Source organism: Algoriphagus sp. 10J20-15, from assembly GCF_055809615.1.
Map to the genome: position 1 here is coordinate 1 of NZ_JBVVUG010000047.1, position 56,675 is coordinate 56,675.

General features: G+C 40.9%; 57 protein-coding genes, 1 tRNA gene and 5 pseudogenes. 34 read left to right on the forward strand and 29 right to left on the reverse strand.

Annotated features, from left to right (window positions below; all coding sequences use genetic code 11):
- Window positions 1-405, forward strand: a 405-nt coding sequence (locus tag AC0L6R_RS22045) for a DUF4293 domain-containing protein (protein WP_473273170.1), incomplete at its 5' end; no start/stop codon positions are given.
- Window positions 406-546: 141 nt separating this feature from the next.
- Here the strand turns inward: AC0L6R_RS22045 and AC0L6R_RS22050 are convergent.
- The 3 genes from AC0L6R_RS22050 to AC0L6R_RS22060 form a co-directional block, all read right to left on the reverse strand.
- The gene (locus AC0L6R_RS22050; protein WP_473273171.1) at window positions 547-1,272 is read right to left on the reverse strand and encodes a hypothetical protein; all 726 of its coding nucleotides are present in this window, start codon (window positions 1,270-1,272) and stop codon (window positions 547-549) included.
- 62 nt (window positions 1,273-1,334) lie between these two features.
- A complete protein-coding gene (locus tag AC0L6R_RS22055) occupies window positions 1,335-2,021 on the reverse strand; it encodes a hypothetical protein (protein WP_473273172.1) in 687 nt (228 codons plus the stop codon).
- The gene (locus AC0L6R_RS22060) at window positions 2,018-2,548 is read right to left on the reverse strand and encodes an RNA polymerase sigma factor (protein WP_283414802.1); all 531 of its coding nucleotides are present in this window, start codon (window positions 2,546-2,548) and stop codon (window positions 2,018-2,020) included. The genes AC0L6R_RS22055 and AC0L6R_RS22060 overlap by 4 nt, the downstream gene beginning before the upstream one ends.
- Before the next feature lie 160 nt (window positions 2,549-2,708).
- Between AC0L6R_RS22060 and AC0L6R_RS22065 the strand changes: the two genes are divergently transcribed.
- Entirely contained in the window at window positions 2,709-3,809 is a 1,101-nt protein-coding gene (locus AC0L6R_RS22065) for a trans-sulfuration enzyme family protein (RefSeq protein WP_473273173.1), read from the forward strand.
- A 53-nt stretch (window positions 3,810-3,862) separates the two neighbouring features.
- Here AC0L6R_RS22065 and AC0L6R_RS22070 read toward each other — a convergent pair whose 3' ends face one another.
- The 8 genes from AC0L6R_RS22070 to AC0L6R_RS22105 all read right to left on the reverse strand — a co-directional run bounded on the left by AC0L6R_RS22070 (window position 3,863) and on the right by AC0L6R_RS22105 (window position 11,866).
- A complete protein-coding gene (locus AC0L6R_RS22070) occupies window positions 3,863-4,597 on the reverse strand; it encodes an MBL fold metallo-hydrolase (RefSeq protein WP_473273174.1) in 735 nt (244 codons plus the stop codon).
- A 69-nt stretch (window positions 4,598-4,666) separates the two neighbouring features.
- Window positions 4,667-5,113, reverse strand: coding sequence for a DUF2214 family protein (locus tag AC0L6R_RS22075; protein WP_473273175.1), 447 nt, complete (start codon window positions 5,111-5,113; stop codon window positions 4,667-4,669).
- A 270-nt stretch (window positions 5,114-5,383) separates the two neighbouring features.
- A complete protein-coding gene (tnpA, locus tag AC0L6R_RS22080; RefSeq protein ID WP_283414860.1) occupies window positions 5,384-5,848 on the reverse strand; it encodes an IS200/IS605 family transposase in 465 nt (154 codons plus the stop codon).
- A 336-nt stretch (window positions 5,849-6,184) separates the two neighbouring features.
- Window positions 6,185-7,723 (reverse strand): YifB family Mg chelatase-like AAA ATPase, encoded by a 1,539-nt coding sequence (locus AC0L6R_RS22085; protein ID WP_283414806.1) that lies wholly within the window; start codon window positions 7,721-7,723, stop codon window positions 6,185-6,187.
- Between the two features lie 72 nt (window positions 7,724-7,795).
- The gene (locus AC0L6R_RS22090) at window positions 7,796-8,161 is read right to left on the reverse strand and encodes a hypothetical protein (protein ID WP_473273176.1); all 366 of its coding nucleotides are present in this window, start codon (window positions 8,159-8,161) and stop codon (window positions 7,796-7,798) included.
- A gap of 122 nt (window positions 8,162-8,283) precedes the next feature.
- Window positions 8,284-10,116, reverse strand: coding sequence for an ABC transporter ATP-binding protein (locus AC0L6R_RS22095; protein WP_473273178.1), 1,833 nt, complete (start codon window positions 10,114-10,116; stop codon window positions 8,284-8,286).
- A 60-nt stretch (window positions 10,117-10,176) separates the two neighbouring features.
- Complete coding sequence (locus AC0L6R_RS22100) at window positions 10,177-11,295, reverse strand: hypothetical protein (RefSeq protein ID WP_473273179.1); 1,119 nt, start codon at window positions 11,293-11,295, stop codon at window positions 10,177-10,179.
- The gene (locus AC0L6R_RS22105) at window positions 11,276-11,866 is read right to left on the reverse strand and encodes a hypothetical protein (RefSeq protein WP_473273180.1); all 591 of its coding nucleotides are present in this window, start codon (window positions 11,864-11,866) and stop codon (window positions 11,276-11,278) included. Before AC0L6R_RS22105 ends, AC0L6R_RS22100 begins: the two co-directional genes overlap by 20 nt.
- Before the next feature lie 324 nt (window positions 11,867-12,190).
- Here AC0L6R_RS22105 and AC0L6R_RS22110 point away from each other — a divergent pair, with 324 nt between their 5' ends.
- The 11 genes from AC0L6R_RS22110 (at window position 12,191) to AC0L6R_RS22160 (ending at window position 21,360) form a co-directional block, all read left to right on the forward strand.
- On the forward strand, window positions 12,191-12,436 hold the full coding sequence (locus AC0L6R_RS22110) for a type B 50S ribosomal protein L31 (RefSeq protein ID WP_091695367.1): 246 nt from the start codon (window positions 12,191-12,193) through the stop codon (window positions 12,434-12,436).
- 69 nt (window positions 12,437-12,505) lie between these two features.
- Window positions 12,506-13,702, forward strand: a complete 1,197-nt coding sequence (locus tag AC0L6R_RS22115; protein ID WP_473273181.1) for a GlmU family protein — start codon at window positions 12,506-12,508, stop codon at window positions 13,700-13,702.
- Between the two features lie 11 nt (window positions 13,703-13,713).
- On the forward strand, window positions 13,714-14,535 hold the full coding sequence (locus tag AC0L6R_RS22120; RefSeq protein ID WP_473273183.1) for a DNA polymerase III subunit: 822 nt from the start codon (window positions 13,714-13,716) through the stop codon (window positions 14,533-14,535).
- Complete coding sequence (locus AC0L6R_RS22125) at window positions 14,516-14,857, forward strand: hypothetical protein (RefSeq protein ID WP_473273185.1); 342 nt, start codon at window positions 14,516-14,518, stop codon at window positions 14,855-14,857. Before AC0L6R_RS22120 ends, AC0L6R_RS22125 begins: the two co-directional genes overlap by 20 nt.
- A gap of 1 nt (window position 14,858) precedes the next feature.
- A complete protein-coding gene (locus tag AC0L6R_RS22130) occupies window positions 14,859-15,296 on the forward strand; it encodes an ATP-dependent zinc protease family protein (protein WP_283414812.1) in 438 nt (145 codons plus the stop codon).
- 175 nt (window positions 15,297-15,471) lie between these two features.
- Window positions 15,472-16,377 (forward strand): 30S ribosomal protein S6--L-glutamate ligase, encoded by a 906-nt coding sequence (rimK, locus tag AC0L6R_RS22135; RefSeq protein WP_283414813.1) that lies wholly within the window; start codon window positions 15,472-15,474, stop codon window positions 16,375-16,377.
- On the forward strand, window positions 16,374-17,303 hold the full coding sequence (hemC, locus tag AC0L6R_RS22140) for a hydroxymethylbilane synthase (RefSeq protein ID WP_473273187.1): 930 nt from the start codon (window positions 16,374-16,376) through the stop codon (window positions 17,301-17,303). The genes rimK and hemC overlap by 4 nt, the downstream gene beginning before the upstream one ends.
- Window positions 17,300-18,145 (forward strand): peptidylprolyl isomerase, encoded by an 846-nt coding sequence (locus tag AC0L6R_RS22145; protein ID WP_473273188.1) that lies wholly within the window; start codon window positions 17,300-17,302, stop codon window positions 18,143-18,145. The genes hemC and AC0L6R_RS22145 overlap by 4 nt, the downstream gene beginning before the upstream one ends.
- On the forward strand, window positions 18,117-19,052 hold the full coding sequence (locus AC0L6R_RS22150) for an SDR family oxidoreductase (RefSeq protein WP_473273189.1): 936 nt from the start codon (window positions 18,117-18,119) through the stop codon (window positions 19,050-19,052). The genes AC0L6R_RS22145 and AC0L6R_RS22150 overlap by 29 nt, the downstream gene beginning before the upstream one ends.
- 40 nt (window positions 19,053-19,092) lie before the next feature.
- Window positions 19,093-20,478 carry a sodium-dependent transporter gene (locus AC0L6R_RS22155; protein ID WP_283414817.1) on the forward strand — a complete coding sequence of 462 codons (1,386 nt, stop codon included), beginning with the start codon at window positions 19,093-19,095 and terminating at the stop codon, window positions 20,476-20,478.
- Between the two features lie 291 nt (window positions 20,479-20,769).
- Window positions 20,770-21,360, forward strand: a complete 591-nt coding sequence (locus AC0L6R_RS22160) for a porin family protein (RefSeq protein ID WP_473273190.1) — start codon at window positions 20,770-20,772, stop codon at window positions 21,358-21,360.
- A 62-nt stretch (window positions 21,361-21,422) separates the two neighbouring features.
- On the opposite strand, the gene AC0L6R_RS22165 is transcribed toward AC0L6R_RS22160, so the two are convergent.
- From AC0L6R_RS22165 to AC0L6R_RS22185, 5 genes and pseudogenes are all read right to left on the reverse strand, one after another.
- Window positions 21,423-22,607: a hypothetical protein gene (locus tag AC0L6R_RS22165; protein WP_473273191.1), complete on the reverse strand. Its 1,185-nt coding sequence runs from the start codon at window positions 22,605-22,607 to the stop codon at window positions 21,423-21,425.
- Window positions 22,604-23,626, reverse strand: a complete 1,023-nt coding sequence (locus tag AC0L6R_RS22170; RefSeq protein ID WP_473273192.1) for a hypothetical protein — start codon at window positions 23,624-23,626, stop codon at window positions 22,604-22,606. Before AC0L6R_RS22170 ends, AC0L6R_RS22165 begins: the two co-directional genes overlap by 4 nt.
- Before the next feature lie 114 nt (window positions 23,627-23,740).
- Window positions 23,741-24,814: a hypothetical protein gene (locus tag AC0L6R_RS22175; protein ID WP_473273193.1), complete on the reverse strand. Its 1,074-nt coding sequence runs from the start codon at window positions 24,812-24,814 to the stop codon at window positions 23,741-23,743.
- 121 nt (window positions 24,815-24,935) lie between these two features.
- Window positions 24,936-26,126: a hypothetical protein gene (locus AC0L6R_RS22180; RefSeq protein WP_473273194.1), complete on the reverse strand. Its 1,191-nt coding sequence runs from the start codon at window positions 26,124-26,126 to the stop codon at window positions 24,936-24,938.
- Window positions 26,127-26,293: 167 nt separating this feature from the next.
- Window positions 26,294-26,822: pseudogene (locus AC0L6R_RS22185) on the reverse strand (arylesterase); the annotation flags it as partial.
- 286 nt (window positions 26,823-27,108) lie between these two features.
- On the opposite strand from AC0L6R_RS22185, the gene AC0L6R_RS22190 reads away from it, so the two are divergent.
- From AC0L6R_RS22190 to AC0L6R_RS22200, 3 genes are read left to right on the forward strand one after another with little or no spacing between them, the layout of a single operon-like run.
- On the forward strand, window positions 27,109-27,303 hold the full coding sequence (locus AC0L6R_RS22190) for a hypothetical protein (protein ID WP_283414823.1): 195 nt from the start codon (window positions 27,109-27,111) through the stop codon (window positions 27,301-27,303).
- The gene (locus AC0L6R_RS22195; RefSeq protein ID WP_473273195.1) at window positions 27,294-28,001 is read left to right on the forward strand and encodes a hypothetical protein; all 708 of its coding nucleotides are present in this window, start codon (window positions 27,294-27,296) and stop codon (window positions 27,999-28,001) included. The genes AC0L6R_RS22190 and AC0L6R_RS22195 overlap by 10 nt, the downstream gene beginning before the upstream one ends.
- A 60-nt stretch (window positions 28,002-28,061) precedes the next feature.
- Window positions 28,062-28,490: a hypothetical protein gene (locus AC0L6R_RS22200; RefSeq protein ID WP_473273196.1), complete on the forward strand. Its 429-nt coding sequence runs from the start codon at window positions 28,062-28,064 to the stop codon at window positions 28,488-28,490.
- A 270-nt stretch (window positions 28,491-28,760) separates the two neighbouring features.
- On the opposite strand, the gene AC0L6R_RS22205 is transcribed toward AC0L6R_RS22200, so the two are convergent.
- A complete protein-coding gene (locus AC0L6R_RS22205) occupies window positions 28,761-29,450 on the reverse strand; it encodes an arylesterase (RefSeq protein WP_473273197.1) in 690 nt (229 codons plus the stop codon).
- 206 nt (window positions 29,451-29,656) lie between these two features.
- Between AC0L6R_RS22205 and AC0L6R_RS22210 the strand changes: the two are divergent.
- The 3 genes and pseudogenes from AC0L6R_RS22210 to AC0L6R_RS22220 all read left to right on the forward strand — a co-directional run.
- Window positions 29,657-30,102, forward strand: a pseudogene (locus AC0L6R_RS22210) (ABC transporter ATP-binding protein); the annotation flags it as partial.
- 87 nt (window positions 30,103-30,189) lie between these two features.
- Window positions 30,190-30,351 carry a hypothetical protein gene (locus tag AC0L6R_RS22215; protein ID WP_473273253.1) on the forward strand — a complete coding sequence of 54 codons (162 nt, stop codon included), beginning with the start codon at window positions 30,190-30,192 and terminating at the stop codon, window positions 30,349-30,351.
- Window positions 30,326-32,849 (forward strand): annotated as a pseudogene (locus AC0L6R_RS22220) (ABC transporter permease). The gene AC0L6R_RS22215 and the pseudogene AC0L6R_RS22220 overlap by 26 nt, the downstream one beginning before the upstream one ends.
- A gap of 58 nt (window positions 32,850-32,907) precedes the next feature.
- Here the strand turns inward: AC0L6R_RS22220 and AC0L6R_RS22225 are convergent.
- From AC0L6R_RS22225 to AC0L6R_RS22245, 5 genes and pseudogenes are all read right to left on the reverse strand, one after another.
- Window positions 32,908-33,042: a type II toxin-antitoxin system YoeB family toxin gene (locus tag AC0L6R_RS22225; protein ID WP_473273246.1), complete on the reverse strand. Its 135-nt coding sequence runs from the start codon at window positions 33,040-33,042 to the stop codon at window positions 32,908-32,910.
- Window positions 33,043-33,047: 5 nt separating this feature from the next.
- A complete protein-coding gene (locus tag AC0L6R_RS22230) occupies window positions 33,048-33,425 on the reverse strand; it encodes a hypothetical protein (RefSeq protein ID WP_473273198.1) in 378 nt (125 codons plus the stop codon).
- Between the two features lie 252 nt (window positions 33,426-33,677).
- Window positions 33,678-33,759 (reverse strand) — tRNA-Leu (locus tag AC0L6R_RS22235).
- An 89-nt stretch (window positions 33,760-33,848) separates the two neighbouring features.
- A complete protein-coding gene (locus AC0L6R_RS22240; protein WP_473273199.1) occupies window positions 33,849-34,148 on the reverse strand; it encodes a putative quinol monooxygenase in 300 nt (99 codons plus the stop codon).
- Window positions 34,148-34,921 (reverse strand): annotated as a pseudogene (locus AC0L6R_RS22245) (SAM hydrolase/SAM-dependent halogenase family protein). The gene AC0L6R_RS22240 and the pseudogene AC0L6R_RS22245 overlap by 1 nt, the downstream one beginning before the upstream one ends.
- A 107-nt stretch (window positions 34,922-35,028) precedes the next feature.
- Here AC0L6R_RS22245 and AC0L6R_RS22250 point away from each other — a divergent pair.
- The 13 genes from AC0L6R_RS22250 to AC0L6R_RS22310 all read left to right on the forward strand — a co-directional run bounded on the left by AC0L6R_RS22250 (window position 35,029) and on the right by AC0L6R_RS22310 (window position 46,754).
- A complete protein-coding gene (locus tag AC0L6R_RS22250; RefSeq protein ID WP_283414835.1) occupies window positions 35,029-36,018 on the forward strand; it encodes a PhoH family protein in 990 nt (329 codons plus the stop codon).
- Entirely contained in the window at window positions 35,987-36,349 is a 363-nt protein-coding gene (locus AC0L6R_RS22255) for a GNAT family N-acetyltransferase (RefSeq protein WP_473273200.1), read from the forward strand. Before AC0L6R_RS22250 ends, AC0L6R_RS22255 begins: the two co-directional genes overlap by 32 nt.
- Window positions 36,325-36,423: a GNAT family N-acetyltransferase gene (locus AC0L6R_RS22260; protein ID WP_473273247.1), complete on the forward strand. Its 99-nt coding sequence runs from the start codon at window positions 36,325-36,327 to the stop codon at window positions 36,421-36,423. The genes AC0L6R_RS22255 and AC0L6R_RS22260 overlap by 25 nt, the downstream gene beginning before the upstream one ends.
- Window positions 36,424-36,691: 268 nt before the next feature.
- Window positions 36,692-37,126 carry a DUF3575 domain-containing protein gene (locus AC0L6R_RS22265; RefSeq protein WP_473273201.1) on the forward strand — a complete coding sequence of 145 codons (435 nt, stop codon included), beginning with the start codon at window positions 36,692-36,694 and terminating at the stop codon, window positions 37,124-37,126.
- A 404-nt stretch (window positions 37,127-37,530) separates the two neighbouring features.
- The gene (locus tag AC0L6R_RS22270) at window positions 37,531-39,375 is read left to right on the forward strand and encodes a ComEC/Rec2 family competence protein (RefSeq protein ID WP_473273202.1); all 1,845 of its coding nucleotides are present in this window, start codon (window positions 37,531-37,533) and stop codon (window positions 39,373-39,375) included.
- A 62-nt stretch (window positions 39,376-39,437) separates the two neighbouring features.
- Window positions 39,438-40,211, forward strand: coding sequence for an enoyl-CoA hydratase/isomerase family protein (locus AC0L6R_RS22275; protein WP_473273203.1), 774 nt, complete (start codon window positions 39,438-39,440; stop codon window positions 40,209-40,211).
- Window positions 40,212-42,134, forward strand: a complete 1,923-nt coding sequence (locus AC0L6R_RS22280; RefSeq protein ID WP_473273204.1) for a RecQ family ATP-dependent DNA helicase — start codon at window positions 40,212-40,214, stop codon at window positions 42,132-42,134.
- Window positions 42,127-42,729, forward strand: coding sequence for a hypothetical protein (locus AC0L6R_RS22285; protein WP_339865854.1), 603 nt, complete (start codon window positions 42,127-42,129; stop codon window positions 42,727-42,729). Before AC0L6R_RS22280 ends, AC0L6R_RS22285 begins: the two co-directional genes overlap by 8 nt.
- On the forward strand, window positions 42,722-43,273 hold the full coding sequence (locus AC0L6R_RS22290) for an NUDIX hydrolase (protein ID WP_283414861.1): 552 nt from the start codon (window positions 42,722-42,724) through the stop codon (window positions 43,271-43,273). The genes AC0L6R_RS22285 and AC0L6R_RS22290 overlap by 8 nt, the downstream gene beginning before the upstream one ends.
- Window positions 43,273-43,710, forward strand: coding sequence for an acyl-CoA thioesterase (locus AC0L6R_RS22295; protein WP_473273205.1), 438 nt, complete (start codon window positions 43,273-43,275; stop codon window positions 43,708-43,710). The genes AC0L6R_RS22290 and AC0L6R_RS22295 overlap by 1 nt, the downstream gene beginning before the upstream one ends.
- 83 nt (window positions 43,711-43,793) lie before the next feature.
- Window positions 43,794-44,465 carry a tetratricopeptide repeat protein gene (locus AC0L6R_RS22300; RefSeq protein WP_339866222.1) on the forward strand — a complete coding sequence of 224 codons (672 nt, stop codon included), beginning with the start codon at window positions 43,794-43,796 and terminating at the stop codon, window positions 44,463-44,465.
- Window position 44,466: 1 nt separating this feature from the next.
- Window positions 44,467-45,432 carry an L-threonylcarbamoyladenylate synthase gene (locus AC0L6R_RS22305; RefSeq protein ID WP_473273206.1) on the forward strand — a complete coding sequence of 322 codons (966 nt, stop codon included), beginning with the start codon at window positions 44,467-44,469 and terminating at the stop codon, window positions 45,430-45,432.
- Window positions 45,433-45,554: 122 nt separating this feature from the next.
- Window positions 45,555-46,754 (forward strand): phosphoglycerate kinase, encoded by a 1,200-nt coding sequence (locus AC0L6R_RS22310; RefSeq protein WP_473273207.1) that lies wholly within the window; start codon window positions 45,555-45,557, stop codon window positions 46,752-46,754.
- Window positions 46,755-46,917: 163 nt separating this feature from the next.
- Here AC0L6R_RS22310 and AC0L6R_RS22315 read toward each other — a convergent pair whose 3' ends face one another.
- The gene (locus AC0L6R_RS22315; protein WP_473273208.1) at window positions 46,918-47,775 is read right to left on the reverse strand and encodes an endonuclease/exonuclease/phosphatase family protein; all 858 of its coding nucleotides are present in this window, start codon (window positions 47,773-47,775) and stop codon (window positions 46,918-46,920) included.
- 176 nt (window positions 47,776-47,951) lie between these two features.
- Here AC0L6R_RS22315 and AC0L6R_RS22320 point away from each other — a divergent pair, with 176 nt between their 5' ends.
- Window positions 47,952-48,845, forward strand: a complete 894-nt coding sequence (locus AC0L6R_RS22320; protein WP_473273209.1) for a flavin reductase family protein — start codon at window positions 47,952-47,954, stop codon at window positions 48,843-48,845.
- Window positions 48,846-48,870: 25 nt separating this feature from the next.
- Here AC0L6R_RS22320 and sppA read toward each other — a convergent pair whose 3' ends face one another.
- Complete coding sequence (sppA, locus tag AC0L6R_RS22325; RefSeq protein ID WP_473273210.1) at window positions 48,871-50,640, reverse strand: signal peptide peptidase SppA; 1,770 nt, start codon at window positions 50,638-50,640, stop codon at window positions 48,871-48,873.
- A 61-nt stretch (window positions 50,641-50,701) separates the two neighbouring features.
- Here sppA and folK point away from each other — a divergent pair, with 61 nt between their 5' ends.
- Entirely contained in the window at window positions 50,702-51,190 is a 489-nt protein-coding gene (folK, locus tag AC0L6R_RS22330) for a 2-amino-4-hydroxy-6-hydroxymethyldihydropteridine diphosphokinase (RefSeq protein WP_473273211.1), read from the forward strand.
- Between the two features lie 87 nt (window positions 51,191-51,277).
- Here the strand turns inward: folK and AC0L6R_RS22335 are convergent, their stop codons facing one another.
- The 5 genes and pseudogenes from AC0L6R_RS22335 to AC0L6R_RS22355 form a co-directional block, all read right to left on the reverse strand.
- A complete protein-coding gene (locus AC0L6R_RS22335) occupies window positions 51,278-51,484 on the reverse strand; it encodes a helix-turn-helix domain-containing protein (protein ID WP_283414849.1) in 207 nt (68 codons plus the stop codon).
- A gap of 3 nt (window positions 51,485-51,487) precedes the next feature.
- Entirely contained in the window at window positions 51,488-52,042 is a 555-nt protein-coding gene (locus AC0L6R_RS22340) for a DUF2975 domain-containing protein (RefSeq protein ID WP_283414850.1), read from the reverse strand.
- A 225-nt stretch (window positions 52,043-52,267) separates the two neighbouring features.
- Window positions 52,268-53,143: an ACP S-malonyltransferase gene (gene fabD / locus AC0L6R_RS22345; protein WP_283414851.1), complete on the reverse strand. Its 876-nt coding sequence runs from the start codon at window positions 53,141-53,143 to the stop codon at window positions 52,268-52,270.
- 71 nt (window positions 53,144-53,214) lie between these two features.
- The gene (locus AC0L6R_RS22350; protein WP_283414852.1) at window positions 53,215-53,652 is read right to left on the reverse strand and encodes a thiol-disulfide oxidoreductase DCC family protein; all 438 of its coding nucleotides are present in this window, start codon (window positions 53,650-53,652) and stop codon (window positions 53,215-53,217) included.
- Window positions 53,652-56,428: pseudogene (locus AC0L6R_RS22355) on the reverse strand (T9SS type B sorting domain-containing protein). Before AC0L6R_RS22355 ends, AC0L6R_RS22350 begins: the two are co-directional and overlap by 1 nt.
- Window positions 56,429-56,675 lie beyond the last annotated feature (247 nt).

Sequence of the window (56,675 nt, forward strand, 5' to 3'; positions counted from 1 at the left end):
CTTTGGGTACAGCAAGTAGCTGATTCAGGTGAAATATGGAAGCTCAACGCTTTGTTTATGATCCAAAATAGCTCTTCGGGAGAAATAGTCCAGTCCTCTTCCAATTGGTATATAGCAGCATTGGCTTCATTTGTTGGGCTTATGGCTATTATTTCGATCTTTCAATACAGAAATCACGGCAGGCAGATGATGATCAATATGGTTAATTCCCTGTTTATGGTTGGTTTGGTGGCGATTGTTTTCTTGACTACCAATGGTATAAATAAGGAAATCGGAGCAGAGGATAATGGTTCATATCAAATTGGTTTTTGGGCAATCCTAGCAGCGATGGTATGTAATATGCTTGCCAATCGATTTATTCGAAAAGACGTCGCTTTGCTGAAATCTGTGGATAGAATCAGATAAAAGAGACGTTAGATTCAAGAATCAAGACATAAGATTTTTGCGAGAGAAGCAATCTTATACCTATTTTAACCAAAAGAGCCAGCAAATCGCTGGCTCTTTTGGTTTGCTGACGTGCTTCTCCAGAAGCAGGTTGTAAGTTTTTTACCAGAATCTAATTCCTACAGTAGGATAGAAGGTTTTGAAATTCTCTGTGGCAATGACTCCGGCTTGGATGGAGATATGTTTGCTTAATTTTCTGTTGTAGTAAGCCTGCATTGTGGTTCCGTTAAAAAGCTGGCTTTTGTTTTCATTGATCAAATAACCTACGCCGAATGTATTTCTTCTTTGTTTTTCTGTGTTCCCAAACTCCCAAGCAAATTCAGCATTTGCAAACCAATTGCTGTTGACTTTTACATTGTTTTCGATTCGTTCGGGAAAATAAATAGTGTTAGTAATGGAGCCACCGAGGGAAAAATTTCTCCAATTCAAATGAGCTCTGAACCCTACAACTGGAGTGAAGTCACCACCTGTGAAATCTAATCCTACAGGAAAAGTCATCTCCAGACTATCCACATAAGGCACGTATTTTTTCTCAATTTGATATTTCACATTCTTCAAAGCAGTAGGCTGAAAGTTTTCTCCTATTCTGTAATAGAGCGTTGTAAATTCAGGATAGTCGGTCGCTTTGCGAAGCAAAGGTTCAAATTCTTCGGTTAGCTCTTCAGCAGTGTGTTCGGTTTTGTTGAAATATAGTACCAAGGCGCTTTCATTTGGAAAGTCAAAAACCAAGGTGTCTGTGATAGGCCAATCCCGATCTAGCCATTCCTGTAGATTCTTTGAGAGGCCGTTTTCAACTTCCTGGCCATAAGTTTGAAAAGCACATAGCAATGCCAGGAAAAGGAACTAATAGTAGTCGTTTCATGATTTTATTTTTAGAAATTTTTAAATGATTACTGTTTGTGGAAATTAATCTTAATCGAGTTTTTAGGTTGATTCGCAAGTCCTAATTGCTGGTTGGAAATATCCTCAGGAGAACTGGACCCAAACTTTGTCTGGAGTTTGCTTTTTTCTTGCATACCCCAAGAAATTCGAACTTTATGAAGTGTTTGTGGAGCTTCAACTTCAGCCACTGGAGGAATAATTAGCTCCGTTACAAATGTGTTTTCAATACTCAAGTCTGCTAAGTTTAGCTCTGGAGTCTCAATCGGAGTAATCGTTTCCCTTTGAATTGAACTTTGCCTAGGTTTTGATAGTAGTGGTGTTTCTGGTTTGCTCACCTCTGGTTTCAAGTTTTCAGATTCTGTTTCGGCTTCCGGGTTTGTATCAGTAGTTTCGATTTCAATTGTAGGCAAACTGACTTCAGTGATCAATGGAGTTTTCACCTCTTTTTCTCCCAATTCAAAATAGGCTATTCCAGAAAAGGCCAAGATTAATGCAATCGCCGCAGCTGCCATTCCATATTTCCAAAGTGGAATTATTGGAGTCTTTTGATCAAGCTCTTTTTCAATTGCCTCCCAAAGATCCGCTTTAGGCATTTTCACAGGAAGATTTGAAATGTGCTCCTTCACCTGCGAATCAAAGTCTTTCCGCTGTTGAATTTTACTCCACAAGTCAGGTTTTGGGCTATATTCTTTCATGCCTGTAGTAGTTTAGTGATGCGCCTTTTCAGAAGCGTTTTCGCGTAGTTCAACTGAGATTTTGAAGTGTTTTCTGATATTCCCAGCATTGAAGAAGCTTCTCTATGTGAATACCCTTCTACTGCCAAAAGAAGAAATACGGCTTTCGCACCAGTTGGTAAACTTTCTATAGCTTGGTCGAGCATCTCAGCATCAAACCAGGAATCGAAATCATCACTTGAATCCATTTCTAAATCTTCAATTGGTTCAAAATGAATTTTCTTTCTGCTCTGCAAAATCGCTTTGCGAATGGTGATCGTTTTCATCCAGGAAAGCAAAGCCTCTGGATGTTTTAAGGAATGGATTTTCTGGAAAATCTCTACATAGGAATCTTGTAAGACATCGTTAGCTTCATCTTCATCATTCACTATTCTATAGCAAGCTGAGTAAAGCATCCCTTTGGTCAATTCAAAGAGCTGAAACTGCGCAGACCTTTCGCCTTTGAGGACGTTTTTGATCAGGTTTGTGTCTAGCTTTTGAAGATTCATAGATTTGGCTTATACTTAAAAGAGTTACCTTAAAGGCAAAAGGTTGGAATGGAACTCAAAGTTTTTTTTCTGACTTATGGCATTTTACAAATTCTTTTCTCACTCAAGGAAATTATGGTAATTTCAAACTCTGCCTTTTGCAAGTATTAACAATCATTCTATGAAACTCGAAACACTCGCTATACACGGAGGAAATATTGTCACGGATTCTGAAAAACCGGTTATACAGCCTATTACGCTGAGCACCACATTTGTGCACCAACCTGAATCTATGATCTATGCAAGGGCAAATAATCCAAATCGCCATGCTTTAGAAAAGCTCTTGGCAGGTCTGGAAAAAGGTGCAGATGCTGCAGCTTTCTCTTCAGGCAATGCGGCGGGAGTTGCGGTGTTCCAAGCCTTAGAGCCAGGTTCGCATGTTATCGCTCCTGATGATATGTATCATGGGTTGAAAAATGCCTTACTCTCTATTTTCAAGGGAGTTTTAGAGGCCACTTTCGTGGATATGACGGATTTGGTGAAAGTCGAGCAAGCTTTCAAGGAAAACACAAAGTTGGTTTGGTTAGAAACACCTTCCAATCCCTTGTTGAAGATTACAGATATAGCTGCAGTTGCAATTTTGGCTAAGGAAAAAGGAGCGATTTTGGCTTGCGATAACACCTTTGCTACCCCTGTTTTTCAAAACCCAATTGATTTTGGAGCAGATATCGTGATGCATTCCAGTACCAAATATTTTGGAGGGCATTCAGATATTCTAGGGGGTGCTTTGATCACCAAAGAAATGGATGAGTTTTGGGAGAAAGTAAAAAATGTGCAGATCGGGGGAGGAGCAGTGCCATCGCCAATGGATTGCTATTACTTATGCAGAAGCATTAAAACCTTGCCTTATCGGATGAAAGGACATGCTGAACACGCTATCGTGTTGGCGAATTTTCTGTCCACACATGAGAAAGTTGAAAAGGTTTATTACCCAGGATTGAAAACGCACCCAGGTCATTTAATAGCAGCCAACCAGATGACAGGTTTTGGTGGAATTCTGTCTTTCCAGGTAAAAGGCAATGCTGAAGATGCAGATCAGGTGATTTCCAAGCTTAAGTATTTTACAAACGCTACCAGTCTTGGAGGGGTAGAAAGTTTGATTGAGCGAAGAGCTGCTTCCGAAGGACCCGATACATTGACTCCTCAAAATTTAATCCGAGTGTCAGTAGGGTTAGAGCATTTATATGACTTGCTGGAAGATATGGAAGAAGCATTACACTAAAAAAAGGTCACTTCAAATAAGGAAGTGACCTTTTTTTGTGCTGTGCTATTATCTTAATTGTACCAATTCCTCAATCGAACATCTACACTTGGAGCGGCTTCATTAACCATGGCTTTGAATTTTTCCACGTCGCTTAATCCATTTGTTCCTCTGTAGTGATATGGGTAAACAATTGTAGGTTTGAATTCAGAAACTGCGCTTGCAGCCTGATTAACATCCATAGTATAAGGCAAATTCATGCACACAAAAGCTACATCAATATTTTTAAGCGCTCTCATTTCCGGAATGTCTTCTGTGTCCCCAGAAATGTAAAATTGTTTTCCGCCAAGATGAACAATGTATCCGTTTCCACGGCCTTTCGTATGTGGAGCTTCAGTGCTTTCAGGCAAATTATACATTGGTAATGCCTCGACCTTAATTCCATTGACAGCTTTGGATTGATTGTTCCCCAAAACTATCAGTTCTTTTCCTGTGCCTGCAGTAAACTTATCTGCTACAGCTTGTGGTGCAATGATGGTCGCACCAGAAAGGTCTAGTCCGTCAAGCGTTTCCTGATTAAGATGATCCCCGTGAATGTCCGTGATCAGCACCAATGTTGGTTTCTTCTGCCCTTCGAAAGCAGCCGCGCCACCATAAGGATCCACATAAATTACTTGGTTATCATGCTCTAATACTAATGTGCCGTGCGTGATAGGATTGATCGTAACATCTCCTTTTTTGGCAGGAATCATGTCTTGCGAAAAAGCACCAAAGGAGATGAATAGAAGGAATATGGTTAGATATTTCATAGTAGTTTAAGATGGGCTTGTTGTCAAATAAAATAAAGAAAAGCTAGGGTAATAGTAGATTCAGGAACATTAGCCAAAGTATCCAACTCCTTTAGCCATTAAGCCAGCTAATAAAGGAATGATAAATAATATCAGAAGTTCTAACCTGAGGAGTATAAAAATTGTTTTTGGGATTTGGACAAATTCATCTTGGTCACCTTTTCCATTTTTGATGAAAAACACAGTGGGATAGATCGACAAAATCCCAATTAAAGCGAAAAGTGTGATTTTGATGTGGAAGATGAAATTGTAAGTATAAAACTCGGTCGGCTTTCCATAACCGCCTAACCAAAGCGTAAGTCCAACAGCCAAAAGGATCAATGCACCCATTCCATAAACTCCATCGATGGTAGCGATTCTTTTGATTTCCTTTCGTGTCAGTTCCTTCTTAAGTAAAAGATGCTCCGAAACCAATGAGCCGACAATTGCAAAAATGCTGATAAAATGAAGGTAGCGAAGAATAATTTCTGGGGTCATGGATATTGGGTTGTTTAGCGCAGTATGTTAAGGCACGGTATGATTCACGGTTATTCATCATTTTACCCATAATATGTCCCAAAAGGGACTATCGATATGGGAGAGATAAGGAAATGGCATTCAAAATAAATTTAGGTTCGAGTTGACTAGATTAAAAATCTATTTGTCAAGTATTAAAATTTTCTCAATTTTCCATTTGCCCCATTAGGGGCAAGCTATGGGTAGAAAAAATAGCTGATGAGTTATTCTGCTGTGCCTTTAGGTACAGCGCTATTCTTCAATTGGTTTGAATATATATCTTTTGTCATAATCGATCTTATGGATTCTAAGAAGTTCCTCATATTCGTCTAAAAAGGACTGTTTTTTATGATGCATTTCTTGATTTTGTATATAACGGATAACCCTTGGAACTTGATCCCTACTGTATGAAAATGCTCCATAACCTGCCTGCCAATTAAATTTCCCATTTACAAATCCGCGAGTATTAATCCATTTTGAAGAATCTTCTTTAAGTTCTTTCATTAAATCTGAAAGAGCTTGGGTTGGCCGAAACCCCATCATTAAATGAATATGATCGGGCATCCCGTTTATTTGCAAAACCTTATGATCATATTTTGCGGCAATTGAAGATAGATATTTGTATAGTTCATCCTTCCAGGATGGATGAACCAAGGAAATCCTGTTTTGCACAGCAAATACTGCTTGAATGTGAATTTGTGTATAGGTGTTTGCCATGACGGAAAATATTAGCGCCGTACCTAAAGGCACGGCAGGATTCACGGTTATTAGTCATTTTACCCATAGTTTGTCCCTAACGGGACTGCCTAAATGGAATAAAGGCAACTACTATTAAAATGGATTTAGGTTCGCAATGATTTGATTAATAACCTTTTTTATCGCGTTATAAAGCTGTTTCAATTTCAGAATTGCCCATTAAGAGCTAACTAAGGCTAGAAAACATAGCTGATGAGTTATTCTGCTGTGCCTTTAGGTACAGCGCTATAAATTTAATTTGAGATTGCTTATTCCTTTTAGCTATTATCAAATTTCAAATTTCATCATTTTAAATTCTCACCCCGCCCAGCCTTCTCTGTCCAGACTTCTATACTGTATCGCTTCGGCCAGATGCTCGACTTTGATTTCCTCAGATCCTGAGATATCAGCAATGGTTCTGGCTACTTTCAGAATTCGATCGTAAGCTCTGGCTGATAATCCCAGTCGCTCCATAGCGGTTTTCAAAAGCATCTTGCCAGCTTCATTGATCTGGCAGATTTGTTTTGTGAGATGCGAAGGCATCATGGCATTACAAAAAACCTCAGGATTTCCTTTAAATCGTTCCTTTTGCTTTTCTCGGCCCTTGATCACTCGCTCCCTTATTTCCTTGCTGGATTCTGTTTTCCTGGTGGAGGTCATCTCGTCAAATTTGACAGGAGTCACTTCTACATGGAGATCAATGCGATCTAACAGCGGGCCTGACACTTTATTCAAATAGCGTTGGACTATGCCTGGTCCGCAAACACATTCTTTTTCGGGATGATTGTAATATCCGCATGGGCATGGATTCATGCTGGCGATGAGCATAAAGTTGGCAGGAAAATCCACCGATACTTTTGCTCTTGAAATGGTAACTCGGCGCTCTTCCAGCGGTTGACGCATGACCTCCAGTACAGTACGCTTGAACTCTGGCAATTCATCCAAAAACAATACTCCATTATGCGCTAAGGATATTTCGCCTGGCTGTGGATTTCCTCCTCCGCCTACGAGCGCTACGTCGCTGATGGTGTGGTGCGGAGATCGAAAAGGCCGATTGGCAAGCAGAGAACCATTTCTGCCCAGCTTTCCCGCAACAGAATGAATCTTGGTCGTTTCCAAAGCTTCTACCAAAGTCAGCGGTGGGAGAATCGAAGGAAGACGTTTGGCAAGCATGGTTTTACCTGCGCCAGGAGGGCCAATCATAATCACATTATGTCCGCCTGCAGCTGCGATTTCCATTGCCCGCTTGATATTTTCCTGACCTTGCACATCCGCAAAGTCAAACTCAATATCATCCAGTGAATGATAAAAAATCTCTCTGGTATCCGTCACCAAAGGTTCAATTTCCAGTTCCCCCATCAGAAAATCCGTGGCTTGCTGCATTGTTTCTACCCCTATAATATCCAAGCTATTGACTATCGATGCTTCTTTGGCATTTTCTACTGGGAGAATAAAACCCTTGAATCCCTTCTTTCTGGCTTCGATAGCAATGGGTAGTACTCCCTTGATCGGCCGGAGATTTCCGTCTAATGAAAGCTCACCCATAATCACATAATCTCCCAAAGTTGGAAATTCCACCTGCTCTGATGCTTGCAAAATTCCCATGGCAATCGGCAGATCATAAGCCGATCCTTCCTTCCTGACATCGGCGGGAGCGAGGTTGATTACCACTTTTTGCCTGGGCATTCTATACCCGAAATATTTTAAGGCACTTTCTACCCGCTGCTGGGATTCCTTCACAGCGGAGTCGGGAAGTCCGACCATAAAGAAACTGGTTCCTTGTCCCACATTCACCTCTATGGTGATGATGTTTGCATCTACGCCTGATACTGCGCTTCCAAAAGTTTTAGCTACCATAACATAAAAATATAAAAAGGAGACCTGTTGGTCTCCTCAATATACTAGTTTGATAAAATTAATATTTCACTTTTAGGTAATATTTTGTCTAGGTGGAATGTTACTTTGGTCAGTTTCCGGTGATGGAGTAGTTGGCCGAGGACTTTGTCTAGTCGGAGCAACTGGGTGTTCGAAGTCGTAAATTTTGGCTTTTAATGCGTGAGTCTCACTTTCCATTTTTTTGATTTGGGAAGAAAGACTGCTGTAGGCAGCATAGCTACTGCCCCAAGCGGCAAGAAAAATAATCAAGCCAATTAAAGTAATCGTCACCATGGAATCTGACGTGATTTCATCCATTCCAAAGACTCCGCCAAGCGTGTCAAAGGCAATGAAGAAAATAAGAAAAGCACCAAAATAGACCAAAAGGGCTATTTGAAGGATTTGGTGAAGTTTTTTCATATGTAAATAATTTGATTTTTAGTGGCTATATGGAATCTCACACGATAGATAATTATCCAGTTTTTATGGTTTAATCGATGTGTTAGATCTCATAAGTATTAACATTAGTTTTAACGAATATACTAAACGGACTGAATACTAGAAAGCTTCTGGTATAAGCCTTCAGTTTGCATTAAGTCAACGTGCGTGCCACGCTGTACAATTTGACCATGCTCGATCACAAGTATCTCATCTGCATGCTGAATTGTGCTTAGTCTATGTGCGATCACCAATGTAGTTCTATTACTCATCAGTTTGGTCAGTGCTTCCTGTACCAAATGCTCGGATTCTGAATCTAAAGCTGAAGTAGCCTCATCAAGAATCAAGATTGGAGGGTTTTTCAATACTGCTCGTGCTATGCTTAGGCGCTGACGCTGTCCTCCGGAAAGCTTGGATCCACGCTCGCCGATACTAGTTTGGTAGCCATCTTCCATTTTTTCGATAAACTCGTGGGCATTGGCAATTGTAGCAGCTTCCATGACCTGCTCTTTAGTTGCTCCTTCTACCCCAAAAGCAATATTATTGAAAACCGTGTCATTAAATAGAATGGATTCCTGCGTCACTATTCCCATTTGGCTGCGCAAAGCATGTAAATCAAACTCCTTTAGATTTTTTCCATCCAGTAAAATTTGTCCTTCTGAAGGATCATAAAATCTTGGGATTAAATCCGCCAACGTGGATTTTCCTCCACCAGAAGGGCCAACAAGTGCAATGGTTTTTCCTCTCGATAAAGTGAAGTTGATGTTTTTCAACACGTTCACATCCTGGTAGGCAAAGCTTAAATTTTTGACTTCAACTGAATTTTCAAAAGAATTCAATATGGCCGGACTTGCAGGGGAACTGATCTGAGTAGGCGTATCTACCACGGTGAAAATCCGCTCGGCTGAAGCGATACCCCGCTGAATACTGCTGACGGCTCGGGAGATTTCCTTGGCTGGATTAAGAACTTGAGTGAAAATAATAATGTAGGTAATAAAGTCAGAAGCTCCCAAATCGGAATTTCCGCTGAGCACCAACCCACCTCCATACACCAAAATTCCGGCAACTACGAACACTCCGAGAAATTGGGATATCGGAGATGCTAATTCGTTTTTGCGAGCCATGTTCACGTTCACTCCTGCGTAATAATCGGTTTCTTTGTCGAATTTTCCCTTCATAAATCGCTCCGCATTGAAAGCTTTGATCACCCGCATTCCTCCAAGTGTCTCGTCTAGGATATTGACGATTCGACCAAGGGATTCCTGACTTTGCACCGCTTTTTTCTTCAGTCTTCTGGTAATCCCACCAATAATAGCTCCCGTGATGGGGATGATCAAAATGGTGAAAATTGTCAGTTTGGGAGACATAAAGAAAAGCACCGAGAAATAGAGAATAATGGTCACAGGCTCACGAAATACAACCCGAAGTGACTGCACAATCGTGTTTTCCACTTCTTGCACATCATTGGTCATTTTCGACATCAGATCGCCTTTGCGCTCATTGGAAAAATAGCCAATGTGAAGTTTACTGACTTGTCCGAAAATATCCATTCTCATGCGCTTGATGACAGTAGCGCGCACTTTTGCCAAAACTACCCCTGCCAAGTAGGTGAAGAGGTTGGAAAGGAAAACTGACGCCACGATGATCGCACACACATAATAAAGTGTTCCCATCTTGCCATATTCCTCAGCTATTTGCAGGAAGTTGTAATTGAAGAGGTGGGAAAAGTATTCGAGTGAGAAATTGAATTCAGGCTTCTCGGAATATTGTGTCAGTGTTGCCGGATCTACTTGTTCGAAAATCACATCGAAAAGCGGCTTCAGCAAGGTGAAATTCAGCAAGCCAAAAACGATGGAAAGAAACGCGTAGATAATATAGGTAGGCACGAATTTTCCGTATGGCTTGGCATAGGAGAGAATTCGTAGATAGGTCTTCATAAACTAATGTTCGTGGAATAATCTCGCAAGTTACGCAAAAATGGCGGTGGAGGTTATCAGTTAATAGTTGTAATCAGGTCGTATGAAGTTCCAGCGGAATGCCAATTGCAGGTATTGGGAGGAGGCTGGACTGTCGAGGTCTTGGGCAGTACGTCTTCTGAAAGTATGGGAAGCATCGATAAAGAAATTATGCCTTAACATATAAGAAGCATTCAGATTAGTTTGAACCACCTTGTTCTCGATACCCTGACCGATCACATTATCAAATAATCCTGTTGGACTTCCTTCCAATCTATTTTTCAAGACATCTCCACCCCAGTTGGTCTCTTCGTCTGGATCTGCTCCATAGAGTTGGTACATGGAAGTGAAAGTCAGGTTCAGTTTTGGGATAGGCTGGTAGCGGAGGATTCCTAGCATTTCCCTGAAATTAGCTCCTCTTGGATGGGTAAGTGGAGTTCTCCAATTGCTGTAGGATTGATAGTCGACTTTTTCCTGAAAGGTATAAGGTCGGGCAGAATTGTATTCAAGCTGAAGATCTAGATTCGAAACCTTGAATAGGTCGATGTATTTGAATCCAGCCTGAAGACCGTATTTATTTCGCTTGGAGTTCTTGCCATCTTGTCCAAAGAATTCTGAAAAGACGAACTCATCCAGTGCAAACTGACCGTAAAGCTGCATGGATGACAAGAAATTCCATTTGTAATCTATCCCGAGCATGACCTTGTCAGGCGTACCGAGTGATTGCTCCACCCAGCGATAAAAGATAATTGGATTATAATAGTTGAAGTCTGCTTTGTCAGTCATCACAGACTCAAAGAACCCAAGGTTAAGGTTTTTGCCTACATTAAAACCAAGTCTGTGAAAGGAAAACCATTTTTGAGGATATCTACCATCCGTAGGTCGCCCTCTATCGTAGTCCACATCTGCAGTCATTTGAGTCCAGATATTGGTCAATTGGAATTTCCACACCTGGGTATTAAGCTTCACAAACATGTAGGGATTGGAAAAGTCGGAAAGCAAAAAGGATCTATAACCTTCGCCGATAAAATTGCGGTCGTGACCAGCTTCTACCTGAATGTGTTTGGTGATGTTAAAACTCACATGGCCAAGTGCTGAGAAGTAAGTGTAGCCGTCTCCATTATATTCCTTCCAAAATCCCTCACCTGGCACCAGCGCCATTGTGCTCAGCGTAGCCTTTCACCCACCTAGGGAAAAATGCCTCCGAAGAAGTGAAGTACGTGTAAAAACCAACTTTCTTATCTATTGATCCGCGAAGCACAACTCCACGCGAAAGGCGATTTGGGTTTCGGTCATTGTCGGGCTCGATCCCACCATTCAAGTACAAAACCGGACTTACGTGGATATCAAACTCATCACTATAATAGTATGCAAAGTCTCCAGGTCTTTTATAAATCGCGTCGAATAAAGGTTTTTCGGAAAGTGGAGTTTCCCTACTTACAAACTCCCAATTATCCTGACTCAGGTAAGCGAGATTGAACTGATCTACACTAGTTCTGATCACCGCGTCATTCGCAATGCTGTCGAGAAAAGCTGCCACATGATCTCTTCGGTAGGGCTTTGCACCAGTGTGGAACACCGGATTATTTTTTCCTTGAAGGATTTCGTACCGCTCGATTTTCTGATAATAATCCCGATCGAAAGGAATGTAACTTCCCTGTGCAGTGACAAAAAGTGGAAGTAGAAATATGCCTAATAGAATAAGCAGTCGAGCGTGTAAAGGTTTTTGCATTGCCTAAATCTAAAAAACATTCCTGAAAATGGAATTCGAATACGGCTAAAGAGAGTTGAAATAGTAGAAATCAGCGTTTTCCAAATGATTGCATCCGTCTAATAGACATTTGGTTACTGCCAGAGGTAGGGGTTTGAATTTGCTTTGAAATTGGAGTTGAATTTTATTTTTGGGCTAAAACGCCTTGATTTGCATACTCAAATCAAGTTTTTAAATCCTTTTGACCAATTGACTTAGAAATACTTGGCAAAGATTTGGTGAGTTTTGTGAAAAAGCCTAGCTTTGTGCCTCATTTGAAAGAGGTACATAATAACTAGCAATAATATGAAAGCTGATATCCATCCAAACTACAGAGACGTCGTTTTCTACGACACTTCTAGCGAGTTTAAATTTCTTACTAAGTCAACTATCGAAACAAGCGAAACTATCACTTGGGAAGATGGCAACGAATATCCTTTGTTTAAGGTCGAAGTGAGCTCTCAGTCTCACCCGTTCTACACAGGTAAGAAAATGATGCTTGATACTGCGGGTCGTGTTGAGAAATTCAACAGAAGATACGCTAAGAAGTAATTCTTCTATATCTCAGGCTAAAAAGTCTCCCGGAGCATGGATTCCGGGAGACTTTTTTATTTTTGCCTCATGGACTCAATTTTATTGTTTGATGACCCTGCTATTCGCGGCTCGTTACTTCCTTTTACTTTTACCCGACCAGTAGCGGAAATCCGCGTAGGGATACTGAAGGTGTCGGAAAAATGGGAAAAGATCACCGGTGCTTCAGTTTCATTTCTGACCCAAGACTACCTTCAAAAGAAATACCCTCGAAAATCTGGAAAAGCGCTGGCTATAAATGGCGCTTGGCTGCCAGACATTAGAAGTCTAGCTGTATTGAAATCCATTACATCAACTCAGGCGCTGTATTTCGGAAAGACCCTGATCGCAACCTATATCGGCGAAACGGAGAAAAATTTAGTGGCAGTGAAGGGCAAAGAAATTGTCCAGCTCGATTTTGAACCCACATTAGTATTGAAGACTTGGAATATTTTCCAGTTTAATGGGGCTGAAATCAAAAAGGATTTTGAGATGCTGACTAAAGGCAGAAAATCTGCGCAGATCACAGATCCTCATACTAAAGTATATTCTCCCGAAAACATCTTCGTTGAAGAAGGGGCAGTCATTAGAGCGGCGATTTTGAATGCAGAAAACGGCCCAATTTACATTGGTAAAAACACCGAGATCCAAGAAGGAGCTTTGATTCGTGGGCCATTTGCGCTTTGCGAAAGCTCTACAGTAAATATGGGAGCTAAAATAAAAGGTGATACCACCGTGGGCCCACACTCCAAAGTGGGAGGGGAGTTATCCAACTCGGTGATCTTTGGCTATAGCAACAAAGGTCACGAAGGGTTTCTCGGCAATTCTGTAATCGGAGAATGGTGTAATATGGGAGCTGACACGAATACCAGCAACCTGAAAAACAATTATTCACCAGTGAAACTCTGGGATTATACCGTTGGGAATTACTCCAATACTGGTTTGCAATTCTGCGGACTCATGATGGGCGATCATTCCAAATGTGGTATTAATACCATGTTCAACACTGGGACAGTCGTGGGTATTGGATCCAATGTGTTTGGTCCAGGATTTCCGCGTAAATTTATCCCTTCATTTGCTTGGGGTGGAGAGGAAGGATTCTCTACCTTTTTGTTCCCGAAATTTCTAGAGACAGCAAAAGCCGTAGTGGCGAGAAGAGGACTTGAGTTGAATGCGGAAGAACAAGAAATCTTACGTATGATTTTCGAAATGTCCAAAAACTATAGAATTTGGGAAACCTCATCCTGATTAATTAATTCATGCAATTCGCAGCTATACCGGGTCTTCCCGAAACCAAATTAAACCTCATCAATGCCGTCAAAAACAATCATTTGGCGCATGCACTGCTATTCCATGGACCGGAAGGCTCCGCTAATCTTACTATGGCATTGGCGCTGTGCACTTATTTGTACTGTGAAAACCCAAGTGATTCAGATTCTTGTGGGACCTGCGCTTCCTGCCAGCGGATGAGTCGATTGGTAATTCCTGATTTGAACTTCGCATTTCCTACAATTGCAAAGGGTAAAGAGGATGAAAAGGAAAAAGAGGACGATGAAAAAACAGATCTATTGACCAATTGGCGAAAGTTTGCTACGGAGCAGCCCTATGGTAATGTCCATGATTTCATCTACTTTAATAATTTTGAAAAGAAGCAGTTAAATATCTCCAAAGGGGCAGCCCGTAAAATCATACAGGCACTTTCACTCATGTCTTTTGAAGGTGGCTATAAGATCATGATGATTTGGTCACCGGAATTTCTTCACCCTTCTGCCGCAAATGCCCTTCTGAAAATTCTCGAAGAACCACAGCCTAAAACGCTTTTTATTTTGGTGACTGGAGCTGCCGATCAGTTGTTGACGACGATACTTTCCAGAACTCAAAAGGTTACGATTCGGGGGTTTTCTGATGAAGAAGTCAAAAGTCATTTGCTCGAGAAGGGACTTTGTGACGAAGCATCTGCAGATCAGATCGCAATGCTAGCAGATGGCAATATGCGTGAAGCCTACCGACTCGTCAGACCAGGTAGAAGATCTCCAGGTCAAAAAAATCAGAGAATGGTTTTTGTCCTGCTACAAAGCTGATTTCAAAAGTATTTTTGGACTTGCGGATGACTTTCACAAGTCGGATAAAGAAGCCCAAAAATCACTTTTACTCACAGGATTAAACGTACTTCGAGAGATTTTGCTGAAAAATGTAGGGTTGGAGGAGTTGCTACGTACGCATGACGAGGATCGTAAATTCGTCAATAATATTTCCGGTAAGATCCTCAAGGAGGAGCATGTAGGGAAATTATATGGTGATTTCAATACTGCTCATTATCATTTGGAACGAAACGGTAACGCCAAATTCATCTTCACAGATCTATCGATGAATGTGACCAGATTGATGGCGAAAATAAGCTGATATGGAGCAAAAAGTAATTGGTAGAAAAGAGAAAGTATCACTTCCTGATTTAGGACTGTCGCTGGTTTGGGCCAAAGTCGATACCGGAGCCTACACAAGCAGTATTCATGCGGAGAATTTGGAAGTATTAGAGGTAAATGGAAAGCGAGTTCTGCAGTTTCAGCCACTTCTTCCCGGGCATAAATCTTATACCGGCGAGATAGTTACCTTTGAAGAGTTCAGAGAGAAAAAAGTAAAAAACTCCTTCGGTCATGCTGAGGTTCGTTATTTGATCGAGACTACCTTTGAGCTGGCTGGAGAAAGTTACTCGGCGGAGTTCACACTATCCGATCGGTCGAGTATGAGAAATGCGATTCTTCTCGGTCGGAAAATACTCAAAAATCGCTTCCTTGTAGATGTATCCAAAATCAATTTGGCTAAACCTTATCGGAACAAATAATCAAAGTCAGATTTACCTAACAATCCTTGCTGAAAGCTCCAATTACCTAAAAATTTTCTCTATGAAATCGAGCATAATTCCAGCGATATCCAAAGAGATGCTTATCCATTGCGAGATACTCCCGAAAAAAAAAACGAGACAGGCTATCTGACCATAAATAATCAATTATTAACAGATGAAAATTGCAATCCTTTCCACAAACCCAAATTTATATTCCACCAAGCGCCTGCTGGAAGCGATTAAAGCAGCAGGCCACGAGGGAATAATCGTCAATCATAGCATCTGTGATTTGATTCTTGAGCAAGATGGTCCGTCCATTATTCATAAAGGAGAAAAAGTACTGGGAGTAGATGCCGTTATTCCTAGGATCGGTGCTTCAGTTACTTTTTACGGAACGGCAGTGGTTCGTCAATTTGAGTTGATGGGCACTTTTTCTGTGGTGAATTCTCAAGCCATCGTCCGTAGCAGAGATAAATTGCGTAGCCTTCAGATCATGTCTAGTGCAGGACTTGGTATGCCCAAAACAGCCTTTACTAATTTCTCCAAAGGAGGAGAAAAACAAATTATCGAGCATGTCGGTGGAGCGCCCTTGATCATCAAATTATTAGAAGGAACGCAAGGACTTGGGGTAGTTTTGGCAGAAACGCGAAAAGCGAGCCAGTCCGTTATTGAAGCATTTCATGGATTGAAGGCAAGAATTATCGTTCAGGAATTCATCAAGGAAGCCAAAGGAGCAGATATTCGAGCTTTTGTGGTGAATGGGAAAGTAGTCGGAGCGATGAAGCGCCAAGGAGCTGAAGGGGAGTTTCGTTCCAACCTTCACCGAGGTGGCAAGGCAACTGTCATCAAATTAAGCCGGGCTGAGAAAGCTGCTGCCTTAGCTGCTGCCAAATCACTTGGCTTGGATGTGGCAGGAGTTGATATGCTTCAATCTGCCCGAGGCCCGCTGATTTTGGAGGTGAATAGTTCCCCCGGACTAGAAGGAATAGAGAAAGCTACGGGCATCGATGTCGCTGGATCCATAATAAAATTCATAGAAGAAGGCGTAAATAAGCGTCCATTAAAGATTTCGAGTCAATGAGTCAAGTAGTAAAAATAGGCACCAGAGGAAGTAAGTTAGCACTTTGGCAGGCTTATCATGTGGAGGAGCTTTTGCAAAAAGCCGGGCTGGAATCAGAGATAGTGATCATTGATACGAAAGGTGATCAAGTCCTTGATGTTTCCATTGCGAAAATTGGCAGTAAAGGTGTTTTTACGCAGGAATTGGAAGATCAATTGCTGGATGGCCGGATCGATATAGCCGTTCATAGTGCAAAGGACATGCAGTCTAATTTGCCAGAAGGCTTTGAAATCATTGCTTTCACCGAGCGGGAAAAGGAAAACGATGTGCTTGTCTCTCATGACAAATCCGTTTCTCTTAAGAAGGATGTTGTATTAGGAACTTCTTCCACTCGCCGCGTTTCTACGTTGAAGCATTTTTACCCACATGTGAAGACAGTGGAGGTTAGGGGGAATCTACAGACTCGAATCCGCAAAATGGAGGAGGGACTTTGTGATGCCTTGTTACTTGCTTATGCAGGTGCGCATCGCATGGAATATGACCATATGATCGTGGCGGAATTGGATTTGGATGAATTTACTCCGGCAGTCGGGCAAGGATCTGTTGCCATCGAAGTGGCCACCATACTTGATTCGGAATTGAAGTCAAAAATCGCTGCTGCTTGTAATCATCAAGAGACCTCCTTTCGGCTTCGTGCTGAGCGAGCTTATCTGAGAATTTTGGAAGGGGGTTGCAGCATACCGGTTTTTGCGCTAGCAAATATTACAAAAGACCAGCTTAGCCTAAAAGGCGGGATTGTGAGCTTAGACGGCAAAGAGCGGATTTCTATTGTCGTAAATGGAGATGCCAGCCAGCCAGAAAAGTTAGGACAGGAACTTGCTGACCAAGTTTTTGCCGCAGGCGGAAAAGTCATATTAGATCAAATTAAATCAACCTTAAATAAATGAGATTCCTAAGAACCTTACTTTTTCTCTTTTTTTGTGCCTGCTTCTTTTCCTGTGCTGGAAGCAAAGATTACTTAGTCACCATCAAGACTAGCCACGGGGATATCGTGGCAGTACTCTTTGACGATACTCCTGAGCACAAATCCAATTTTATAGAATTGGCTGAAGCGGGAAGATTTGACTCCACAGAATTTCAGCGAGTGATGAAGAACTTCATGATTCAAGGTGGTGATGTGTTTACGAAGGAAAATCTTCCTCCCCAGGAGTGGCCGACTTTGCCAGCTGAGATCAGACCTAAGTATTATCATAGAAAGGGGATGATTGCTGCGGCAAGACAGCCAGACTCTGTTAATCCTGAGCGACGCTCAAATGGTTCGCAATTTTATATCACTATAGGGAAGGTTTATGACGAACTGGAATTGACTACTGATATGAAGGAGCTTCAGAAGTCGCTGATGAAATACATGGAGCTGGGCAGTCAGGCAGAATTGAAGAATGAATACATCCGCCTTTACAATGAGCAGAAGTATGATAGTTTGACTACAATGATCCTTTCCATGAGAGATGAATTAGAGTCCTCTCTGAATGTGAATTTGACGAAGGAATTTACCAAAGAGCAAATTGAAGCATATACCACCGTAGGTGGAGTGCCTCATTTGGATAAGGAATACACCGTTTTCGGAGAAGTGATCCAGGGGCTGGAAGTGGCTGAAGAGATATCTAATGTGGCTACTAACACCAGAGATAAGCCAATTGAGACAGTTTATATGACGGTGAAAGTAGAGAAAATGTCCCGTAAGAAAATTGAAAAAGACTATGACTACAGCTTCCCAGATGACAAGTAAAAAGAAAGTATTTATCACTGGAGCGAATGGATTACTTGGACAGAAACTTGTCGCTCAATTGGTGGAAAAGGGAGCCATTCAGGTGTTTGCTAGTGGCAAAGGAGAATGCAGGCTGCCAGGTGAAGGCTTCGAATACGTTTCAGTTGATATCACCGATGAGTCTAGCGTGGAAAAAGCGCTTGGCGAGATCAAGCCGGATGTAATTATTCATGGTGCTGCAATGACTCATGTGGATCAGTGCGAATTGAACCAAGAAGCTTGCTACGATGCCAATGTCAATGCGACTGCTTATTTGATTAAGGCTGCAGAAGTGGCAAAAGCTCATTTTATTTTTGTTTCCACAGATTTCATTTTCTCAGGAGAAGAAGGGCCATTGGATGAAAATGCTGAAGCTGCTCCAGTAAATTACTACGGAGAGACTAAGCTCCAAGGGGAACAGCTGGTGATGGCTTGCAAAACCAAATGGTCGATTGCACGAACCGTTTTGGTTTTTGGGATAGCTCACGATATGAGCCGGACGAATATTATTCTTTGGGTGAAATCTTCTTTGGAAGCTGGAAAAGAGATTCAGGTTGTGGATGACCAATTCCGTACGCCAACCCTTGCTGAGGATTTGGCGACAGGATGTATTTTGATAGCTGAGCAAGAAGCGGAAGGCATATACAATATTTCTGGGCCCGACTTTTTGACACCTTATGAAATGGCAAATATCACCGCCGATTACTTTGGGCTGAACAAAGATTTAATCAAACGAGCAGATTCAACCACCTTTACTCAGCCAGCAAAAAGACCTTTAAAAACGGGATTTATCATCACAAAAGCTCGGGAAGAGCTTGGTTTTGAACCGAAAAGTTTCCGAACGGCAATTGGTATTTTGGCAAAACAAATTATCTTAGCCCGCTCTTAAAATGCAGTTTATTTACCCTAATTTAACTTTAAAATAATTTATGGCAGCAATCAACGAAACCGAAGAAAGAGGCGAATTTGGTTCTAGTTTAGGATTCATAATGGCCGCAGCCGGTTCTGCCGTAGGTCTTGGGAACATTTGGAGATTCCCCTATTTAGTGGGTGAAAATGGAGGTGGCGCCTTTGTATTTGTTTACATACTGTGTGTGCTTTTTATCGCGCTCCCGCTACTATTTAACGAAATAGCCCTAGGAAGAAAATCCGGTAAAAACCCAATCGGAGCTATACGAGACACTGGTGGAAATAAATTTTGGCAGCTTGCAGGCGTTCTCTGTGTGCTAGTATGTTTTTTCGTTTTTAGTTACTATTCAGTTATTGCTGGTTGGACTGTAGGCTATATTATCACAGAAATCATCAATGTTCCAGTTGACTTTGCGGAGTTTGTGGAGACACCGCTGTATGTGATTCCATTGACATTTTTGTTCATATTAATGACCATCCTTATTGTCTTGGGTGGAGTGTCTGGAGGTATTGAGAAAGCATCTAAATTCTTGATGCCAGTACTCTTTATTATCATCATTTTCATTGCTGGCAGAGCAGTTACCTTGGAAGGCGCAGGAGCTGGTATCGAGTACTATTTAAAGCCAGATTTCAGTAAAATTAATGCAGCTGTTATACTTCAGGCACTTGGTCAAGCTTTCTTTTCCATGTCGGTAGGTTGGGGTTTGATGATCACATTTGGTTCTTATTTACCTAAGAAGTCTAACATTATACAATCTGCAGGATGGATTGCAGGTATGGATACATCAGTTGCCTTATTGGGTGGTTTGATGGTGTTTCCAGCGCTATTTGCATTGCTTCCTGGAAAAGATCCAGCTGCAGGTCCAGCATTGGTTTTCGATGTGTTGCCAAAAGTATTTGCCGCAATGCCAGGCGGACACGTAGTAGGAGCCTTGTTCTTTATTCTTCTGATGGTAGCAGCATTGACCTCTACTATATCTATGCTTGAGGTGCCAGTAGCCTATATGATCGATGACAGAAAGTGGGGTAGAAAAAAAGCAACTTGGACTATAGGTTTGGCTGCCATGGCGCTTTCTGTTCCATCTGCGTTGTCTCAGATTCCAGGCACTTTCTTTAATTCACTTCATATTAATTTCTTTGGCAATAGGCTCGAAGGTTTCTTCGGCATCATGGATTTTGTGTTTGGTACGTTTGCGGTGATCGTGATTTGTTTGATGCTGGCGCTTTACACAGGCTGGGCTTCGAAAATCTCTGATTATGCGGATGAGTTGAGATTGGGAGCTCCTAGTTTCAAAGGTCCTTTCAGAGCAGGTTGGATGTTCTTCGTCAAGTGGATTTGTCCTATCGTAATTATTCTACTTATTCTGAATATGGTTGGCTTATTTGGTACTGCTCAGGCAGCCTAAGTGCAATACATTCATATAGAAATTGAAAAGGAAGTCTTCGGGCTTCCTTTTTTTATTTATGATACCATCTACATTTTTAGCTGCTAAGTTCACGAAGGTCGCACTGCTGACTTTTTCTAATTTAGCCGAATGTTCCTTTAGCATTGGAGTCTGTCGACTGATCACTGAGACTTATTGCTGATGACTTTTTACATCAAACCTTCCACTTAATTATCCTTGTTGGCAAGGGAATTGCTAATTTTTCTTAAAATCCTTCGTTACTAAGCTTACTAAACCAAAAAATACTACATCATGAAAAAACTTATTCTTTCTCTGGCTCTGTTGGCATTTGCGCTAACTGGCTATTCGCAGGGCTTTTCTCTAGGTCCCAAAGTTGGGCTAAGCCAAACAAACCTGAACTTTAAAAAGGATCAATTTAAAAACGGTGATTCCAAATTTGGTTACCATGTTGGTTTATTCGCTAGAATCGGCCTTGGTCCACTTTATTTGCAACCTGAGGTGCTGTATACGCAAACACAAGGGCAGTTTTCCTTTGATGAGGGGGTCGGGGCAATTGACCAATATGAAGCGGATTTTAATCGTGTGGATATTCCAGTGATGGTTGGCTTTAAGATGTTTAATCTTTTGAGGATTCAAGCTGGCCCAATAGCTAGCATAAATGTGAATTCTGAGCTGAAAGATGCAGGTAACACGATTCAGGATGTAGAATATGATGATGCTACTATTGGATATCAAGCTGGTCTAGGTTTGGATATTGGCAACCTGATTATTGATGCTAAGTACGAGAGTTCTCTCAATAGCTTCAGTAGCAATGTGGGGAATTTCAGTACTGATCAACGGACGAACCAGTGGATCCTTTCGGTGGGTTTCAAATTATTTTAACCTCACTGGAATGGACCTTAAAAATCCCGATTGATGAATTTCAATCGGGATTTTTTATGGGGTTATTTTTCAACTAATCTTGTTTTGTAAATCACCGAATAGTCGTTTTCCGCCTCCGAGAAATTAAGTGAAAACCAGATTTCGTCTTTTGTGATGTATTTATTCAGATTGCCTAATATTTCTGGTTTGGAGATAAGTGTGCTGATGCTTGTTCCATCAAAAAGTACTTTCCCTTGTGTATTGAATTTACTGCCTTCGTCAAATATTTTATTGATGTCTCCTCCAGCATTTGAGTTGGCTTCCTCATAGGCTTCATCGGACAAGCCGGCCAAGAAATCAACTAAAAAGAGATTGTCCTCTACTGCGATAATGCTATTGATCGTCCCAAGAAAGAAGTCTCGAATATCAAATGAATTTTCTTTACTGTTTTCTTTCGGCACCTTTTCTATAAATGAAGTCAAGGGAATTGATTTTACGGAGTTTGGAGCACTAGTCGAGTCGAGCTGATCAAAAGCGTATCCATAGATTTTTGGCTCATTTCTGAAATTTATAAAAAGTGAGTCTTCTGTAGCACTTAAGTTCAAGTGGAAGTTCAGCAAAGGATAGGACTTCTCAGTACTGCTGAATTTTGATGCTTTCGGGAAAGGGATTAGTGGAGAATATGAGCCTGTTTCTAAATCTAACACTTCAAGCTGCTTTGAGTTTTGTTGAAATTCTACACCTTGGGGTCCAAATTTTTCAGCATGACGTCCAGTGAGATTGGTGTAAAATTTATTGTCATGGATCACACTGTTATTGGCTCCACCTATGATCAAACTGACTGAAGAAATAAAGTCTGGTTCGTAGTTTTTTAGTAATTCACCTTCCAGATTATAGGAATAAACCCCTCTCGAGGTCGGGATAAGGAATTCAGAATTGCTTGAAAATTTGGCGATTCCAGTTCGGTTTCCCGCATAGTTGTTTGGGCCTTCACCTTTAAGCATGTAATAGTGAAGAATTTCCCCATCTGAATTAGTCACGAAAAGCGTGTCAGTATTGGAGTCAGAGAGCAAAAATGTAGTTCTGTCCGGACTAATATCCATCAAGGTGAGATTCCCGAGATAGTCCACCACGAGCGAATCATAGATTTCAAACTCTAACGCTTGTTCTGAAAGCGGCGTGGAGGTTTGGGTTTTTTCTTCTTTACCTGAGCAGGCTAATGTGAGCGCAAAAAGGGCGAGGAGGCATAGGTGGCTTAGGTTTTTCATTTTTGTACCAATTGAAGCTTATAAAAAGTTAAATAATCCTGCTCTTCACCTATGTACTCGTCGTTTCGGAGGGCAAAAAACGGGTCGGTAGGATTCTCTATAGCAAAGATTTGCTTAACTTTTTTAGGAATTGGAACCTCATTTGACCATCCTTTTTCAGCGTCATACATTTTGAAATAGGATTGGTTTAATTCTGCTAATCTAGGGAAATCCTCAGGGAACGTGAAGTTCTGTGAGCCGAAAACATCCTCTGAAATCCCTTCTGAATAGTGGACTACAAGGTGTTTCTGATTTGCAAATACTCCAAAAATATTTCCTTCGACCAATTTTTCGTAGCCATAATTTTCGTATTTATCTTTCAACTCCGGGGCTTCAATAAATTTCGAAGGGTTAAGATCTAGGGTCCCTATGTGCTTCCCGGAGTCAAGCAAGTTAAATCTGTGGATCTTGGGTTCGTTGTTGAAGTAGAGTAATAAGTCATTTTCAACTGTCGTAAATGATATAGAAGGCCTTTCGTAGAGTAAGCCCGTACTGAATTTTGAGGTTTCAGGAGTTCGGATTAGGGGACTGCTTTCTCCAGTGGCAGGATTAAGCATTTCCAGCAAGAAATAGTCTCTTAAATAATTTTCTGTAAAAGGTCCCACTTCATCTCTTCCTGTATAGTAAAGAATTATTTTATCCTGCCAGAACTCGAATGATTTCGCATCCATCAGGCCCCCAAAGGATTGGGATGCAAATGGCATTTCGATTTTTCTTTTCACAGATAGATCTTCGTTCAACTCGAAATAAGGGCCATCGTGGCCTCCTATATAAGGATTGCCATCTGGATCAAATTTGATAGTAGAAATAAAAGAAATTGAATTTGGGCCGTCTTTGGGAAATGCTTTGGTGGAGAGGACCTGTCCTCTATAATCGATTTTGATTAATGTATTCGCGGTATAATCATATAGCAAACCCATTCCATCTCTAAAATCTCCAGTGGAAATATTTCCCATATAATCCACCTGAGATAGAATCAAGAACTTGGAGTTCCCATTTAGTTGAAGTTTCAGATGTTACTTTTTCGGATTTTTCTGAGGAGGAACAGCTCAGAAAGCTGTAAGCTAAAAAGGCAATTAAAATGTGTCTGTAAATCATTTTTTAGTTAGTTTCATTTTATAAATTCTTAAAAAATCCTCTTCTATATCCGGATCTCCAAGTCGTTGGAACCATGCAAAACCTCCTCCGCTGGCATAAGTTTGGCCTACGGTGTTGGTAGGTAGCGGCAAAGTTCCTAGATAATTAAGATCAGCTAAATCATACACTAGTGTTCCTTTCGAAACTTCCTCTTCTATTTTTAAAGACATAGCTCTGGCTTCCTCTTCTTTTCCATCCATCCACAAAGCCTCAACCTCCTTAGACTTAACTGGATCCCTTCCAGAATAGAAATTCAGTAACAGCAAATCATCAAGAATATGAATATTTCTAATCGCTGCAGTGCCTCCCCGGTTTTCAATTTTCCCATCCTTGAATTTTTCCCGTTCCTTTCCTTCAGGTTTAAGAAATCCAGGAATATTTAGCTGAATAACAGTATCAAGCTTTGCGGCGGCGGTACTTAGCTGGTAAACATAAAGCTGGGGGTCTCCGCCGTGTACCACATATAATGTTTCTCCATTGGCTTCGTATGCAGGACTGTAGTCACTTGGGTTAAACCCTTTTCCATTCAAAAAATGACTTCCTTTCTCAAAAGGAATAATTTCAGTCATGGTTTCGTTCGCCACATCCACGAGCTCCAATGCCCGATATTCTTCGTAGAATTCCTGCTCGCCCGGAAAGGAATTGTCTGGACGCACTGATATTGGAAGGAGATAAGTTTTATCGCTAATAGTAGCTGATTCGAGTGATTTTCCTATAATAGTGCGGGACGATAACGTGCTCAATGATTCAGGATGAGATATTTTTTTTACCATAGTTCCGTCCAAATCATAAATGAATAAGCCATTTGCTCCAAAGACAGCTAACTGATCCTCCCCATAGAAGCCTGGGGATTCGAGTTTAAAGCCATAAACATCTGGAGTATCTCCTTCTTCTTTAGAAAAAGTGTGGATAATCTTTCCTTCAGCATCCGTAATAATTATTTCATTGCTTGGGAAATCGAAAAAAATCAATTTGGAGCCCTCTGAACTAACATCTGTAAGCATAGGAATTCCAAGGTATTCTAGATCCAAGGAGTCCGCCAGTTCCCAGTGAAAAGTTGAAATTGTTGGCCATATGACTCTTCAGTAGTATCTGAAGAAGAACAGGAGGAAAAGAGTAGAATAAGAACTGGTAGGACAAGTATTTTATATCTCATTTTTCAGTCAATTTCATTTTATAAATTCTTAAAAAATCCTCTTCAACGTCTGGATCGGGTGTTCTTTGGAAATAGAGAAAGTTGTCATCTGCCATGAAGCCACTTGGATTGATACCAGTAGGGAAACTCAGAGTTCCGAGGTAGTTTAAGCTCTTTTCATCAAAAACAAGTATGCCTGGTTTGGTTTCAGAAGCCGCTTTATTGTAAATCGCCTCGCCCTCCTCTTCCTTCCCTGTGCTCCATAGAGCCCTAGCTTCTTCCATGATTTTTGGATTTATGCCTGGGTAGTAGTGGACCAGTACTTTCCCGTCCTGAATCAAAATATTTCTGATAGCTGCTGTGCCTCCATTGATGGTGACATTGCCTGGAGAAAACTCGCTTCGAGGAAGCCCTTCCACCTCATAAAAATCTGGAATCGCCAAGTGAATGGCTGTGTCGAGTTTTGCTTCTTCTGCCGAAAAGTCATAAATATAGAGGGTTGGGTCTGAGCCATGGGAGAGATATAATTTTCCGTTCCTTACATGGAACGCAGGAGCATAATCGCTTTGCACGTAGCCCATACCGTCTAGGAATTTGGTGTCTGCTTCAAAGGGCCCAAAGTCCTGCATTTCCCCAGTTTCTAAATCTACCAATTCGACGGCTTTGTAGGTGTCGTAAAATTTTTGCTCTCCTGGATAGGTGTCTCGACTTCTAAATGACTTGGTCATCAAGTATTCTTTCCCTTCAAGTCTGACTATTTTTGCCGTTAATCCTGGCATTGACATGGATCCTGCACTTCCCATAGCTTCAGCGTGATCGATTTTTTTGATCATGTTGCCATCCAAGTCATAGATGAAAATCCCTCTCATACCAATGAGGATCACCCGGTCTTCACCCCAAAGAACTGGCAATTCCAGTTTGAACCCATAGGCATCAGGCGTATCTTCTTTTTTGGAGAATTGACCAAGGATCTCTCCATTTGAATTTGTTATAATAGTCTCGCTAGAGGGAAAATCGAAAAAGGAAATAAGGCTGCCCTCCTTGTTTACAGAAGCCATCAAAGGATTGCCGAGGATTTCTAAATCTAAGGAGTCAACCATATCTATGGAAAGTTCAATTGGAGCTACTTCTGTAACAATTTCTTTTTCCTCACAGGAAAAAAGGCCAAATGAGCTAAATAGAAGTAAGATTAATAGGCTTTTACGCATTTGAATACGGTTTGTGGATTAAATGAATAAGATAGTAGTTAATCAGTTGACACCAAAAAAAACTCAGCCTGATTGACTGAGTTTTGTAATATTTGTTACTAAAAGTAAAAGTTATTGGTCTCCTTTTAAGTGACTTACAGGCCAATGCTGTTGATGTCCAATAGGAATTATTCAATTTGGCTTTTTACATAAGGCCAAATCGTCTCAAATACAATCTTATGACCTTCCTCAGTTGGGTGAATGCCATCAGGCAGATTTAATTCCGGGATTCCTCCTGACGTCTTCCAAGAGAAAAGGAATAAGGGTAACATCCTTCTCTTCTGCTACTGCAGGGTACATGTTGGTAAACTCAGTTGCATAATCCTGCCCCATATTTGGTGGAATCTGCATACCTGCCAAAATGATTTTGGTATCAGGGAATTTTGATCTGACTTTATCTATAATTTTTAACAGGTTGCTTTTTGTCTCTGTAAGCTTGATTCCTCTCAAACCATCGTTTCCGCCAAGTTCAAGGATGAAAACATCTGGCTTGTCCTCTAGAAACCAGTCCAATCTGCTTAGTCCGCCAGCAGTAGTTTCACCGGAAAGTCCTCCGTTGATCACTCTATAGTTCAGTCCCAAGCTATCAATTCTTTGCTGGGTCAATCCTGCAAATCCGTCTTTAGGGTTAATTCCGTAAGCAGCTGTGAGATTATTGACAACTAGAGTCTTTAGAAGAAGAACTTACAGAGCGTGAAGTAATAGAACAAAGTACAAGTTCATTCAAGATCAAATCCGCTTCTAACTCAGATTTGCAGCGCCTCGGACTCCAGATGCCCAAGAGGCTGGGTGTAAATGTGATTAAATCCGCACAGCTCCGCGACGCTTCAGACTTTCTTTTTGATCTGGATGATACCTCCTTACCCAAGACACCATCCCAAGAAAAACCTACACTGTACCTTTTCTAGATAAGAAAGATAGGTATAGTATTTTTAACCTAGTAATGGCATCTCAGAACACTTTTCACCAAGTATTCAATGACTTCTTTAAAGTAAAACTTGATGATTTTCTAAGAAAAAATCGAAATGCTAGCCCTGATGCAGCAAATAATTTTATAATGGATGAGATTTCAAAGGCAAAAGCTGCAATTCAAAACTTGCCTACTGGTGGAAAAATAAACAATGCAACATGGGACTAAGGTATTTTCAGGTTAAAATATTTAATGAGACTAAAAGGGTATACATACCGGGGGAGCAAAATATTTTGGGTTATATGTACCTAGATGGAAAGCCAAGTAGTGGTAAAGCGCCAGTTCAAAAAGTTACAAGTAATTCTTCATTGAAGAATTTTTATTCTGCATCTCCGGATATGGGTAGTAGGAAAATAGTGTCAACAAGAGTAATGGAGCTACTTGAAAAATATAGAACTGGTAATTTTATTTATTTAAGTTGTGCTATAATGAAAGGCTCTGAAATCATTGATTCATTTTGGATAACAGATGTGATCCATTTTGATGATCAGCAAGTTGATTTCGAAAAATCCAAGTTCGAACTTTACGAAAGCTGGGTAGAAAAGCAAGTAGAGGGTAGGGCTTTAGAATTTGGGCGTAAGCTTAATACGATTACTTTTCAGAATCTTGAAGAATTGGAGAAATATGAAAAGAATCTTAGTCACTTGAGTTACATTATTACAAGAAACCTCGTTTTAAAAAGTACGTGCAAGTTTCATCTTTTATTTCTTAGGAGCTTCGGAATTTTTGATTTCATAGTCTCAGAAGAATTAAAGAATGAGCTACAAAAGCAAATACTAGATAAGGGTATTGAATTCAAGCCATTAGAACTGTCCGATAACGAGTGGTATGGTCCCAATGGTCTGAGACAACAGTATTATAAATAAACAGAATCCAGCCCAGAGGTAATCTGAGCTGGCTATTCATTTGAAGTTAATTTTAATCCGATGAAACAAACTAGCATACCTAGTCTTGAAGAATGGGTAGATTCTGAGCCAGAACTGAATAAGAAAACTACTGAATTATTCGAATCTGACTTGCCCATAGAAGTACAGGCCAGAGAGGCACTTCATTATTTAGTACAGGTCTATGGTCTTTCTCTAACTCCACTAGAGTTAGAGAATAGGGAAGAAGAAAGCGAGGGAGATTCCTCATGTCCACCGATTTCAGTGTTTGAGCAGATCGCCCAGCTTCTTTTCGTAGATCCCGAAAATAACGATCCCCGGTATCTGGTGATTAATTCAGCTTATTTGATCAAGCACAAACTGGCTATCGATATGACCCGAGAACTGGAAGAATTTTTAGGAAAAAATGAACTCCAAGGTTTGGAGCTATCGAGGGGAAGATATTCTGACAGCCGAATTGCTTCCAGTTAAAATGGGGGAAAGCTGGTCTGAATTGGGATGTAGATTCTTTATCAAAGGCGACGTCAGCTAATGTATGATTGCATTCTTACTAAGTAGCCCAATTTTGTAACCTCTTCAAGGTAGAGATCGCTGACGATGGAATTTTGTCTGTAGGCTTTTGAAGATTATTTCACCTTTTATAAACCCAAATTCCATTTACCGACTCAAATTTGCATTCTTTTCAAAATGTAATACTCCTTAATAAGGTAAACCTTCACAAAAAGGGTCTTGGATTGAAAATTACAAAGCTTTTTCTATATAAGGCCAGATAGTTTTGAATACGATCTTATGTCCTTCCTCAGTTGGGTGAATGCCATCAGGCAGATTTAATTCCGGAATTCCTCCTACATTTTCCAGAAGAAAAGGAATAAGTGTTACGTCCTTCTCTTCTGCTACGGCAGGGTACATGTTGGTAAACTCAGTTGCATAATCCTGCCCCATATTTGGTGGAATCTGCATACCTGCCAAAATGATTTTAGTATCAGGGAATTTTGATCTGACTTTATCTATAATTTTTAACAGGTTGCTTTTTGTCTCTGTAAGCTTGATTCCTCTAAGGCCATCATTTCCGCCAAGTTCCAGAATAAAGATATCCGGTTTATCTTCCAGAAACCAATCCAATCTGCTCAATCCGCCAGCAGTAGTTTCACCGGAAAGTCCTCCGTTGATCACTCTATAGTTCAGTCCCAAGCTATCAATTCTTTGCTGGGTCAATCCTGCAAAACCATCTTCAGGATCTATCCCGTAGGCGGCAGTCAGACTATTGCCAAAGAATAGGATGATTTTTTCATCTGATTTCGTCTCCGTAGCTGCTTCTGTAGTGACTTCCGTTTGGGTGGTTTCTACTTTTTTCTCAGAACAAGAGAAAACTGACAATCCAAGTAAAAGTATTGCGGTAAAATAGAAAGAGCGGTGTAAATTGAATCGCATAGAAATCTGAATTGTGAATGGTAAAACTATATACCCAAAAGGATTTTCAGGGTAAAAGGTTCGATAAAGATTATAAGCAAGTACTTAAAATACCATCATTGTAAAGTTATTTGTCGATTTGTGGTTGGATTGTTAACTTCCACAAACTATATAGAGCAATTGCCGTTAAGCTTTTACTCAACAGCTTTCCCCCCCAAGTACAGCACATGAATATTTTATCAGTTTCAAACCTGAGTAAGGTTTATACAAGTGGCAGCAGAAAACTGACTGTCCTAGACGAGGTTACTTTTGACATTAAATCCGGTGAAATCATTTCCATAGTAGGTCCTTCAGGAAGTGGCAAAACCACTTTACTTGGACTTTGCGCCGGTCTGGACTCTGGATCCACTGGAAGTGTTGTGTTAGATGGCAATTCTCTGGAGAAGCTTTCCGAGGATCAGCGCGCAGCAGTGAGAAACCAAAGTGTAGGTTTTATTTTTCAAAATTTCCAGCTCCTGCCAACCTTGACCGCACTGGAAAATGTGATGGTTCCCTTGGAACTCAAGAAAGTAAAGATGCCCGAAAAAAGGCTCAAGAACTTCTTGATAAAGTTGGTTTGGGAGATCGAGGAACCCATTATCCCACACAACTTTCCGGAGGTGAGCAGCAACGAGTTTCTATTGCCAGAGCTTTTGCCAACGAACCGAAAATTCTTTTCGCAGATGAACCAACTGGAAATCTGGATACTGAAACAGGGGAAATGATCGAGAAATTGATTTTTGACCTGAATAAGGAAGAAGGCACCACGCTTGTTTTGGTGACGCACGATTTAGAGCTAGCGGCCAAAACGCAAAGAATCATCCATATTAAGGGCGGTAAAATACAGGAGGGAGAAGATGCCCGATTTCGGATGGATTATTAAGATGGCTTTCCGGGATTTCCGGAAAAACATCTCTCGACTTTTACTATTTGTTTCCTCCATTGTCGTGGGTATTGCTGCTTTGGTAGCAATCAGTTCCTTTGGAGAAAATCTCACTGCAGATATTAATAATCAGGCCAAAGAGCTTCTGGGAGCTGATTTGGTGCTTGAAAACAACAAGCCAATTGGTGAGCAGGCGATTGACAGTGCTGCTATACAAATGGCTTCCGAAGTCAATTTTGCGAGTATGGTTGCTTTTCCTAAGACAGGAGCAAGTCGTCTTACTCAAGTTCGTGCACTGGAAGGAGCATTTCCATTTTATGGTTTTTTAGAAACGATTCCTGCGTCAGGTGATGCGGATTTTAGGTCTGGTGGGAAAAAGGCGTTGGTAGAAAAGACGCTGATGGCTCAGTTCAACGCCGAAGTTGGAGATCAGATCAAAGTAGGAGAGGTTCTTTTCACAGTTGTTGGAGAGTTGCAAAGTGTTCCTGGGCAGACAGGAATTACCGCTTCTGTCGCACCAGCAGTTTATATTCCTAAAGCTTATTTGGAAGAAAACTGGCTTGGTGCAATACGGAAGCCGAGTGAATTACAGTCGCTACTTTCAGTTTGAAGTAGGCACGGATGTAGAAGCTTTGATCAAGCCTTATGAAGATGTATGGGAAGAAGATCGGGTAGATGCAGACACGGTGGAGGATAGAAAGAGATCTACTGGTCGGTCATTTGAAAACCTTTCAAACTTCTTGAGCTTGGTAGCCTTTATTGCACTTCTTCTAGGTTGTGTTGGTGTGGCAAGTGCTGTGAATGTATTTGTGAAGGAAAAGCTGAGTTCAGTGGCAGTTTTACGCTGTTTGGGTGTTTCATCTAGAGATGTCTTACTTATTTATTTGACTGAGATCATGATCATGGGATTGGTCGGAGCTATTCTTGGAGCTTTCTTTGGAACCTTACTTCAGTTTGTACTTCCGGCTGTTTTTGCAGATTTCCTTCCGGTTGAAGTGTCTTTTGGGATATCTTGGTTGTCAGTAGGTTTTGGTGTTATCACCGGATTGTTTGTATCGGTGTTGTTTGCTCTCTTGCCTTTACTGAAGGTCAGAAATGTATCTCCGATGGCCACGTTGCGTCCAGAAACTGGTGATTCTACTTTGCTGAAAGATCCACTACGTTGGTTAGTAATCGTAGGAATTCTAGGGTTTATCTGGGGTTTTAGTTTCTACTTATTGGATCGAGTTGATTTCGCATTTGGCTTTACCGGATTCGTGGTTTTCGCCTTCGGTATTCTCTGGGCAGTAGCTCGAGCGATCATCTGGGCTGTTAGAAAGTTTTTGCCGATCTCTTTTACCTACACCTTGCGTCAATCTTTGGCGAATTTGTACAGACCAAACAATCAAACAGTTTCCTTGATTGCTACTATTGGGCTAGGAACTGCGATGATTTCCACGCTCTTTTTTCTTCAAAATCAATTGCTGGAAGAGGCAAAATTTGCAGATAAGGAAGATCAGCCGAACATGCTGATGTTTGATATTCAAACGGCTCAGCTGCAGGATGTAAAAGCTAAAATTTTATCACGGGATCTTCCGATCATGCAGGAAGTTCCTATCGTGACGATGCAGCTAAATGAAATCAATGGAATAGACAAAAAGGAGAACGAAGAGCTTCCTGATGAAGAGGACTATTCTAGATGGTTATATAATAGAGAGTTTCGTGTTACTTACCGAGATTCGCTTATTTCTTCGGAGACATTAACCGATGGAGAGTTAATCCCAATGGGTGCAAGGGGAGACAGTGTTTTCGTTTCTTTTGAAAAAGGTTTTGCCGAAGGCAACGGAATGAAAATAGGAGATGAAGTGGAGTTCAATGTGCAGGGGCGCCCTATCAAAACCTTTATAGGAAGTCTAAGAGATGTAAAATTCAATCAAGTCTCCACCAATTTCTTGGTGTTATTCCCTGAGGGAGTTTTGGATCAGGCGCCGAAATTCCATGTGTTGATCACCAAAACCAAGAATGATAGAGAAGCTGCCGATGTGCAGGCAGAGATCGTACGGGAATTTCCAAATATCTCTATTATCAATCTAGGGGCAATTGTAGCGACGCTGGAAGAAATTTTGGGAAAAATCAGCTTTGTGATTCAGTTTATGGCTTTTTTCAGTATTGCTACTGGCATATTGGTATTGATCAGCTCCCTGATAATCAGTAAATATCAGCGGATGCGGGAGAGTATTCTGCTTAGAACTTTGGGCGCCAGCTCGGCAATCGTAAGTAAGATCAATACATTAGAATACTTCTTTTTGGGGAGTTTAGCGTCGCTGTCAGGGATTATTTTGTCCTTCGGAGCCACTTGGCTATTGAGTGAGTTTGTATTCAACATCCCATTCCGAGGAGCTTGGTTAGAAGCTTTGGTGCTTTACTTATCCATTACTGGTTTGACGATAGTCCTAGGATGGCTCAATGGAAGGAAGATCATCAATCAGCCTCCTATGGAGATATTGAGGGGGACTTAAAGTCTAAAATTAGAGATGTAAAATTTGAAAGGCTCGCAGAAATGTGGGCTTTTTTTGATCAATAATGAGGTCTGCACAAGGCTATTTCTAATTCCTCATATTTAACTCGGTACAATAGTCGATGTTTTTGGTCCATTCTTCTTGACCGCCAGGGTGGTAATTGTTCTTTATAGGAATTATTGGTTACAAGAATAAGGTTTAAATTTTTTCAGCTTGAAGAATTGCATTTATGCGTTTAATACGTTCAAGTATTATTGAAAGAGTTTCCGGTGTGCCATCCAACTCGACTATAAGCTGTAAATGACCTGCCGATTTGTTAGAATTTGATGAATTGTAATCATGATTTAGTTCTTGAATTAAATCGTTATTTAGATCTGGGATCCATTTAGTGAAATCCTCTGATAATTCTTCACCAATTTTTAAAATATAGGAAGTAGCCATGTCTGGTCTATTCATTTGGTTGTAGAGGGTTGGTCTACTTATTCCAATTTGCTCGGCAAGCTTAGTAATATTAACTCCCTTAGAGTCCAATATTTTACTTACAATATATCCTCGGTGTAGATTTTCTTTTTTCATTTATGCAAATAGAGAAATTTGTTTTCTTTAATGCAATTAAAATTTATCAATAATTTACACTATTGTATAATAATGACAAAATTTTTCCGTTTTAATGGGCTCATTTTAACTTAAAAGAGTGACGTTTCAACATGTAAAAAGAAACAGCTTATAGGGAATATTTATCTGGATAACTGCAGATTGGCTTAAAATCTAAATTAATGTGGACTGCATGACGGAAAAAGAAAAAGCCCGCTTTTCAGCGAGCTTTTGTACCCAGAGCCGGAGTCGAACCGGCACGCCTTGCGGCATTGGTGTTTGAGACCAACGCGTCTACCGATTCCGCCATCTGGGCATTCGGTAAGTCTGGCCTTACACCTGACTTGGCTCCGTCACTTGCGTAACGGGATGCAAATATGAAGAAAGAATCTTTTTTCTACAAACTCATTTTTCTACTTCTTCCAACTTTCTTGAGCTAAAGGCAATAGGTTTATCAGAAAACAGCGCTTTGGTAAATGTCCAAACTGATTTAAAAAGCTCAGAATCACGGTATTGATTCAGGTGCTCTTCGCTTTCCCAATGACTGTGTGTCAGGAAAATATTTTTAACATTTTCATCTTGCCAAAGCTCCAAATGGTGGCAACCTGGAAAATTCCGAATGGATTTCTTGTTTGCATTGAAGTTTTCCAGGAATTCATCCACCGCTTCAGGCCTGAAAGTCATTCTTACGATCCGGATTAACATTAGGGATGGAAGGTTACATACACGACACTGTCATATTTCAAACCAAGTAAATCACCTCCGTGTCCGTGATTGATCCCAATTTCTAATAGGTTCAAGCTATTGAAAAAAGCAAAACAATCGCCAGGCTCTACCCTGCGTCATATCCATTATTCAATCTGTTAACTGATTCCCTGCCAAATTCAATGGTGAATTTGCCTGGGTTTAAACTTATCGAATACTTCCTTGTTAATATTCGTGATTAGATTTCCATATCGATCTACGCGTAGTACATGTCCAGTTATATGCTCGCGTGTAGCTTTTGGATGGCGGGACATTAGCTTTCGGAAGTTTTTCAAAGGTCCACCGAAATCATGAATGGCAGCTCCACTGGCAACTTTCGCAGCGATGGGTGCCAAAATATCTTTTGTAGGAAAGGTTGAATCTTTCAAGTGTATGTCCGCAAACTGCACCATAATGCCCGGCTCATGATCCGCCAGTAGACTTAAGATCCCATTATTTGGTCCTACAAAAATGTGCTCTTCGAGCTTTACACCAATGTATCCATGGGTGATGCTGCCGGTTGTATTTAAGGATATAAGATGGACAGTGCCTTTAGGGAAGTCTCGAAATGTAGAACGCAATACAAATGCTGCATGAGCAATATCAAATGCCTCGATATTGTGAGAAATGTCGATGATGTTTAACTGTGGATTTACGGCAAGCATTTTAGCTTTTACTGCCGGTACGTAGTAATCTTTGTCCCCAAAATCTGAGAGGAATGTCACCAATGCCATAGAAGCAAGTCAATTAAAATTTATGTACTTTTGTTTAGGAGGGGTTGGAACAAAAATAGAAATTTTATTCTTCTACCTTCAACGATAATCTAATCAATAATAACAGTTTGGTCGAAAAAGTAATCACGTTAGAAAATGTTCCCTTGGCAGAATTCCTAGGCGAAGCCAATGAGAATATCAGGCAAATTGCCGCTGCCTTTCCCCAAAGCAAAATTATTTCCCGAGGTAATGAGATACGAATCCAAGGTGGAGCTCCTGAAATCCTGAGAATTAACGATGTTCTCAATCTTTTATTGGAGCATGTAGATCGCTTTGGTCATATCACTCCTGAGAATGTCAAAGACTATTTGGACGTGGAAGGAATTCCATTTGAAGAAGCCAATCGGGATCAGGTAATTGTTTTTGGGAATAAAGGAATCGTAATCAAGCCAAAGTCAGCCAATCAGAGGAAATTGGTAGAATCTGCGATGCAGAATGACTTGGTTTTTGCCTTAGGGCCTGCCGGAACTGGTAAGACTTACATTGCAGTTGCATTAGCTGTTCGGGCTTTGAAGAATAGAGAAGTAAAGCGAATTATCATTACTAGGCCTGCTGTGGAGGCAGGAGAGAATTTAGGCTTTTTACCTGGCGATCTTCAGGAAAAATTGGATCCGTACTTAAGGCCTATCTATGACGCACTTCAGGATATGGTGCCACCGGAGAAACTTAAATATTACCAGGAAACTCGAGTAATCGAAATTGCCCCTTTGGCTTACATGCGTGGAAGGACGCTTCATGATGCCTTTGTTTTGCTGGATGAAGCTCAGAATACAACAAATGAGCAGATTAAGATGTTCTTAACCCGAATGGGGCCAAATTCCAAAGTAATAATCACTGGAGATCAAACGCAGGTGGATTTGCCGGTAAGGCAGAAAAGTGGTTTGTCTGAAGCCCTAAAAATCCTCAAGGATGTGAAAGGGATTGGCATTGTAAATCTAAGTGGTAAAGATGTGATCAGGCATAGATTAGTGAAGTCTATCATCGAAGCATACGAAAAAGATCATTATTACAAAGAACAGCAAAGGAATGAGTCTGCAAGTAGTAAAAATAACCCGTGACGATCAGCTGAAGGCTGCATATAAGATCAGAGAGCAGGTTTTTGTGATAGAACAGGGCGTTAACCCACAGGCTGAATACGATGAGTATGAAAGTCAGTGTTCTCATTTCTTGGCATGTTTGGACGATAGGCCGGTTGGTGCTGCACGATGGAGGATGACGAGTAAGGGAGTGAAGTTGGAGCGCTTTGCCGTATTAAAAGAAGTGCGTGGACAAGGCGTAGGGCAGGCATTAGTCGTCGCTGTTCTCAAGGATATTGATACTAACCCTGAGGCTAAGGATCACATAAAAGTATCTACACTTCTCAAATTTCGGCCGTCCCACTTTATTTAAAGTTTGGATTTGAAAAAGCTGGAGATATATTTGAAGAGTGTGGAATTATGCACTATAAAATGCAATTGGCTTAAGTATTGTTGCAAATTTTACAACTCATAATGGAAATATGAAATCGAGCATGGCCAAAGCGTTAACCCCTCGGGGGGTTAGAAGTTAAGCACGGTTCCTTAAGATCATAGAAAAACAATTATAAACAGATGAAAAAAATAACTTTTACTCTCACTCTTATTCTGGCATTAGTGGTTTCAGGATATTCTCAGGATGTAATGTTCCAGTAGCGGAAGCACCACTCCGGGAAATGGCGGTTTTTCAAATGAAATCCATGTTAATTTTCTTAATTTGATCTGGTTCGGATCACTGGAAGTAGGATTCGAGCGTTATTTGAGTGATGATCATTCCTTGGAATTCAAAGGATTTATTAATGATCGTTTTGGTATTAATAATGAGAAAAACGGGAAAAAGTACAAGACTAATTCTTTGCAGGCTTCAATGAATTTTTACTTTGGAGATGGTGATAATGGTAGATTCTTTCTATTTCCTTTAGCTAAACTTCGATTCGGTGATTTTGAAGAGCCTGCTGATGGTGGAGGAGTGCAGACCACGGATATGACGGCATTTATACTTGGGGCAGGAGCTGGATACAAATGGGAATTGTCAAAAAACTTCGCTTTTGGCCCTTTTGCTAGTGTAGGCAGAAACTTCAGCGATGATGTTACAGATCGCTTTAGCGGAATAGAATTTAATGCTGGTTTTAACTTGGGATATAGATTCTAAGATTTCCCATCCCATCGAATAACTATACAGAGCCCTTTTTGGGCTCTTTTTTTATGCTAAAAATTTTAACTAATACAGGTGTTTTCGGCAAACTAGCCTGTGAAAAAAGTCCTTATTCTTTAATGGTTGAAACCTTGTGCCATTTGTTTCTTTGTGGTAAAAAATGATTTTACGAAGATCAAAGTAATCAAAAAGAGAATGCGTCATTTATAGAGTTTATGCTGTTTGAAAACTAGTGATACATAAACGCTGGATTATTTTCCTTCTGTATTTTTCAAAAAAATAAAGTAAATTAATTCTTTAATTTTTTGAAGATGAGATTTGCTGACTTTCCATTTTTACGGTACCTGCCATTCATTTTGATAGGGGTTTTTATTGGCCAATCAAATTGGTCACCCAGTTTAATGTCACTGGCTCTCGCTCTTAGCCTGCTATGGTTAGGATATTTGATTGTGATGGTAAAGCTAGAAAAGGGTAAGTCTAAATTTCAGTCCAGTTATTTAGCTTATGTAGCCTTACTAGTATTTGGTGCTTTACTGGTTCAAAATAGGCTGGCTCAAACTGATTTCAATACAGAGATACTTCATTCAGGCAGCTATCTCGCTGAGGTGACGTTATACGATCAGCAGAAACCTAATTCATTTGAAAACCTGTTGGCGGTCAAATCGATTTTAGTCGACGGGGTATGGAAGGATGCTCAAGTTAAAGTCTTGATTTATCACCAAAATGAGCAAGGACTTGAGCCGGGGCAGGTTCTTCTGGTCAAGAAAAAACCGGAGCAAATCCCTTCTCCGCTCAACCCCTTAGAGTTTGATTATAGACAGTATTTGGAGAGGCAGGGGATTCACTTTCGCCAGTTTTTAGGCAAGAACTATCAGGTAGTTGATTCAGCTAGGATTAGCGTTTTTGACTACTTTTTGGTGCGTTTGAGACACGGAATCGGCGAGATGCTCAAATCCAAAATTCCCGATGAGAATTCTGCTCAAATTGCTCTAGCCTTGCTCTTGGGGCAAAAAAAGGAGCTAGATCCAACAATTAAAGAAGCCTACACTCAAGCTGGTGTGATGCATATTTTGGCAGTTTCAGGACTTCATGTTGGGATTATTTACGCCCTGTTTATTTTGATTCTCAAGCCTCTCAAATTGAAGCAGGAAAGGGCTAGGTTATATCTTCTTGTCGTCATTCTCATAATCTGGCTATATGCCTTCCTGACTGGATTGTCGCCATCGGTGGTTCGAGCTGCTACCATGTTTTCGTTGCTAACCTTCGGTCAGATGCGTGAGCGGCCTCCTTCGATTTACAATATTCTTGCTTTTTCGGCGATCCTGATGATTACTATAAATCCTAATGTGATCTATGAAGTTGGATTTCAGCTTTCGTATCTAGCAGTGCTAGGCATAGTGATGATTCAGCCTTTGATTTTGAATCTATGGTTGCCGAGGCATAAAGTTTTGGAATATATCTGGCAACTCACTTCTGTGAGTGTAGCTGCACAGTTGGTGACTTTTCCTCTTTCTATTTATTACTTTCATGTCTTCCCAACTTACTTTTTGCTAGGTAATCTCCTGATACTTCCGCTAGCTTTTGTGATCATGCAAGTCGGTGTTCCGTTGATGATGCTTGGATGGATTCCTTTATTAGGTGAAGTGTTAGGTTGGGTTTTAAGCTGGTTGATCTGGCTTCAAAATTGGATTGCTGAAGCTATACGAGTGATTCCCGGAGGGAAATTAGATAGGCTTACCATTGATTTTGCCGGAATGCTTGTGGTGTGGGGAATGCTTCTGATTATTGCGGCGTGGGAGTTTGGTTCGAAAAGAAAATTGACTTGGATAGGTTTGAGCATTTTATTTTTGTGGGCTGGTTTTCGATTCTATTCCGAACTTCAAAAACCTTCCAGAGAACTGATGATTTATCAAGGCAAGAAATCTCAGTTGCTTGATTTTTCTGTTTCTGGAGAAACTTATTCCTGGAATCAAGGTTTGGACGGAGGAGAGATCAGCTATTCTGTGGAGCCCTATCGAATTCATAATCAATTAGCTCAATTTCCAACTTCATTAATCGCACAGGAGCTAGATTCTGGGAAACTAGAATTCATTAGCGCCGGTTTTACCTTTGATCCAACACATAAAAAGCTTTGGTTTCTAGCTCCTCCAAAATTAATTTATAGTTGGTCAGAAGGTAAGTGGGTGGCGATGCAGACTAAAGACATGTTAGTGGTTGATTCCTTAGCGTACCGAATACTTTTCTGAGTTTGATTTTGCAATGCATGCTATTGAAACTAACTTGATCCCAAACCCAAATTGCAATACAAATGAGCGCTGTACTTACAGAGATCACTGATAAAATAGGAATTATTACCCTGAATAGGCCAGAAAAGCGAAATGCCCTTAGTCCAGCGCTGATTGCGGGACTTCATCAAGCTTTCGAAGAAATGAATGCCAACGAGAAGGTGAAAATCATTGTGCTTCGATCTACTGGAAAAGCATTCTGTGCTGGTGCAGATTTGGCCTATTTGCAGCAGCTGCAAGATTTCTCCTATGAAGAAAATCTGGAAGATAGCCGTAGATTGATGGACTTGTTTAATTTGATTTACTGTCTTCCCAAAATCGTGATAGCAGAGGTACAAGGCCATGCCTTGGCTGGAGGTTGTGGTCTGGCGACTGTTTGTGATTTTGCTTTTGCTGTGCCGGATGCGCTTTTCGGATATACTGAAGTGCGCATTGGCTTTGTGCCAGCATTGGTTTCTGTCTTTTTGCAAGAGCAAATTGGTGCTGCCAAAACCCAGGAACTATTACTTTCCGGAGAGTTTATTACTGCCAGCAAAGCTGCAGAACTCGGTTTGATTACAGGAGTGGAGCCAGCAGAGTTTTTGGGGAAATACGTGATGGAATTCGCTACTAAGCTTATTTCTCAAAATTCCGCTTACGCAATGGGCAAAACCAAATCTCTTTTGCGGGAGCTAAACCAAGAAAGCAGAAATAAATCTCTGGAGCTAGCTGCTGAAACTAACGCCAAAGCTCGAGCTCATGAGGACTGCAAGAAAGGTATTGCTGCTTTCTTAACTAAAAATACGCCAGTTTGGTAAATGCTGAATCGGGCTACAGAAATCCTCCATCAAGTATTTGGTCACGCTGATTTTCGGCCTGTCCAGAAAGAAATTATCGAGTCAGTTCTGACTGGAAAGGATACACTCGCGCTTTTGCCAACAGGAGGAGGAAAGTCACTTTGCTATCAGATTCCAGCGCTGACGCAGGATGGAATTTGCCTTGTTGTGAGTCCGCTGATAGCCTTAATGAAAGATCAGGTGGATGGGTTAAAGGCGAAAGGGATTAAGGCAGCAGCGATTTATTCTGGGATGAGTTATCGGGAGATTGACCGTACACTGGATAATTGCATCTATGGAGACTACAAATTCCTATACGTATCTCCCGAACGATTGAAGGCGGAACTCTTTGTGGAGCGTTTTCGGCAAATGAAAATCAATCTGATCGCAGTGGATGAGGCACATTGTATTTCCCAATGGGGGTATGATTTCCGCCCGCCATATTTGGAGATTGCTCTGATACGACCTTATCACCCGAAAGTCCCGGTTTTGGCACTGACAGCTTCGGCTACTCCGCAGGTTTGTGCGGATATCATAGAGAAGCTGGAGATGAAAAAGCCGGCAGAATTCCATCAAAGTTTTGCCAGGAAAAACCTTAGTTACTCGGTTCGCCTAGTAGAAAACAAACTAGAAAAAGGGCTGGAAATACTCAGCAGAATCGAAGGGACTGCGATCTGGTATGTGAGAAATAGACAAGGGACACATCAAATTGCGAAGGCATTGAGCCAATTAGGGATCTCTGCTTTAGCTTATCATGCTGGCTTGTCCATGCTGGATCGTGCGAAGCGTCAAGAAGCTTGGATGAATAATGAAGTGCGTGTGATGGTCAGTACCAATGCATTTGGGATGGGGATTGACAAGCCAGATGTCCGGGTGGTTATTCATAGCGATTTGCCGGAAAATGTAGAGAATTACTACCAGGAAGCTGGCAGGGCAGGTCGAGATGAAGCGAAAGCATATGGGGTTTTACTGGTTAATAATCAGGATTTCGAGACTATACTCAAACGTGCTGCCTTGGTTTATCCTCCACTTGATTTTGTAAAAAGGGTTTACCAGTGCCTCGCTAATTATTACCGGATTGCTGTTGGTAGCAATATGCTGAGCAGTTATGATTTTGAGTGGAGTGAGTTTGCGAATACCTATGAACTGGGGGTTTTGGAGACTTTTTATGCACTGAAATTATTGGAAGAGGAAGGTTTTATAGGTTTGAGTGAAAGCTATTATTCTCCCTCTAAAATTCATTTCACAGTGGATCCATCCCGCTTGTATGAGATTCAGATTGCTTACGCAAAGCTGGATCCTGTGGTAAAAATCATCATGCGGACCTACGGTGGGAATGTCTTTTCCGAATACATCAAAATCCAGGAAGCTAAACTTGCCAAGTCACTGAATCTTTATGAAAGTGAGGTGATCAAATCACTGAAGCAATTGGAGCAATTGGAGGTGATGGTGTATGATCAGCGCAAGGATAAGCCTCAGATTACCTTTTTGACGCCACGTTATGACGCCGGGAAATTGCCGCTAAATTTCAAACGAATAGAACTTCGAAGAGCATTGACTTTGGAAAAGGCTAAAAGCATGGTTGCGTATGGTCAGCAAAATGAACTTTGTCGGACACAATTCATTCAGGAATACTTTGGTGAAAGCACAGATCATGAATGCGGAGTGTGTGATGTTTGCATCGCAAACCGTAAGGCAAATGACCCGGAAAAGGCTGAGAATAAGCTTGTAAATAAAATTCTGGAAACTTTAAGCAGCACTGGCGAGTTGTCTGAGAAGGAGATCTTTGAACGTATTAGGCTTCCTGCCTCTCAAAAAAATCTTCGTGTATTGCGCATTTTGCAAGATCAGGGATATATTACACAAGCGAGGTCTGGCAACTATGTAATTTCAACTCATGAGTAATTTTCTTGACGATTTATTCAACAAAGTATTTAAGTCTTCGGAAAGGACTCCTATGACGCACAAGGAAAATATTGTGCACAAGGAGTTGGAGATCGAAGATGCGAGAAAATGGATGGACTCTAATGAAGGTAAAGAGTTGATAGCCAGGATTGCCAAGTCGTATCATTTCAAAACTATCCAGATCGAAGAGCGCCCGCAGATTCATATTTTGGATTCTAAGTACGCTAGAGGTTTTGCCATAACTTATGATGATCCATTAGATGAGCAAACATTTTCCTTGCTTTTCTTGGCTTTTGCGCAGCGTGTTCTAGCTTTGGGATATAGGCAAGTGAGTTTGGATAGGAAAATGGAAGAAATAAACGAGCAGGTGAAAATCACTGATAAGTATTATTTCAAACCTCCGCTCAAAGCACTTGGCAAGAATGAGTTGATTTCTCAGTTATTTGGCAATATTGCTATAGAGAAAATCACCGTAAATAACCAGCCCAATTACCTCAAGGTGCTAGCGACGTTTTATTCGGATAGGCTATACCAGGATCCAGAACCTTTCGATCAATTTCTTGATCACATATTTGAAGCAACAAATGATGGATAGAATTACATTAAAAGAGCAACTAGGCAGATATCGGACACCGTATGAGGAAGAGGCGAGTTTTATTCAATGTTTTTTGGATTTGACCGAAGACCCGCTTGCTTATGAAAGAGCCCGTTTAGAAGGCCATTTCACAGCTTCTGCTTGGATAGTGAACCGCAAGCGTACGCATACTTTGCTTACACTTCACCGCAAACTTGGCAGATGGCTTCAGCTAGGTGGGCATGCGGATGGAAATGAGGATTTACTGGAAGTAGCCATGAAGGAAGCTGAGGAGGAAAGTGGATTGAAGAGTCTGGAGTTTGTGGACAAAACGATTTTTGACTTGGATAAGCATATTATTCCAGAACGTCCACATGTACCTGAGCACTTTCACTACGATGTGCGCTATATTTTGGAGGCAGACTTGTATGAGCCGTTGATTAAAAGCGATGAGAGTATTTCTTTGGCTTGGGTAGCATTTGACTCAGTTCAGGATGTGATCGGTTACAATCCATCTATTCTACGAATGCTTGAGAAAACCAGTAAATCAGAAATTCTTCTTTGATGATTAAGTTTGACCCTGCGCAGTTAGAGCGCGAGATCACATTTTCCTTACCTATTCAGATTAGATTCTCAGACATTGACGGCTACATGCATGTCAATAATGGGATATATTTCAATTACTTCGAACATGCCAGAGCGGTTTTCTTGGAGCAGGTTTGTCAATGGGATATTATGAAAGTAGGCTGTGTGGTCGGCCGAATTGAAATGGATTATTTCCGGCCTATTCATGTAGATGATACCCTCAAAGCCTTGGTGAAATGCAGTAGAATTGGAAATTCCTCCTTTGATTTAGAGCAATATTTGGTGGGAGAAACGAAGACTGGAGAGCATTATACATTTGCAAAGAGTAAATGCATACTGGTCTCTGTAGACATGAATTCGATGAAGCCCATGCCGCTTCCAGAAAACTATAGGGCAAAACTTCAGTCCAATTCCTGATTTCAAAGACGCAATCCTTATCTTTGCGCAAAATTTAAGCCGTGAAAAAACTTTGGATAATTACCTTGCTATTGGCAGGATTGATGGGCTGTAGCCCAAGTGAAGAGGAATTGGTACAAGAGGGAATCCTTCAAATGGATGCTCAAAATTGGAGTGGAGCAATTACGCTTTTTGACCGAGCGCTTGAGATCAATCCGGAAAATGCACTGGCCCTGAATGCAAAAGGAGCAGCACTTTTTCAGGAAGAAAAATTTGAAGAAGCAGTTCCTGTTTTTACAGCTTCAATTCAGGCGGATTCCGCTAGCTATAAGGCATGGTTCAACCGTGGAAATGCCAATTTGAAACTGGAGAACTTTAAAAATGCAGTGTCTGATTACAACATGGCTACTTTGCTTGATCCATCTCAAACAGATATTTACTACAACCGTGGACTGGCTTTGTTAGGCTTGGAGGAATACGAAGATGCACTACTCGATTTTGACCAAGCACTTAAAGTAGAGCCAAACCAAGCACTTGTTCACTTCAATCGTGGAAAAGCACTTTTAGGAAATAATGATCCAGGAAATGCAATGAAAGCCTTAACTGATGCGATCAATTTGGATGGGAAAAATGGCGCTGCCTATTACTTACTTGGCGTGACAAGAATGTCCGCTTTGGGAGAATCTGAAAAAGAAGAAGGATGTGCAGATCTAAAGATGGCTCTTCAACTTGGATACACTGAAGCTAAAACTTGGATAGACGATTTCTGCGAATAAGATGGCAGTAATTGGGCAGGACATATCGCAAGCAAAAAGAGTCCTTGATGCGGGTGAGTTAGTTGCTATTCCTACCGAGACCGTCTATGGTTTGGCAGGAAATGCGCTGAATCCTGTGGCTGTAGCATCGATTTTTGAGACGAAAAACCGCCCAAGTTTTGACCCCTTGATTGTTCATATTCCTTCTCTTGACGTAGCAGAGAACTATGTAATTGACATTCCTGATCCGCTCCGAAAACTTGCCGAGCAATTCTGGCCAGGTCCTTTGACTTTGCTTCTCCCGAGAAAAAATACTATTCCTGACATAGTTACTTCAGGTTTGGAACGAGTTGCAATTCGTGTACCTGATCATTCCTTGACTTTAGAATTACTCTCTCAGTTAGATTTCCCTCTAGCTGCGCCAAGTGCAAACCCTTTTGGATACATTAGTCCTACTTCCCCACAGCACGTGGATGCTCAGTTGGGAGAAAGGATTTCTTATATTTTGGATGGAGGAAAATGCAGGGTAGGCTTGGAGAGTACTATAGTAGGAATGGAAGAAAACGAAATTGTGGTTTATCGGCTTGGGGGGTTAGAAATTTCGGAAATTGAACGTATTGTGGGGGAAGTGACTGTGAAAAGTCATAGCTCCTCCAACCCTCAGTCTCCTGGCCTTTTAGAGAGCCACTACGCGCCTACGAAGCCTTTTATATTAGGTAACCTGGAAGAATTGATTGCTGAGCGCAAAAGGCAGGGAATTGACTTTGCTGTACTTTCTCTAGCTCAGGTCTTTCCTGCTATTCCAACTGGAAGCCAAATTGCTCTAAGTACCAAAGGAGATTTGAAAGAGGCGGCTACGAATCTCTTTGCTGCGATGCGAACGTTGGATGCGTCTAATGCTTCCGTGATTTTGGCAGAATTGATGCCTGAGGAAGGCTTGGGAAAAGCTATAAATGACCGCCTGAAGCGGGCTGCAACGAAAGGATAAAACTTCTTTCCGATACTTCTTCGCAAATTGATCACAGGGGAAAGTCGATTTTTGCCGTAATCTTTGATAAATTCACACCTGATTTTTATCTATTTAATTAATCAAAAGCTATTAACCTTACTATGAACTCTAGAATCAAAAATGTAGATAATCTTAGTTTTGAAGGCAAGAAAGCGCTCGTGAGAGTGGATTTCAATGTTCCTTTGGACGACCAACTGAATGTAACTGACGATACCCGTATTCAAGCTGCACTTCCAACGATCAATAAAATATTGAAGGATGGCGGATCTGTGATCTTGATGTCTCACTTGGGAAGACCAAAATCTGGACCTGAGGATAAATTCTCTTTAAAGCACATCGTAGTTGCTTTGGAAAAAGCATTGGACAGAAAAGTAAAATTTGCCCAGGACTGCATAGGACAAGAGCCGGAAATGCTTGCAGAAGGTTTGAAGCCTGGCGAAGTTTTGCTTTTGGAAAACCTAAGATTCCACAAGGAAGAAGAAAAAGGGGATAAGGATTTTGCTGAGAAGCTTTCCAGACTTGGCGATGTCTATGTGAATGATGCGTTCGGTACAGCACATAGAGCGCATGCATCTACGGCGGTTATTGCTCAATTCTTCAATGATAAAGTTTGTGGGTACTTAATGCTTTCTGAGTTGAAAAATGCAGACAAAGTATTGGGCAATCCTGAAAGACCATACACCGCGATCATGGGTGGAGCGAAAATCGCTGACAAGATTTTGATCATCGAGCAATTGCTGAACAAAGTAGATAACCTGATCATCGGTGGTGGTATGTCCTATACTTTTGCCAAAGCACAAGGTGGAACAATCGGTGATTCTTTGCTTGAAGCTGATAAAATGGATTTCGTTCTTGAGCTAATGGAAACAGCAAAAGCAAAAGGGGTTAATCTTATCCTTCCGGTTGATACAGTGATTTCTAAAGCTTTTGCAAATGATGCTGAGCAGGGAATGGCTAACAAAGGCGAAATTCCTGATGGATGGATGGGCTTGGATATAGGACCAAAATCCCGTGAATTGTTCTCTGAAGTAATCGCAAATTCAAAGACTATCCTTTGGAATGGGCCAATGGGCGTTTTCGAAATGGATTCGTTTGACAAAGGAACGAAGGCTGTCGCTGAGGCGGTAGTAGCTGCGACCAAAGCTGGCGCTTATTCCCTAATCGGTGGAGGTGACTCTGCAGCTGCGGTTAATAAGTTTGGATATGGAGATGATGTGTCCTTTGTGTCTACTGGTGGTGGAGCATTGCTAGAGCACATGGAAGGCAAAGTGCTTCCAGGTGTTGCGGCTTTGGAGCCTTAAAAATTTCAGACATTTATTTCAGACCTTCGGAGTTTTTTAAACTTCGAAGGTCTTTTTTTTTGACTTTTTAAACTGCAACGAATACATATTTTAGGATATTCAGAATTTCACTCAAATTCCAAATGGCGAATCATGAATGCTGAATTTCGAAGTGGGGGAGATGTTAGAACTCCACTTCCACCAACACTGGAAAGTGATCTGAAGGATATTTTTTTCCATAATTATCAGTCAGAATCCCATGACGAATCACTTTGATATCACCTTTTACAAACACGTGATCGATGATTCCATCAGGCATTTTCTCCCAGTCAAAACTTGTAAATGAGCCTGCTGGGCCATAAGATGGGATTTCAGAAATAAGTCTGGCATCTTGCCAGTCTGGATTTGAAGTGATAGTAGAATATGCTGCGTTATCAGGTTTTACATTGAAGTCTCCCATAAGAATTGCAGGTGCATTTTCTTTGTTGATCAAAGACACTTGTGCCATCACCAACTTGCTGCTTTCTTCCCGTGCCTGCTGACCGATGTGATCGTAGTGAATGTTGAAAACATAGAAGGTTTTTCCGCTCGTATCCTTGAATTTACCCCAAGTACAAATCCTATTCAGCGCAGCATCCCAGCCCTTACTTGGTTTCTCAGGGGTTGGTGAAAGCCAGAAAGTGCCCTGATCCAGCATTTCAAACTTCTTCGGATCGTAAAGAATAGCTGCATATTCACCTTTCTCAGTTCCATCATCGCGGCCCACCCCAATATATGAATAGCCAAGTTCTTTGGTCAGATCCATGAGTTGGTTATTTAATGCCTCTTGTACACCAACGAGCTCAATTTGGTGAAATTGAATCAAGCTTGCCACATGCGGAAGACGATCTTCCCAAAGGTTTCCTACATCGTTTGGATTGGCGTATCGGATGTTGAATGTGGCGAAATTGTGGGTTTGGGCGATGGAAATCGAATTAATTCCTAGGTTTAGAGTCAGCAACAAAAGGCTTGTTTTTAATAGACTTATCAGGGTTTTTGTCATGAATTCAGAACTTATTCTTGAAAAATGGTTTAAGTATTTAAAATTGAGTCATAATTTCATCAAATGAAATCGAACATCGAGAAAACTTTTCAAAGAAGAGTATTTCTTAATATGCAAGAGACCATCCCGAAATATTGGGACAGGCGTGTGGCCATTAAAAATCAAATTAAAAACACATGAAAACCCTTTATCCCAAAGACCTAAGTACCCTAGAATTTTACAGTTTGATGCAGGGCGCTGTGGCACCAAGACCGATTGCCTTCGTCAGTACTATCGATAAGGCCGGAAATGTTAACCTTAGCCCATTTAGCTTTTTTAATTTAGTTAGTTCCCAGCCTCCGATTTTGATATTTTCTCCTCTACGAAGAATGAGGGATAATACCACTAAGCATACCCTTGAAAACATTTTGGAAGTGCCTGAAGTAGTGATCCATATCGTTGATTTTGGTATGGTGGAGCAAATGTCGCTCGCCAGCACTGAGTATAAAAAGGGTGTGAATGAATTTGAAAAAGCAGGATTTACCCAAGTAGCTTCCAATGAAGTCAAGCCGCCTCGTATCAAAGAAGCCCGTGTTTCTTTTGAATGTAAAGTGAATGAGGTAAAGTCACTTGGAGAAAGTGGAGGTGCTGGAAGTATTGTAATCTGTGAAGTGCTTGCGGCTCATGTAAATGAGGCCATTTTCGATGATGCTGGAGCAATAGATCCAAACAAGTTAGATGCAGTAGCGCGTCTTGGTGGTAATTGGTACAGTCGAGCCAGTGGAGCTTCACTTTTTCAGATTCCTAAGCCATTGCGTACCCTCGGGATTGGAGTTGATCAACTGCCGGACGATGTTAGAAATAGTACCATCCTAAGTGGAAATAACCTAGGTAGACTTGGTAATGTTGAAGCTTTTCCAAGTGAAGCTGAAATAGCGGAGTTTGGAAAAAGCGATGAAATTGAGGAAATGAGACTTCGATTCAAATATGATCCAGATTCTCTTGTGGATCATTTACATCTTTTGGCCAAGGAGGCACTAGATGAGGATGATGTGGAGAGGGCTTGGTTGATCCTGTTGCAAAAGACATAAAAAAAGCGGCTTAAGCCGCTTTTTTTTATTTGATGATGAATTCCTGTGGCATTCTTACTTGAATGCCTTCGTAGGATTTCAATTTCTCTACTTGCTTGATGAGTTCATAGTTAGATCCCAACTTACTCTGAAGTATTTTGATTTGTACATTATTCCCTAAATCCTCCATGATTGTTTCAAACCATGGTTTTTTAGTTGGGTAATACACTACGTGATAATCATCTGCGGCTCCGATTCTGGCTGCAGCAAGATCAATCGTAGTATTCAATCCTCCAAGTACATCTACCAAACCTCTTTCTTTAGCTTGATTTCCTGTCCAAACTCTTCCTGAAGCAATTTCTTTCACGGCTTCTGTAGACATTCCTCTACCTTCAGAAACGCGGGAAATAAACGTTTCATATCCATCTTCTATGGTACGTTGGATGATGGATCGTTCTACTTCGGTCATCGGTCTGGTAGGGTTCATGAAATCTGAAAGCTCTCCCGTTTTTACAACATCTGTAGTAATTCCTAAATGCTTATTTAGCAGTTCTTGGGCGTTAAACATCATGCCGAAAATGCCGATTGATCCTGTAATAGTATTTGGCTGTGCCACAATAGTATCAGCCGGCGCGGAAATATAATAACCACCAGAAGCAGCAACTTCCCCCATAGAAACATATACTGGCTTGGATTTTTTAGCTTCTGCCATTTCTCTCCAGATCACTTCAGATGCTACTACTGAACCTCCTGGGGAGTTTACGCGAAGTACGATTGCCTTGATGTTGTCGTCTTTACGTGCTTTGCGAATTTCTTTTGCAAACTTTTCGGAGCTGATTACCCCATCAGCATCTCCACCTACGATTTCTCCTTCTGCGATGATTACAGCAATTCTATTGGAAGAAGTGATGTTTTTAAATTTCGCAGTTGCATTCAAGTCAGTTACGTTGATCGTTTTGATGTCATCGTCTTCATCGATACCAAGCTTTTCCTTCATCTTCGAAAGTACTTGGTCCATATAAAGTAATTCAGTTGCTAATCCGTAAGAAACTGCATCTTCAGGCTTTCGAACCAACATCATGTCGTTGATTTTCTTCAAGCTGTCGTAAGGTATTCCTCTAGACTCAGAGACGCCATGAAGTGCAAATTGATTCATGTCATCAAGGAAAGATAGAGTTTGTAGCCTGGCTTCAGGACTGCTTTTCTCTAGGATAAATGGCTCTACTGCAGATTTGAATTCACCTACCCGGAATATTTCCGGTTGAACTCCTATTTTTTCAAAAAGTCCTTTAAAGAAGATTCCTTCAGAGGAGAAGCCGTTGAAGTCAATACCGCCTAGAGGATTAAGGTAGATTTCATCGGCAACAGAAGCAATGTAATAACCACCTTCAGTATACGCTTCGTCATAAGCGACGATAAATTTACCTGAAGTTTTGAAGTCTACTAAAGCTTCACGAAGCTCAAGCAAGTTGGCTTGTCCAGCGATGATAAGACCAGTATTTAGGTAAATTCCTTTTATGTTATCATTGGTTTTTGCTTCGCCAATGGCTTTTTTAAGGTTAATAAGTCCTGCACTGAACTCCTGACCAAATGGATTTCCAAACATGGAAAGATCCAAATCATCCTCTGAGGTTCTTTCTACGATAGTTCTACCATTAAGGTCCAGGTGTAAAACAGTATTTTCACTTACAGTGACTTCTTTGTCTCCACTTGAAGAGGCGACGATGCCGATCAGCCCTAACATAAGAAGCACACTCAGTATGCTGAAAACAAAAAGACCGACTATTACCGCCAGTACATTTCCTAAGAATTTCATAAGCTAAATTATTTGAAGCCCAAAATAACCTAATTTGGGCCATGTATACAAAAGCAATTTTATGCGGAGAAAGTTTGAAAAAGCAGTATTAATATTAGGAGGGAATAAAGGAGATAGAAATGTGCTGCTAGCGTCGGCTGTAAAGGCTGTTTCGGAATTAGGGAAAGTGACAGCGAAGTCGAAGATTTACGAAACAGAAGCATGGGGTGGAGTAGCTAAAGGGCCTTTTTTGAATCAAATTGTTGAAATTGAAACGACATATTCACCGTTTGAAATCTTAAATTTTATTCAGAAAATCGAGATAGTTCTTGGAAGGAAAAGGGACGAACACTGGGGAGATCGGACGATGGATATTGATATTATTTATTTTGGCGGTCAAGTGATCGAAGCAGCGGAATTGGAAATTCCACATCCATATTTGTCCGAACGGAAGTTTGTACTCATCCCATTAGCTGAGATTTTACCTGATTTTATTCATCCTATTACGGGGAAAAGTAGTCTGCAGATGCTAAAGGAATGTAGAGATAAAAGTGAAGTGAAAGAGTTCTAAAGTTTTGAGTTCAAAGTAGCCGAGGCACTTTTCATGGGCAATAAATAATTGCTCATAAGTAGATAATCTGGGGTATGATATTCATAATCAGTCTTCTAGGAATTCCAAAATATCTCCAGGCTGACAATCTAGAGCCTGGCAAATGGCTTCCAAGGTACTAAAGCGGATAGCCTTCGCCTTGCCTGTTTTTAGAATTGAGAGGTTGGATAAGGTTAATCCTACTTTATCCGAAAGTTCATTTAATGACATTTTCCGCTTTGCCATCATGACGTCGAGGTTTACAATAATCGGCATAGTCTAGACAGTGAGTTCGTTTTCGGATTGTATTTCAATCCCTTTTTTTACCACTTGGACGGCAATGAAAAATAGTACAGACATGAAAATCCACACATCTCCCCCCTCCAAATGAAGCTTTTTCATATCAATAGCTGGAATACCCTGGGTAGTAAGCCAATGGTAGAAATTAGCTCCGCAATTTGAAAATAGGCCGATGGCAAATGCCAGATAGGTGAAATTCAACATGAATTTTTTCAGCTCAGAGGTGAAAGGCTGTGAAAATGAAAGGGTCTTATTGGAAAAAAGCTTAATAATTTGATGAAAAAGGAGAATTTTCAGTACTGCAACAATACTCATTACAAGCGTAAGAATTAGAAAATGTCCAGAGTCAAAATTATAAATAGCAGTGAAGTCCACTTTCTCCCAGAAATTTTTGGCTCCCTCAGGATTGATAAATAAGGTTATAAATGTGTTGACGATGATAGCGCCAGCTTCCACCATCAAAGCGATGTAAAAAATCCATGCCATGACGTGCAAGATTTTCAAAGTCTTATTCGCATTAAGTTTGGTTTCCATATTTATTTACGTTTGATTCGGTAAATAACAGTAAAAAATTATTGATAAACAATAAATAATTAGCGATCAAAGGAAATTTATTTTTCAATCCGTTGATAGTTTTACCGCCAAAGGCGATGTACACTAAAGTCATAAAAAAAGGTTCAAGCCTGTGAAAGCTTGAACCTTTGGTGTATATACTTTTAATCTACGACCCCTTATGCTATGGAATCGATGTGTTTGCAGTTAAAGACCTGAAACTTCAGCTTCAGGATGGATCTTTTTTACAAGGCCTTGAAGTACTTTTCCCGGACCGCATTCCACAAACTCGGTAGCGCCATCTGCAACCATGTTTTGGACAGATTGTGTCCATTTTACAGGAGCAGTGAGTTGTGCTATTAGATTGGCTTTAATTTCTGATATTTCAGTAACTGCCGTGGTGCTCACATTTTGGTAAACAGGGCAGCTAGGCGTATGGAAAGTGGTTGCTTCTATAGCTGTCTGCAATTTTTCACGAGCTGGCTCCATCAATGGAGAATGGAATGCTCCCCCTACAGGTAGTGGTAATGCACGCTTAGCTCCAGCTTCTTTCATCTTTTCGCATGCGATTTCGATGCCTTTATTCGAACCGGAAATCACTAATTGACCAGGACAGTTATAGTTTGCTGCTACGACTACTTCTTCGGAAATGCTCGCGCAGATTTCTTCTACTTTTTCATCGGCTAGACCCAAAATAGCAGCCATGGTCGATGGGTTGATTTCACAAGCTTCCTGCATGGCAAGGGCTCTTTGGTAAACCAATTTCAGCCCGTCTTCAAAAGCAAGTGTGCCATTGGCTACTAATGCTGAAAGTTCGCCCAAAGAATGACCTGCTACCATGTCAGGTGCAAAATCAGGAGTTGTTTTGGCTAAAATTACAGAATGAAGAAATACAGCAGGTTGAGTTACGTTAGTTTGCTTGAGTTCCTCAGCAGTTCCGTCGAACATAATGTCTGTAATGCGGAAACCCAAGATCTCATTTGCTCTTTCAAATAATTCTTTTGCTTCGGTACTTTCTTCATAAAGTGCTTTTCCCATTCCTGGGAATTGGGCGCCTTGGCCCGGAAAAACAAATGCCTTCATTAATTGGTGTTTTTTGTTCGGGGCAAATATAAGTCTTTTCCCAAATGTCGGTTTGCTAGTAAAGCCCGATATTACAACCCGGCAAAACCGGTTTGCTCAAGGTTTTCTTGGGACAGGAATTTAGCTTTTTCCTCAGGACTAGCCAGTCTACAGGTGTTTTTCTTGCCAAACCACCGATACCGGTTTGCTCCAATCCAATCGTAGATAGGGTCCCGAAGAAATTTGGGTATTAAAATAAGAGCATACAAAGCCGGCCAGAGTCCAGAGAGGTTTCTTGCGATTTTAAGCGCAGCAGTACTTTTGTAATAGATTTCCCCCTTTTCTAAAAGCACAATTGAGTCTAAATAATCTTCTCGAACCTCAAATTTGGAAAGTATTTGCCTACTCAAATCCTCCTGCAGTGCTCCTACCAAGAAGTGATCTTTATTATCGCGTTGGATTACAAAATCAATGGAAGTATTACATAAGTTGCATACTCCATCAAAGAAGATGATGGATTTGGCTGACATTATCGAAGAAGTTGAATCGTTCCTTTTAGAGTCTGCTCTTTTTTCGCAGGATCGAGAACGTCAAAAACTACATTGCCTGAATAATAATAGGTTCCAGCCGGCAACTCATTTCCATTTTTATCTGTGCCATCCCATCTGATATAAATGTCATTTTCATTGCTTTCCAGGCTATTATAGGAGAAAACTTCCACGCCCCAGCGATTGACTATCAAAATATCAACTCCCAAAACAAACCGTGGGCATTGCGTAAATGGATTGTCAAAAGCCATGAATGTTTCATTAAATCCATCTCCATTTGGAGTAAAGGCATTTGGTAGATTATAGCTTGGGCAGTTGTCTACGCAGACTATATTGCTAGGCTCAGATTCATTTCCTGATCGATCTACAGCAGTGATGTAATAACATCCTCTATAGTTCGGTAGATTAGAAATAGTAGTTTCTAGGTCTAAAGAAGATAATTCTGCCACTAATTCAAATTGACCAGATTCTCCGTCAGGCGTAAAGTAAAGTTTATACCCGCTCAGCTCATCATCACAATCTCCTGTGAAATCAGGTGCCCAGCTTAAATCATGCTTATAGGTAGCATTATTGCAAGGGACTTCTGCGAGATATTCAGTGCATTCAGGTCCTTCGAAAGTTAATACCGGTGGACATGGAAGGCGATTATCATCAGGCTTAGCACATGCTATTTGAGATTTGTTTTCAAGAGGATATACTAGTCCGGCTACATTATACGATCCTTTAGTAATAACGTAATAGCAGTATTCCAATTCTTTCTGAAGCGGAATTCCGTTGAAGCTACCATCATCTAAATAGCTGAAACCTTCAGATGTCACATCCACATCAGCTATTTTCACAAAAGTAGCATCATCCGCAGCCGCGGCATCTGTTCGATTTCTATATACCTCATGTCTGTACTCGCTTACAGCATTGTTCCAAGGGACAGTGAATTCCCAATTAACTTCAATTGCCTCATTGATTATGGTCAAATCCGTCCAAACGGATGAAGCTTTAGAAGAGGTGTCGATTTTTGTGTTTCTATCCAGAAGAACTACCTCGTAATTGTAAACCAGGTTTTGGGTATTTAATCCTGTATCGGTGAATAGCGTATCCGATGTAATTCCCAAAGAGACTTGTCCTGCATCTCCTGTGAATCCTGTGCTTCGCAAAAGCTCGTAACTATATGGCCCCGGGAATTGTACTTTGTCTATGTCATACGGAGGGGTCCATTTTACAAATATCTCGCCAGCAGTAGGGTCAGTTTCTTCTACACTGACATTGGTGATGATAGGTACATCCACATCGATTGTGACGCAAATCTCATCTGAGACTATGCTTTCGCCCAGCCTAGGTTCTGGGTAGGCTGCCACTAATCTATAGCAATAGGTGTTTCCAGGTGCCAAACCTTCTCCGCCGTTGGTATCAAGGAAGTCTAGCGTTTGCATCGTGGTAGTTCCTATTAGTTCATAACCCGCTCTTATTCCAGTTTCACAGCTATCTGGCAGATAAGGGTCAGAGTTTATCCTTCTCCAAATCTGCATCTCGTTGGCTGAGTTGGCACAGGCGTACGGATCCCAGTTCAACTCTACTTCTCTACCAGGCATTTGTTCTATTTCATCAAAAACTGGAGGCGGACCGACCACTTTGATACGCCACGTTTGAATGTCTACTAAGGCTGGACCAGAACTTGGATCGTCCGTGATTCTTACACGGACTTCATATTCCCTTGCTCGCACATGATTACAGACAGTTTGCCAGTCGAAATTAACTACTCCGGGAGTAGGCTGGAATTCACTCTCTGGGGAGTAAATCGCTGGAGAGGTGGTTATTTCTATAGGCTCTCCGAAGACTTCAATTTTGATTGGATCTCCATCAGGATCCTGGCCTTGAATAATTTCTTCTATTTTGGTCCCAGCTACCACGCACAGGTCGGGAGGTAAAATCAACTCAGGTCTTCTATTATTTGAGTTTTCGATGATGATCTGCATATCCCGTACTACACTTCCGATAAGCTCAAATTTTCCGTTGAGCTTTCTATATTCGTTAATCCTAAATGCCACATTAAATTGTCCCGCGGTACAGGAGCGTCCCAAATCAAATCTCCCGTTATTGGATCTAATCTTAAAAACGCTGGGGTAGTGCCATCTTCTTGATTGAAGCTGAACTCTGGAGAAGCTGGGCTTCTGTAGTTGTTAACTGGACGCTGAAATGCTTGCTTTGGAATATCCATTACATAAGCCAAGCTATCTCCATCTGGATCGTAAGCACCTGGATTGTGGATGTATCTCACATTCACTGCTCCATTATCCACTGGAGGAATTGTCAAAACAGGAGAATTATTTACCCCAATAAAGGGATCAATGGTGATGGTAGTTTCCACATAAAAAGGCGTATCCACCGAGTTATCCATATTTAATGTTTTGTCATTTCGGTTGAATTCCTGAAATCGAATGGTATAAGTTCCGGGACCTTGGAAGGTATGTGTTATTATAAATTCATTTTTTTCAATTTGATTCCCTAATGGCGTTACAATAGATATATCACTTTCCGTGTTTAATTCAGTGACTCTCCCATCTCCAAAATCAATTTCTCCAGGCCCAAAGATCACATTAGATCGAGTATCGGTGTATCCAACTACTGTGATTTTATAAGTCAAATTTTGAACAGACACCCGCTCAGCAATGATTTCTCCAGCTCTAATGTGTGTTGCCCAAGCTTCAGAAATTCCCGCAATTAGGAAGAGTAAAAAAAGTCCAAGGGTGATTTTCAGCTTCATAATGGTCAAGTTCATTTTTAAGGAGAAATAGAATGTACGAATTTATCCTGTTCTAAGGTTTTAACTTACTTTCTGTTCCTATACGAATTAAATAGAAGTAAGTAGAAAATCCCCGCAAAATCAAACATTAAATCTCTACATATAGTTATACATCCAGCAAATTCTTCAAAGGTTGAAGTCTATTTAGAACTGATTAAAATAAGAGAAGTGTTTTTGAATAGATTGTTTGCTAGTTGTTCCAAATGTA

Bases quoted from the DNA above. Each gene is read 5' to 3' on its own strand.
- AC0L6R_RS22115 (WP_473273181.1), top strand. From the start codon at position 12,506: ATGGACTCAATTTTATTGTTTGATGACCCTGCTATTCGCGGCTCGTTA.
- AC0L6R_RS22145 (WP_473273188.1), top strand. From the start codon at position 17,300: ATGAGATTCCTAAGAACCTTACTTTTTCTCTTTTTTTGTGCCTGCTTC.
- AC0L6R_RS22300 (WP_339866222.1), top strand. From the start codon at position 43,794: ATGGGCTGTAGCCCAAGTGAAGAGGAATTGGTACAAGAGGGAATCCTT.
- AC0L6R_RS22285 (WP_339865854.1), top strand. From the start codon at position 42,127: ATGAGTAATTTTCTTGACGATTTATTCAACAAAGTATTTAAGTCTTCG.
- AC0L6R_RS22290 (WP_283414861.1), top strand. From the start codon at position 42,722: ATGGATAGAATTACATTAAAAGAGCAACTAGGCAGATATCGGACACCG.
- AC0L6R_RS22095 (WP_473273178.1), bottom strand. From the start codon at position 10,116: ATGAAGACCTATCTACGAATTCTCTCCTATGCCAAGCCATACGGAAAA.
- AC0L6R_RS22060 (WP_283414802.1), bottom strand. From the start codon at position 2,548: ATGAATCTTCAAAAGCTAGACACAAACCTGATCAAAAACGTCCTCAAA.
- AC0L6R_RS22150 (WP_473273189.1), top strand. From the start codon at position 18,117: ATGACTACAGCTTCCCAGATGACAAGTAAAAAGAAAGTATTTATCACT.
- AC0L6R_RS22200 (WP_473273196.1), top strand. From the start codon at position 28,062: ATGAAACAAACTAGCATACCTAGTCTTGAAGAATGGGTAGATTCTGAG.
- AC0L6R_RS22215 (WP_473273253.1), top strand. From the start codon at position 30,190: ATGATCGAGAAATTGATTTTTGACCTGAATAAGGAAGAAGGCACCACG.
- AC0L6R_RS22240 (WP_473273199.1), bottom strand. From the start codon at position 34,148: ATGTTAATCCGGATCGTAAGAATGACTTTCAGGCCTGAAGCGGTGGAT.
- AC0L6R_RS22270 (WP_473273202.1), top strand. From the start codon at position 37,531: ATGTCACTGGCTCTCGCTCTTAGCCTGCTATGGTTAGGATATTTGATT.
- hemC (WP_473273187.1), top strand. From the start codon at position 16,374: ATGAGTCAAGTAGTAAAAATAGGCACCAGAGGAAGTAAGTTAGCACTT.
- AC0L6R_RS22110 (WP_091695367.1), top strand. From the start codon at position 12,191: ATGAAAGCTGATATCCATCCAAACTACAGAGACGTCGTTTTCTACGAC.
- AC0L6R_RS22190 (WP_283414823.1), top strand. From the start codon at position 27,109: ATGGCATCTCAGAACACTTTTCACCAAGTATTCAATGACTTCTTTAAA.
- fabD (WP_283414851.1), bottom strand. From the start codon at position 53,143: ATGAAGGCATTTGTTTTTCCGGGCCAAGGCGCCCAATTCCCAGGAATG.
- AC0L6R_RS22295 (WP_473273205.1), top strand. From the start codon at position 43,273: ATGATTAAGTTTGACCCTGCGCAGTTAGAGCGCGAGATCACATTTTCC.
- AC0L6R_RS22065 (WP_473273173.1), top strand. From the start codon at position 2,709: ATGAAACTCGAAACACTCGCTATACACGGAGGAAATATTGTCACGGAT.
- AC0L6R_RS22120 (WP_473273183.1), top strand. From the start codon at position 13,714: ATGCAATTCGCAGCTATACCGGGTCTTCCCGAAACCAAATTAAACCTC.
- AC0L6R_RS22055 (WP_473273172.1), bottom strand. From the start codon at position 2,021: ATGAAAGAATATAGCCCAAAACCTGACTTGTGGAGTAAAATTCAACAG.
- AC0L6R_RS22070 (WP_473273174.1), bottom strand. From the start codon at position 4,597: ATGAAATATCTAACCATATTCCTTCTATTCATCTCCTTTGGTGCTTTT.
- AC0L6R_RS22180 (WP_473273194.1), bottom strand. From the start codon at position 26,126: ATGCGTAAAAGCCTATTAATCTTACTTCTATTTAGCTCATTTGGCCTT.
- AC0L6R_RS22230 (WP_473273198.1), bottom strand. From the start codon at position 33,425: ATGAAAAAAGAAAATCTACACCGAGGATATATTGTAAGTAAAATATTG.
- AC0L6R_RS22085 (WP_283414806.1), bottom strand. From the start codon at position 7,723: ATGGTAGCTAAAACTTTTGGAAGCGCAGTATCAGGCGTAGATGCAAAC.
- AC0L6R_RS22315 (WP_473273208.1), bottom strand. From the start codon at position 47,775: ATGACAAAAACCCTGATAAGTCTATTAAAAACAAGCCTTTTGTTGCTG.
- AC0L6R_RS22205 (WP_473273197.1), bottom strand. From the start codon at position 29,450: ATGCGATTCAATTTACACCGCTCTTTCTATTTTACCGCAATACTTTTA.
- AC0L6R_RS22310 (WP_473273207.1), top strand. From the start codon at position 45,555: ATGAACTCTAGAATCAAAAATGTAGATAATCTTAGTTTTGAAGGCAAG.
- AC0L6R_RS22195 (WP_473273195.1), top strand. From the start codon at position 27,294: ATGGGACTAAGGTATTTTCAGGTTAAAATATTTAATGAGACTAAAAGG.
- AC0L6R_RS22075 (WP_473273175.1), bottom strand. From the start codon at position 5,113: ATGACCCCAGAAATTATTCTTCGCTACCTTCATTTTATCAGCATTTTT.
- rimK (WP_283414813.1), top strand. From the start codon at position 15,472: ATGAAAATTGCAATCCTTTCCACAAACCCAAATTTATATTCCACCAAG.
- AC0L6R_RS22155 (WP_283414817.1), top strand. From the start codon at position 19,093: ATGGCAGCAATCAACGAAACCGAAGAAAGAGGCGAATTTGGTTCTAGT.
- AC0L6R_RS22165 (WP_473273191.1), bottom strand. From the start codon at position 22,607: ATGAAAAACCTAAGCCACCTATGCCTCCTCGCCCTTTTTGCGCTCACA.
- AC0L6R_RS22275 (WP_473273203.1), top strand. From the start codon at position 39,438: ATGAGCGCTGTACTTACAGAGATCACTGATAAAATAGGAATTATTACC.
- AC0L6R_RS22255 (WP_473273200.1), top strand. From the start codon at position 35,987: ATGAGTCTGCAAGTAGTAAAAATAACCCGTGACGATCAGCTGAAGGCT.
- tnpA (WP_283414860.1), bottom strand. From the start codon at position 5,848: ATGGCAAACACCTATACACAAATTCACATTCAAGCAGTATTTGCTGTG.
- AC0L6R_RS22105 (WP_473273180.1), bottom strand. From the start codon at position 11,866: ATGCAAAAACCTTTACACGCTCGACTGCTTATTCTATTAGGCATATTT.
- AC0L6R_RS22335 (WP_283414849.1), bottom strand. From the start codon at position 51,484: ATGCCGATTATTGTAAACCTCGACGTCATGATGGCAAAGCGGAAAATG.
- AC0L6R_RS22305 (WP_473273206.1), top strand. From the start codon at position 44,467: ATGGCAGTAATTGGGCAGGACATATCGCAAGCAAAAAGAGTCCTTGAT.
- folK (WP_473273211.1), top strand. From the start codon at position 50,702: ATGCGGAGAAAGTTTGAAAAAGCAGTATTAATATTAGGAGGGAATAAA.
- sppA (WP_473273210.1), bottom strand. From the start codon at position 50,640: ATGAAATTCTTAGGAAATGTACTGGCGGTAATAGTCGGTCTTTTTGTT.
- AC0L6R_RS22100 (WP_473273179.1), bottom strand. From the start codon at position 11,295: ATGGCGCTGGTGCCAGGTGAGGGATTTTGGAAGGAATATAATGGAGAC.
- AC0L6R_RS22340 (WP_283414850.1), bottom strand. From the start codon at position 52,042: ATGGAAACCAAACTTAATGCGAATAAGACTTTGAAAATCTTGCACGTC.
- AC0L6R_RS22320 (WP_473273209.1), top strand. From the start codon at position 47,952: ATGAAAACCCTTTATCCCAAAGACCTAAGTACCCTAGAATTTTACAGT.
- AC0L6R_RS22090 (WP_473273176.1), bottom strand. From the start codon at position 8,161: ATGAAAAAACTTCACCAAATCCTTCAAATAGCCCTTTTGGTCTATTTT.
- AC0L6R_RS22130 (WP_283414812.1), top strand. From the start codon at position 14,859: ATGGAGCAAAAAGTAATTGGTAGAAAAGAGAAAGTATCACTTCCTGAT.
- AC0L6R_RS22160 (WP_473273190.1), top strand. From the start codon at position 20,770: ATGAAAAAACTTATTCTTTCTCTGGCTCTGTTGGCATTTGCGCTAACT.
- AC0L6R_RS22350 (WP_283414852.1), bottom strand. From the start codon at position 53,652: ATGTCAGCCAAATCCATCATCTTCTTTGATGGAGTATGCAACTTATGT.
- AC0L6R_RS22280 (WP_473273204.1), top strand. From the start codon at position 40,212: ATGCTGAATCGGGCTACAGAAATCCTCCATCAAGTATTTGGTCACGCT.